The sequence below is a fragment of the Pseudonocardia sp. ZF1 genome (assembly GCF_056835605.1).
Window position 1 is genome coordinate 2,835,164 of record NZ_JAJNBY010000001.1, and the last position, 57,671, is coordinate 2,892,834.

The 57,671-nt window shown below is 75.7% G+C and carries 48 protein-coding genes (1 of these 48 cut by a window edge); 18 read left to right on the plus strand and 30 right to left on the minus strand.

What is annotated here, in order from left to right:
* Positions 1 to 9: 9 nt before the first annotated feature.
* Positions 10 to 555: a dihydrofolate reductase family protein gene (locus ZF1_RS13845; protein WP_482637457.1), complete on the plus strand. Its 546-nt coding sequence runs from the start codon at positions 10 to 12 to the stop codon at positions 553 to 555.
* A gap of 12 nt (positions 556 to 567) precedes the next feature.
* Here ZF1_RS13845 and ZF1_RS13850 read toward each other — a convergent pair whose 3' ends face one another.
* The 3 genes from ZF1_RS13850 to pgm form a co-directional block, all read right to left on the minus strand.
* Positions 568 to 1,191 carry a TetR/AcrR family transcriptional regulator gene (locus ZF1_RS13850; RefSeq protein ID WP_482637458.1) on the minus strand — a complete coding sequence of 208 codons (624 nt, stop codon included), beginning with the start codon at positions 1,189 to 1,191 and terminating at the stop codon, positions 568 to 570.
* A gap of 204 nt (positions 1,192 to 1,395) precedes the next feature.
* Positions 1,396 to 2,145: a polyphosphate--glucose phosphotransferase gene (gene ppgK / locus ZF1_RS13855; RefSeq protein ID WP_179759904.1), complete on the minus strand. Its 750-nt coding sequence runs from the start codon at positions 2,143 to 2,145 to the stop codon at positions 1,396 to 1,398.
* Positions 2,142 to 3,797, minus strand: a complete 1,656-nt coding sequence (gene pgm / locus ZF1_RS13860; RefSeq protein WP_405417191.1) for a phosphoglucomutase (alpha-D-glucose-1,6-bisphosphate-dependent) — start codon at positions 3,795 to 3,797, stop codon at positions 2,142 to 2,144. Before pgm ends, ppgK begins: the two co-directional genes overlap by 4 nt.
* A 54-nt stretch (positions 3,798 to 3,851) precedes the next feature.
* On the opposite strand from pgm, the gene ZF1_RS13865 reads away from it, so the two are divergent.
* The gene (locus ZF1_RS13865; RefSeq protein ID WP_482637459.1) at positions 3,852 to 4,733 is read left to right on the plus strand and encodes an ABC transporter substrate-binding protein; all 882 of its coding nucleotides are present in this window, start codon (positions 3,852 to 3,854) and stop codon (positions 4,731 to 4,733) included.
* Positions 4,734 to 4,740: 7 nt separating this feature from the next.
* On the opposite strand, the gene ZF1_RS13870 is transcribed toward ZF1_RS13865, so the two are convergent.
* The gene (locus tag ZF1_RS13870; RefSeq protein WP_405417189.1) at positions 4,741 to 5,820 is read right to left on the minus strand and encodes an AbrB family transcriptional regulator; all 1,080 of its coding nucleotides are present in this window, start codon (positions 5,818 to 5,820) and stop codon (positions 4,741 to 4,743) included.
* A 144-nt stretch (positions 5,821 to 5,964) separates the two neighbouring features.
* On the opposite strand from ZF1_RS13870, the gene ZF1_RS13875 reads away from it, so the two are divergent.
* Complete coding sequence (locus ZF1_RS13875; protein ID WP_482637460.1) at positions 5,965 to 7,662, plus strand: class I adenylate-forming enzyme family protein; 1,698 nt, start codon at positions 5,965 to 5,967, stop codon at positions 7,660 to 7,662.
* Here ZF1_RS13875 and ZF1_RS13880 read toward each other — a convergent pair.
* From ZF1_RS13880 to ZF1_RS13895, 4 genes are all read right to left on the minus strand, one after another.
* The gene (locus ZF1_RS13880; protein WP_208824044.1) at positions 7,646 to 8,428 is read right to left on the minus strand and encodes an LLM class flavin-dependent oxidoreductase; all 783 of its coding nucleotides are present in this window, start codon (positions 8,426 to 8,428) and stop codon (positions 7,646 to 7,648) included. The two genes, ZF1_RS13875 and ZF1_RS13880, sit on opposite strands and share 17 nt — an antisense overlap.
* Positions 8,429 to 8,468: 40 nt before the next feature.
* A complete protein-coding gene (locus tag ZF1_RS13885) occupies positions 8,469 to 8,936 on the minus strand; it encodes a nitroreductase/quinone reductase family protein (RefSeq protein ID WP_405417185.1) in 468 nt (155 codons plus the stop codon).
* 78 nt (positions 8,937 to 9,014) lie between these two features.
* A complete protein-coding gene (locus tag ZF1_RS13890) occupies positions 9,015 to 9,992 on the minus strand; it encodes a hypothetical protein (RefSeq protein WP_482637461.1) in 978 nt (325 codons plus the stop codon).
* 11 nt (positions 9,993 to 10,003) lie between these two features.
* Entirely contained in the window at positions 10,004 to 10,537 is a 534-nt protein-coding gene (locus tag ZF1_RS13895; protein WP_062394868.1) for a YbhB/YbcL family Raf kinase inhibitor-like protein, read from the minus strand.
* A gap of 105 nt (positions 10,538 to 10,642) precedes the next feature.
* On the opposite strand from ZF1_RS13895, the gene ZF1_RS13900 reads away from it, so the two are divergent.
* From ZF1_RS13900 to ZF1_RS13920, 5 genes are all read left to right on the plus strand, one after another.
* Positions 10,643 to 12,232: a Na+/H+ antiporter gene (locus ZF1_RS13900; protein WP_482638702.1), complete on the plus strand. Its 1,590-nt coding sequence runs from the start codon at positions 10,643 to 10,645 to the stop codon at positions 12,230 to 12,232.
* 110 nt (positions 12,233 to 12,342) lie between these two features.
* A complete protein-coding gene (locus ZF1_RS13905) occupies positions 12,343 to 13,377 on the plus strand; it encodes a cytochrome P450 (RefSeq protein WP_482637462.1) in 1,035 nt (344 codons plus the stop codon).
* Positions 13,378 to 13,423: 46 nt separating this feature from the next.
* The gene (locus tag ZF1_RS13910) at positions 13,424 to 14,452 is read left to right on the plus strand and encodes a FecCD family ABC transporter permease (protein WP_476654774.1); all 1,029 of its coding nucleotides are present in this window, start codon (positions 13,424 to 13,426) and stop codon (positions 14,450 to 14,452) included.
* On the plus strand, positions 14,449 to 15,216 hold the full coding sequence (locus tag ZF1_RS13915; protein ID WP_251782709.1) for an ABC transporter ATP-binding protein: 768 nt from the start codon (positions 14,449 to 14,451) through the stop codon (positions 15,214 to 15,216). Before ZF1_RS13910 ends, ZF1_RS13915 begins: the two co-directional genes overlap by 4 nt.
* The gene (locus tag ZF1_RS13920) at positions 15,213 to 16,265 is read left to right on the plus strand and encodes an ABC transporter substrate-binding protein (RefSeq protein ID WP_482637463.1); all 1,053 of its coding nucleotides are present in this window, start codon (positions 15,213 to 15,215) and stop codon (positions 16,263 to 16,265) included. The genes ZF1_RS13915 and ZF1_RS13920 overlap by 4 nt, the downstream gene beginning before the upstream one ends.
* Before the next feature lie 15 nt (positions 16,266 to 16,280).
* On the opposite strand, the gene ZF1_RS13925 is transcribed toward ZF1_RS13920, so the two are convergent.
* From ZF1_RS13925 to ZF1_RS13935, 3 genes are all read right to left on the minus strand, one after another.
* Positions 16,281 to 17,042 carry an SDR family NAD(P)-dependent oxidoreductase gene (locus ZF1_RS13925; protein ID WP_226365196.1) on the minus strand — a complete coding sequence of 254 codons (762 nt, stop codon included), beginning with the start codon at positions 17,040 to 17,042 and terminating at the stop codon, positions 16,281 to 16,283.
* Between the two features lie 19 nt (positions 17,043 to 17,061).
* Entirely contained in the window at positions 17,062 to 17,928 is an 867-nt protein-coding gene (locus ZF1_RS13930) for an iron-siderophore ABC transporter substrate-binding protein (RefSeq protein WP_482638703.1), read from the minus strand.
* Positions 17,929 to 18,150: 222 nt separating this feature from the next.
* Positions 18,151 to 18,909: a class I SAM-dependent DNA methyltransferase gene (locus ZF1_RS13935; protein ID WP_100877803.1), complete on the minus strand. Its 759-nt coding sequence runs from the start codon at positions 18,907 to 18,909 to the stop codon at positions 18,151 to 18,153.
* A 166-nt stretch (positions 18,910 to 19,075) separates the two neighbouring features.
* On the opposite strand from ZF1_RS13935, the gene fabG reads away from it, so the two are divergent.
* Positions 19,076 to 19,834, plus strand: coding sequence for a 3-oxoacyl-ACP reductase FabG (gene fabG, locus ZF1_RS13940; protein ID WP_482637464.1), 759 nt, complete (start codon positions 19,076 to 19,078; stop codon positions 19,832 to 19,834).
* Between the two features lie 63 nt (positions 19,835 to 19,897).
* Here fabG and ZF1_RS13945 read toward each other — a convergent pair whose 3' ends face one another.
* The 13 genes from ZF1_RS13945 to ZF1_RS14005 form a co-directional block, all read right to left on the minus strand.
* Positions 19,898 to 21,349 (minus strand): GH39 family glycosyl hydrolase, encoded by a 1,452-nt coding sequence (locus ZF1_RS13945; protein WP_482637465.1) that lies wholly within the window; start codon positions 21,347 to 21,349, stop codon positions 19,898 to 19,900.
* A gap of 185 nt (positions 21,350 to 21,534) precedes the next feature.
* On the minus strand, positions 21,535 to 23,241 hold the full coding sequence (cydC, locus tag ZF1_RS13950; protein WP_482637466.1) for a thiol reductant ABC exporter subunit CydC: 1,707 nt from the start codon (positions 23,239 to 23,241) through the stop codon (positions 21,535 to 21,537).
* Positions 23,238 to 25,010: a thiol reductant ABC exporter subunit CydD gene (gene cydD / locus ZF1_RS13955; RefSeq protein WP_476654780.1), complete on the minus strand. Its 1,773-nt coding sequence runs from the start codon at positions 25,008 to 25,010 to the stop codon at positions 23,238 to 23,240. Before cydD ends, cydC begins: the two co-directional genes overlap by 4 nt.
* A gap of 5 nt (positions 25,011 to 25,015) precedes the next feature.
* Entirely contained in the window at positions 25,016 to 26,080 is a 1,065-nt protein-coding gene (cydB, locus tag ZF1_RS13960) for a cytochrome d ubiquinol oxidase subunit II (protein WP_476654782.1), read from the minus strand.
* 16 nt (positions 26,081 to 26,096) lie between these two features.
* Positions 26,097 to 27,584, minus strand: a complete 1,488-nt coding sequence (locus tag ZF1_RS13965) for a cytochrome ubiquinol oxidase subunit I (RefSeq protein WP_476654784.1) — start codon at positions 27,582 to 27,584, stop codon at positions 26,097 to 26,099.
* 110 nt (positions 27,585 to 27,694) lie between these two features.
* Entirely contained in the window at positions 27,695 to 29,146 is a 1,452-nt protein-coding gene (locus ZF1_RS13970; RefSeq protein ID WP_482637467.1) for a M1 family aminopeptidase, read from the minus strand.
* A gap of 57 nt (positions 29,147 to 29,203) precedes the next feature.
* A complete protein-coding gene (locus ZF1_RS13975; protein ID WP_405417162.1) occupies positions 29,204 to 30,805 on the minus strand; it encodes a heparan-alpha-glucosaminide N-acetyltransferase domain-containing protein in 1,602 nt (533 codons plus the stop codon).
* Positions 30,802 to 31,503, minus strand: a complete 702-nt coding sequence (locus ZF1_RS13980) for a BPL-N domain-containing protein (protein WP_482637468.1) — start codon at positions 31,501 to 31,503, stop codon at positions 30,802 to 30,804. Before ZF1_RS13980 ends, ZF1_RS13975 begins: the two co-directional genes overlap by 4 nt.
* Positions 31,500 to 36,062 (minus strand): Pls/PosA family non-ribosomal peptide synthetase, encoded by a 4,563-nt coding sequence (locus ZF1_RS13985; RefSeq protein WP_482638704.1) that lies wholly within the window; start codon positions 36,060 to 36,062, stop codon positions 31,500 to 31,502. Before ZF1_RS13985 ends, ZF1_RS13980 begins: the two co-directional genes overlap by 4 nt.
* 239 nt (positions 36,063 to 36,301) lie before the next feature.
* The gene (locus ZF1_RS13990) at positions 36,302 to 37,231 is read right to left on the minus strand and encodes an alpha/beta hydrolase (RefSeq protein WP_350590312.1); all 930 of its coding nucleotides are present in this window, start codon (positions 37,229 to 37,231) and stop codon (positions 36,302 to 36,304) included.
* 67 nt (positions 37,232 to 37,298) lie between these two features.
* A complete protein-coding gene (locus tag ZF1_RS13995) occupies positions 37,299 to 38,027 on the minus strand; it encodes an FAD-binding oxidoreductase (protein ID WP_482637469.1) in 729 nt (242 codons plus the stop codon).
* Positions 38,028 to 38,029: 2 nt separating this feature from the next.
* The gene (locus ZF1_RS14000; RefSeq protein ID WP_179759888.1) at positions 38,030 to 38,635 is read right to left on the minus strand and encodes a sulfite oxidase-like oxidoreductase; all 606 of its coding nucleotides are present in this window, start codon (positions 38,633 to 38,635) and stop codon (positions 38,030 to 38,032) included.
* A gap of 43 nt (positions 38,636 to 38,678) precedes the next feature.
* Positions 38,679 to 39,173 carry a DUF3237 domain-containing protein gene (locus ZF1_RS14005; RefSeq protein WP_073574920.1) on the minus strand — a complete coding sequence of 165 codons (495 nt, stop codon included), beginning with the start codon at positions 39,171 to 39,173 and terminating at the stop codon, positions 38,679 to 38,681.
* Positions 39,174 to 39,432: 259 nt separating this feature from the next.
* Here ZF1_RS14005 and ZF1_RS14010 point away from each other — a divergent pair, with 259 nt between their 5' ends.
* The 4 genes from ZF1_RS14010 to ZF1_RS14025 all read left to right on the plus strand — a co-directional run bounded on the left by ZF1_RS14010 (position 39,433) and on the right by ZF1_RS14025 (position 45,881).
* The gene (locus tag ZF1_RS14010) at positions 39,433 to 41,364 is read left to right on the plus strand and encodes a methylmalonyl-CoA mutase family protein (RefSeq protein WP_482637470.1); all 1,932 of its coding nucleotides are present in this window, start codon (positions 39,433 to 39,435) and stop codon (positions 41,362 to 41,364) included.
* Positions 41,361 to 43,571, plus strand: coding sequence for a methylmalonyl-CoA mutase (gene scpA / locus ZF1_RS14015; protein WP_251782676.1), 2,211 nt, complete (start codon positions 41,361 to 41,363; stop codon positions 43,569 to 43,571). Before ZF1_RS14010 ends, scpA begins: the two co-directional genes overlap by 4 nt.
* Before the next feature lie 108 nt (positions 43,572 to 43,679).
* Positions 43,680 to 44,663, plus strand: a complete 984-nt coding sequence (meaB, locus tag ZF1_RS14020) for a methylmalonyl Co-A mutase-associated GTPase MeaB (protein WP_346106699.1) — start codon at positions 43,680 to 43,682, stop codon at positions 44,661 to 44,663.
* Between the two features lie 54 nt (positions 44,664 to 44,717).
* Positions 44,718 to 45,881, plus strand: a complete 1,164-nt coding sequence (locus ZF1_RS14025; RefSeq protein WP_482637471.1) for a VanZ family protein — start codon at positions 44,718 to 44,720, stop codon at positions 45,879 to 45,881.
* A 4-nt stretch (positions 45,882 to 45,885) separates the two neighbouring features.
* Here ZF1_RS14025 and ZF1_RS14030 read toward each other — a convergent pair whose 3' ends face one another.
* Positions 45,886 to 46,626, minus strand: coding sequence for an HpcH/HpaI aldolase family protein (locus ZF1_RS14030; protein WP_482637472.1), 741 nt, complete (start codon positions 46,624 to 46,626; stop codon positions 45,886 to 45,888).
* A 217-nt stretch (positions 46,627 to 46,843) separates the two neighbouring features.
* On the opposite strand from ZF1_RS14030, the gene ZF1_RS14035 reads away from it, so the two are divergent.
* Complete coding sequence (locus ZF1_RS14035) at positions 46,844 to 47,686, plus strand: DUF1932 domain-containing protein (RefSeq protein ID WP_482637473.1); 843 nt, start codon at positions 46,844 to 46,846, stop codon at positions 47,684 to 47,686.
* A 43-nt stretch (positions 47,687 to 47,729) separates the two neighbouring features.
* Here the strand turns inward: ZF1_RS14035 and fdhA are convergent, their stop codons facing one another.
* Positions 47,730 to 48,944, minus strand: coding sequence for a formaldehyde dehydrogenase, glutathione-independent (fdhA, locus tag ZF1_RS14040; protein ID WP_482637474.1), 1,215 nt, complete (start codon positions 48,942 to 48,944; stop codon positions 47,730 to 47,732).
* A gap of 233 nt (positions 48,945 to 49,177) precedes the next feature.
* On the opposite strand from fdhA, the gene ZF1_RS14045 reads away from it, so the two are divergent.
* A complete protein-coding gene (locus ZF1_RS14045) occupies positions 49,178 to 50,386 on the plus strand; it encodes an acyl-CoA dehydrogenase family protein (RefSeq protein ID WP_073574915.1) in 1,209 nt (402 codons plus the stop codon).
* A gap of 16 nt (positions 50,387 to 50,402) precedes the next feature.
* On the opposite strand, the gene ZF1_RS14050 is transcribed toward ZF1_RS14045, so the two are convergent.
* Together ZF1_RS14050 and ZF1_RS14055 are read right to left on the minus strand one after the other, a co-directional pair.
* A complete protein-coding gene (locus ZF1_RS14050) occupies positions 50,403 to 50,756 on the minus strand; it encodes a GntR family transcriptional regulator (protein ID WP_062394920.1) in 354 nt (117 codons plus the stop codon).
* Positions 50,750 to 51,679 (minus strand): hypothetical protein, encoded by a 930-nt coding sequence (locus ZF1_RS14055; RefSeq protein WP_476651397.1) that lies wholly within the window; start codon positions 51,677 to 51,679, stop codon positions 50,750 to 50,752. Before ZF1_RS14055 ends, ZF1_RS14050 begins: the two co-directional genes overlap by 7 nt.
* A gap of 93 nt (positions 51,680 to 51,772) precedes the next feature.
* Between ZF1_RS14055 and ZF1_RS14060 the strand changes: the two genes are divergently transcribed.
* From ZF1_RS14060 to ZF1_RS14070, 3 genes are all read left to right on the plus strand, one after another.
* Positions 51,773 to 52,711 carry an alpha/beta hydrolase gene (locus ZF1_RS14060; protein ID WP_482637475.1) on the plus strand — a complete coding sequence of 313 codons (939 nt, stop codon included), beginning with the start codon at positions 51,773 to 51,775 and terminating at the stop codon, positions 52,709 to 52,711.
* A gap of 203 nt (positions 52,712 to 52,914) precedes the next feature.
* A complete protein-coding gene (locus ZF1_RS14065; protein WP_482637476.1) occupies positions 52,915 to 53,787 on the plus strand; it encodes a DUF742 domain-containing protein in 873 nt (290 codons plus the stop codon).
* A 47-nt stretch (positions 53,788 to 53,834) separates the two neighbouring features.
* Positions 53,835 to 54,620 (plus strand): LLM class F420-dependent oxidoreductase, encoded by a 786-nt coding sequence (locus tag ZF1_RS14070; protein ID WP_482637477.1) that lies wholly within the window; start codon positions 53,835 to 53,837, stop codon positions 54,618 to 54,620.
* A 2-nt stretch (positions 54,621 to 54,622) separates the two neighbouring features.
* On the opposite strand, the gene ZF1_RS14075 is transcribed toward ZF1_RS14070, so the two are convergent.
* A complete protein-coding gene (locus ZF1_RS14075) occupies positions 54,623 to 56,767 on the minus strand; it encodes a putative bifunctional diguanylate cyclase/phosphodiesterase (RefSeq protein ID WP_482637478.1) in 2,145 nt (714 codons plus the stop codon).
* 123 nt (positions 56,768 to 56,890) lie between these two features.
* A protein-coding gene (locus tag ZF1_RS14080; protein ID WP_482637479.1) for a DEAD/DEAH box helicase crosses the window boundary here: on the minus strand, positions 56,891 to 57,671 show its 3' portion. Its footprint extends 1,769 nt past the window's final position; only the last 781 of its 2,550 coding nucleotides appear in the window; its start codon lies beyond the right edge, outside the window; the stop codon is at positions 56,891 to 56,893.

The window sequence follows — 57,671 nt, forward strand, 5'->3', positions numbered from 1 at the left end:
GAGACCACAGTGGGCACGATCGACGTGCACGAGTTCATCAGCCTCGACGGGGTCGTCTCCGACCCGTCCTGGACCGCGGAGTACGGCTTCACCGACGCGATGGGGGAGGCGATCGGCCGGCTGACCGACGCGGCGATCCTGCTCGGCCGGAACACCTACGAGATGTTCCACCCGGCCTGGTCGGCCCGCGGGCACGACGTCGAGTCCGGGGGCGCGTTCTTCAACGGCGCGCCCAAGCACGTCGTCACCTCCACCCTGGCCGATCCGCTGGAGTGGGAGAACTCCCGGGTGCTCGGCCCGTACGACCCGGCGCGGATCCGGCAGCTCAAGGACGCGACCGACGGCGGCATCTACGTCTCCGGCAGCGTCACCCTGGTCCGTGCGCTGCTCTCCGACGGCCTGGTCGACACGCTCAACCTGTTCGTCTACCCGGTGTCGCTGGGGGCCGGGCTGCGACTGTTCGCCGAGGGCGCGCGGGTGCCGTTGCGGCTGCGCGAGTCCGAGGCCTACGAGAACGGCGTGGTCCGGCTGACCTACGGTCCGCCGCTCACCTGAGTCCGGGCGCGCTCAGTCCGGCAGTGCCGCGAAGGCCTCCCGGGCGGCCGCCAGCACGTCGCCGTAGACCCGGCGGGCCGGCGGGCCCGCCGGGTCGGCCAGCCAGCCGGCGACGGCGACCTGCATCACCGCCATCGCAGCGGCCGCGGCGAGCCGGTGGGCCGTCGCGGGGGTGTCGGCGCCGTCGCGTCCGGCGAGCGCCTGCGCGACGGTCTGCTCCACGGTCCGGCCGACGTGGGCGATCCGCGGGTGCAGCTCGGGGTGGGTGCGCAGCAGCTCCATCTGCCCGTGCCAGGTCGGACTGGTCGTCAGCGCCACGGTGACCTCGGCGAGCACCGCCGTCGCCGCCTCGAGCGGGGAGGTCTCGGTCCGGGCGCGGACCTCGGCGGCGAGCTCGTCGAGGGAGGCGGTGTCCCAGTCGAAGAGCACCGCGTCCTTCGACGGGAAGTGGTTGAAGAACGTGCGCGGCGCGACGTCGACGTCGACGCAGATCTCCTCGACGGTGAACGCGTCCGGGCCCTGGGTGCGCGCGCGTTCCAGGGCCGCGGCGCGCAACGCCTGGCGGGTCCGCACCTTCTTGCGCTCCCGCAGCCCGTGGCAGCGCGCCTCCTGGTCGCTCAGCATCTCGCCGATCATGCCCGTCCCACCTCTCCCGCTGGTCCCGGCGCGGCTCGCACCCTCGAAACGTGCGGGGAGTGCAGTCGTGCAGTCACTGCAGTGTGCTCGTACATTCGTGAGCACCGCAAACTATTGCATGACGCAAACCCGGACGGAGGACGCGTGTCACAGGAGAAGGCGCGGGAACCGGAGCGGCCGCCGCGCCGGCGCCGGGGGACCCGGTCAGCCGTGCGCCAGCAGCGCTGCCCCGATGATCCCGGCCTCGTTGAGCAGCCCGGCCGGGACGAGCTCGGTGCGGGTCCGCACGTAGGGCGACCACTTCTCGAACTTCTTGCTCACCCCGCCGCCGACCACGATCAGGTCCGGCCACAGCAGGTTCTCGACGTGGGTGAAGTAGCGCTGCAGCCGCCCGCCCCACTCCTCCCAGTCCAGGTCCTCGCGCTCGCGGGCGGAGTCCGCGGCGCGTGACTCGGCGTCGAACCCGTCGATCTCCAGGTGCCCGAACTCGGTGTTGGGCACCAGCTTCCCGTGGTTGACCAGCGCCGACCCGATGCCGGTCCCGAGGGTCACGACGAGCACGAGCCCGTGATGGTGGTCGGCGGCCGCGCCGAACTCGGCCTCGGCGACGCCGGCGGCGTCGGCGTCGTTGACCAGCAGCGCGTCCCGGCCGGTGACCCGGCGCAGGACCGCGGCGGCGTCGCAGTCGATCCAGGCCCGGTCCACGTTGGCCGCGGTGCGGGTCACGCCGTGCTGGACGACGGCCGGGAACGTGCAGCCGAAGGAGTCCCGCCAGTCGAACTCGTCGAGGATCTGCGTGACGGTCTCGGCGACCGCCTCCGGGGTGGACGGCTGCGGCGTCGGGATCCGCACCCGGTCCGCGGCCAGCCGGCCCTTGTGCAGGTCCACCGGGGCGCCCTTGATGCCGGAGCCGCCGATGTCGATACCGAACCCGAGTGCGTGCGTGCTGCTCACGCTCCCGATCCTTCCAGGGCCGCCGCGACCACGCCGCGCGCCTCGTCCTGGACGCGCGTCAGGTGCTCCGGCCCGCGGAAGCTCTCGGCGTAGACCTTGTACACGTCCTCGGTGCCCGACGGGCGGGCGGCGAACCACCCGGCGTCGGTGACGACCTTCAGCCCGCCGATCGCGGCGTCGTTGCCCGGGGCGCGGGTGAGCTTCGCGGTGATCGCGTCCCCGGCGAGCTCGGTGGCGGTGACGGCGTCGGCGTCCAGCTTCGACAGCGCCGCCTTGTCCTCCCGGGAACAGGCGACGTCGGTGCGGGCGTAGGCGGGGGCGCCGAACCGCTCGGTGAGCCGGGCGTAGTGCTCGCTGGGGGTCGACCCGGTGACCGCGGTGATCTCCGAGGCCAGCAGGGCGAGCAGCAGGCCGTCCTTGTCGGTGCTCCAGGGCGAGCCGTCGCGGCGCAGGAAGGACGCGCCCGCGCTCTCCTCGCCGCCGAAGCCGATCTCCCCCGAGCGCAGGCCGGGAACGAACCACTTGAACCCGACGGGCACCTCGACCAGCCTGCGGCCGAGGTCACCGGCGACCCGGTCGATCATCGACGAGCTGACCGCGGTCTTGCCGATCCCGGCGGCCGCGGGCCAGCCGGGGCGGTGGGCGAACAGGTAGCCGATCGCGACGGCGAGGTAGTGGTTCGGGTTCATCAGGCCGCCGTCGGCGGTGACGATGCCGTGCCGGTCGGCGTCGGCGTCGTTGCCGGTGGCGATGGTGAAGGGAGCCGGGTCGGCCTCCATCCGGGCCCGCAGCGACGCCATCGCGTACGGCGAGCTGCAGTCCATCCGGATCTTCCCGTCCCAGTCCAGGGTCATGAACCCGAAGGCCGGGTCGACGTCGGGGTTCACCACGGTCAGGTCCAGGCCCCAGCGCTGCGCGATCACGCCCCAGTAGTCGACCGAGGCACCGCCGAGCGGGTCCGCGCCGATGGTGACGCCGGCGTCGCGGACCGCGGCCATGTCGAGCACCTGGTCGAGCTGGTCGACGTAGGTGCCGAGGTAGTCGTAGCGGTGCGCGGCGGCGGCGTCGAACCGGGCGCGGCGCACCTCCTTCAGACCGCTCTCGAGCAGCTGGTTGGCCCGGTCGGCGATCCAGGACGTCGCCTCGGTGCCGGCGGGGCCGCCGTCCGGCGGGTTGTACTTGAAGCCGCCGTCGGCGGGCGGGTTGTGCGACGGGGTGACGACCACGCCGTCGGCGAGGTGCCGGACGTCGCGCCCGGCGTTGGTCACGAGGATCGCGTGCGAGATCGCCGGGGTCGGGGTCAGCCCGTCCCGGGAGTCGACGACGACGTCGACGCCGTTGGCGGCGAACACCTCGGCCGCGGTGCGCCAGGCCGGCTCGGACAGCGCGTGGCTGTCGCGCCCGAGGAACAGCGGGCCGTCGGTGCCCTGCGCGGCCCGGTACTCGACGATCGCCTGGCTGGTGGCGGCGATGTGGTCCTCGTTGAAGGTCGCGGTGAACGCCGACCCGCGGTGCCCGGACGTGCCGAACGCGACCCGTTGCACGTCGACCGACGGGTCGGGGTGGGTCGCGGCGTACGCGGCCAGCAGCGCGTCGACGTCGACGAGGTCCTCGGGGCGGGCCTGGGTCCCGGCGCGCTCGTGCACGGTCATGCCGCGATCCTTCCTCCTCGCCGCGGCCCACGCCACCGCCTACCGTCGGGCGGTGTGCGGATCGCGTCGTTGCTCCCGGCCGGGACCGAGATCGCCGGGCGGCTCGGCCTGGCCGCCGACCTGGTCGGCGTCACCTTCGAGTGCGACGACCCGGTGGGCGTCCGGGACCGGGTGCCGGTGGTCGTCGACTCCGCGCTGCCGCCCGCCGCGTCGCCGGGGGAGATCGACGCCGTCGTCCGCGAGCGGGCCGCGGCCGGGCTGCCGCTGTACGAGGTCCACCGCGCCCGGCTCGGCGCCGCCGACCCGGAGCTGATCCTCACCCAGGACCTGTGCGCGGTGTGCGCGCTGCCCGGCTCGACCGTCGCGCAGGTGCAGGAGGAGCTGGGGACCCGGGCCCGGGTGCTGTCGCTGGACCCGCACCGGCTGGCCGACGTGCTCGACACGGTGACCGCGGTCGGCGCCGCGGCCGGGGTGCCGGACCGCGCCGCCGCGCTGGTCGCGGGCCTGTCGGCGCGCCTCGACGCCGTCGCCGCCGCCGTGCGGGGCCGCCCGGCGCCGCGGGTGCTGGTGCTGGAGTGGACCGACCCGCCGTTCCTGCCCGGGCACTGGGTGCCCGACCTGGTCACCGCGGCCGGTGGCGTCCCGGTGGCGGCCGCCCCGGGCGGGCGCAGCACCGCCGTCGACCCGGCCGACCTGCCCCCGTGCGACGCCGTGCTGGTCGCGCCGTGCGGCTTCGGCCTCGACGACGCGCTCGCCCAGGCCCGCGCGGCGCTGCCGTGGCTGCCCGCCGGGGTCCCGGTGCACGCGATCGACTCGGCGTCGTTCGTGGTGCGGGCCGGTCCGCGACTGGTCGACGGGGTCGAGGCGATCGCCGGCCTGCTGCACCCCGGTGCGGTCCCGGCGCCGCCGCCGGGGAGGGTCGCGCGGGTCCGCTGAGCGGGGCTCAGGCCGCGCCGCCCGGGCCGAGCCGCCGGCCGACCAGCCGCGCGATCCACGGCGCGACCAGCAGCATCAGGATCACCCGCAGCACCTGCACCGCGACCACCGAGGTGACGTCCACGCCGGAGGAGATCGCCGTGGCCAGCACCGCGTAGACCCCGCCCGGGGTGGTCGCGAGGTAGCCCTCCAGCGGGGTCATGCCGGTGAAGTACGACAGCAGCAGCCCCAGTCCGGCGCAGAGCGCGACGACGCCGAGGATCAGCGCGGTCGCCAGCGGCAGCACCCGCGCGACGGTGCCGAGCGCGGTCCGGGTGAAGCGCAGCCCGGCCTGCCAGCCGATGACGGCGTAGGCGACGTCGACGAGCGGCAGCGGCACCGACGCGGCGAAGGAGACCCCGGCCAGGCTGATGACCAGCGCCACCACCATCGGCCCGAGCAGCGCCCCGGCGGGGACCCGCGCGAGCTTCCCGAGCGGCACACCGGCGCCCACGCACAGCGCGGTCACCGCGAGCCCGACCCACCACGGCGCGCCGGGGCCGGTGACCGCGGCGGCAGGCGCGCCGGGGGAGGCGCCGTAGACGACCGCGGCGACCACCGGCATCGTCGCGGTGACCAGCCCGACCCGCAGGTACTGGATGACGGCGACGGTGCGCTCGTCGCCGCCCAGCTCGCGGCTGATCGCGACCAGCCCGGACGCGCCGCCCGCGGTCTGCGCGAGCATCCCGGTGAGCGGGGTGACCCCGCGCTGCAGACCCATGAGCAGGCCGGACCCCATGCTGACCAGCAGCGTCGCGAGGCTGATGAGCAGGACCGGCAGCCACTCGGCTGCCACCGCGGCCAGGGTCTCCGGGCGGGCGAGCAGGCCGATGACGACCCCGATGACCGCCTGCGCACCCGACGTCGCCGGGCGGGCGACCCGGGCGGGGCCGAGCCCGGTCAGGGCGAGGACGGTCGCGACCAACAGCCCGGCGAACAGGGCGGGGGAGGGCACGTCGACCGCGGCGAGCCCGGCGGTCACGAGCACGGTCAGCGCGGCGAGCAGCGGCCAGCGCCACCATCCGGACAGCGACGGGCGGGGGCTCACCGTGTGATCACGACCCGAGCCTAAATGGGACAGGCGTACTGGTGCGCGGTGAGTCGGGACACGATCGTTGTCGAGAGCGAACGATCACGGCTTCCGCCGGAGCGGCCGCCGGGGTAGGACGGACGGGCACGAGGAGGTGCGCCGATGCGAGACACCCCGAGAGACGACACCGCCGCGACCACCGGGCTCGGCCCGGTGATCGCCGCGCTGACCGCGCCCGGTGGGGAGTTCGAGCTGGTCAACGCCGACGTACGTGGCGCCGCGATGCGGGTCTACCGGCGTGGCCCGCACACCCTGGCCGAGCTGTGGGCGGCGACGGCGGCGTGGCCGGAGCGCACGTTCACCGTCCACCACGGCGAGCGTCGCACCTACGGCGAGCACCGGAGCCTGGTCGCCGACCTGGCCCGCGTGCTCACCGGACGGTTCGGGCTACGCCCCGGCGACCGGGTCGCGATCGCGATGCGGAACCTGCCGGAGTGGCCGGTCGTCTTCTTCGCCGCGCAGGTCGCGGGGCTGGTCGTCGTACCGCTGAACGCCTGGTGGAGCGCACCCGAGCTGGCGTGGGCGGTGGCCGACTCCGGTGCCGGGCTGGTCGTGGCCGACCCGGAACGGTGCGCCGCCCTGTGCGGTGGGAGCGGCACCGGGGTGCCGGTCGTCCGGGTCCGCGGGGGCGGCGCGCCCGCGCCCGGTCCGGTGACCGGGTGGGGGGACCTCGGGCTGCGCACCGACGGCCCCGGTGACCCGGTCGGGGTCACCGCGCCCGGCCCGGACGACGACGCGACGATCCTCTACACCTCCGGCACCACCGGCCGACCGAAGGGCGCGGTCGGCACCCACCGCAACCACGTGACGAACCTGCTCAACGTCGCGCTGCAGGCCCGCGCCACCGCGCTCGACTCCGGGGTGGAACCGCCGCCGGGGCAGCAGGGGACGCTGCTGATGTACCCGATGTTCCACATCGCCGGCATCAACGGACTCGTCGGCGCCGTGCTCGGCGGGGCGAAGCTCGCGACCCTGCACCGCTGGGACCCGGCCGCGGCGCGGGCCGTCGTCCGGTCCGAGCGGCTGACCCGCTCCAACGGTGTCCCGTCGACGACGGCGGAGCTGCTCGACGGCGCCGACCCCGCCGACCTCGCGTCGTTGCGGACGGTCGGGATGGGCGGGGCACCCGTGCCGCCCGAGCTCGTCGCGCGGATCGGGCGCGACCTCGGCGCCGGGGCCGCGAACGGCTACGGCCTGACCGAGACGACCTCGGCGATCTGCGCGAACACCGGGTCCGAGTACCGGGCCCGTCCCGACTCGGTCGGCCGGCCCGCGCCGGGGGCCCGGCTGCGGGTCGCCGGCCCGGACGGGGAGGCGCTGCGCGACGGCGAGGTCGGCGAGCTGTGGTTCCGCGGCCCGAACGTGGTTCGCGGCTACTGGAAGCGGCCCGACGCCGACGCCGAGGCGTTCGTCGACGGCTGGTTCCGCACCGGCGACCTGGGGCACGTGACCGACGGCTGGGTGTACGTCGTGGACCGGTTGAAGGATGTCGTGCTGCGCGGTGGGGAGAACGTGTACTCCGCGCAGGTGGAGGCGGCGATCCACACCGTCGACGGGGTGCTGGAGGTGGCGGTGCTCGGCGTGCCGCACCCCCGCCTGGGCGAGGAGGTCGCCGCACTGGTCCGCGCCCGCCCCGGAGCGGCCCGCGACGACGACGCCGTCCGCGCCGCCGTCGCCGCGCGGGTGGGGGAGTTCGCCGCGCCCGCGCACGTGCGGTGGACCGACGAGCCGCTGCCCAGGACGGCGACCGGGAAGGTCCGCAAGCGGGAGCTGCGCTCGGGGTTCACCGCTCCGGCGTGAGCGTCCTGCGGGCCGCGGCCACGGCCTCCAGCCAGGGACGCGGGTCCGGGGCGCCGGCCGGCGGGACCAGGACGACGGTGTCCGGCCCGGCCGCGGCGTGGCTCCGGACGACCGCCTCCACCTCGGCCCGGTGCTCCGGCAGCGCGACGTAGCCGATGCGCCGGAACCCGTCCGCGGCGCCGCCCGGGCCGCACGCGTCGAGCGAGGACCGGACGTCGGCGGGGGTCAGGCCCGAGTCGAGCAGGACCCCGTCGGCGAGGTCCCCGGCCAGCCGCAGGGTGCGTGGCCCGCGCCCGCCGACCAGCACCGGTGGGACGGTCGTGGGCGGGTGGTCGAGCCGGACCCGGTCCAGGGAGACGTAGCGCCCGGAGCGGGTGACCTCGCGACCGGCGAGCAGGTCCCGGACCGCGGTCGTGTGCTCGGCCAGCAGGGTCAGCGGCGAGGCGACCCGGTTGCCGACCTGGCCCATCCAGTCGAGCACGCCGTGCCCGAGGACCGGCAGGTAGCGGCCCGGGAACAGCCGGGCGAGCGAGGCGGTCTCCATGGCGACGACCGCCGGGTTCCGCAGCGGCACCGGGAACAGCCCGACCCCGACGGTCAGGGCGTCGGTGCGGGCCAGCGCGACGGCCGCGGTGGCGGTCCCGCCGTGCAGGAAGCAGTCCTCCCACAGCCACAGCTGGTCCAGCCCCGCGGCCTCGACGTCACGGGCCACGCCCGGCAGCTCCTCGGGGGGCAGCTCGGGCCGGAAGACGATGCCGATGTCCATGGCGGTCACCGTGCCACGCGCGGCCGCCGGCGTCGTACGGCTACCGGGCCGGGTCGATGCGGAACACCGGGCAGATGCCGGTCAGGGCGCCCAGCGCCGCGGGCGTCGGCTCGGCGACGACCCCGTTCTCGACCATGATCCCGACGCCCTCCGGGGTGACCTGCGGCCACGCCTCCAGCACCGGGCGCGCCTGCTCCGGCGGCACCTCCACCAGCACGACGGACTCCGGGTCGGCGTCGGGTCCCGTGCTCAGCGTGGCCCGCCCGCCCGCGGCCCGGACGTTGACGATCCAGTCCGCGCCCGGGAACCCGCCGACGACGAACCGCTGCCCGCCGGTCGCGTACACCGTCAGCGGCGTGTGCCGGGGTGTGCCGCTGCGCCGGCCGGGGACGGTCAGGACGGGCAGCTCGAACGGCAGCTCGCCACGGTCGCGCCGGGCGAGCAGGTCGTCGTTCAGGTGCTTGATCTGCTGCGGGGCACGGATGTGACGGCGGGGATCGTCGGACACGGGGGCTCCTCGTTCTCGGATCCGGGTCAGGATGCCACGGGCCGGCGGGCGGGCGCGGGGTGTCGGAGCGGAGGGGACTCAGTCCGACCGCAGCCCGTCCAGCGCCTCCTCGGCCCGGGCCAGGTCCTCCTCGGCCCGCTCGGCCCGCCCCGCGGCGTCCCGGGCGGCGCGGCCGGCCTCGTCGCGGGCACGGTCGGCGTCCTCGGCGGCGGAGTGGGCGCGGTCCAGCTCGGCGGTCAGCTCGTCCACCCGGCGGTGCGCGTCGTCGCGACGCCCGTCGGCCCGGTCGGCGCGGTCGCGGGCGTCGTCGCGTTCGCGGCCGGCGTCGTGGGCGGCCAGCCGGGCGGTCTCGACGGCCTTCTCGGCCTCGGCGAGCGCCTGCGCACGCCGTTCGGCCTCGCGTCGCTCCCGCTCCTGCGCGGCGCGGTGCTCGGCCTCCCGCCGGCGGGCGTCGCGCCGTCGCCCGGCGAGCTCCCCGTCGCCGTCCCGGCTCCGGCCGCCCCGCTCCGGTTGCGGGGACCGGTCGCCCCGCGGAGCGTCCGCGTCCGCCGTGGAGCCCGCAGCCGCGGACCCCGCCTCCCCGAGCGGCCCGAAGCCGCTGTGCCGCTCGTAGCGCTCCAGCCGCCCCGACCGGACCCGGTCGGCCAGGTCCGGGTCGGCCAGCGCCGACTCCAGCACCCACCGCACGTCGCGCTCCACACCGGAGCCCACCCGGGCCCCCGCGGCGCGGCCGAGGGCCGCGGCCCGGCGGGCCAGCGCCCCGACCAGCCGGTTGCGCTGCGCGGACACCTCCCGCAGGGCCATGCCGTCGAGGGAGCGCTGGGCGTGGGCCAGCACCGGGGCCAGGGCCAGGAGCCCCTCGACCTCGTCGCGGGCGTCGTCGACCAGCAGGTTCGCCAGCCACGCGGCCCGGGTCGGCCGCCGGGCGGCGGCGATCTCCCGGGCCGCGTCGGTGTCCGCGTCGGCGCGGGCACGGGCGGCGGCGTCGTCGCGTGCGGCGACGAAGTCCTCCGGCGGGACCCGGTACAGCCGGTCCAGCTCCGCGTCCGTGTCCACGCCGGCGTGCCTCAGCTCAGGTTCGCGTGCGTCCCGACCAGGACGGCGCGGCCGACGGTGTGGCTGAACAGGGTGAACGCCAGGAACGTGGGCGTCGCGGTGGCGGGCACGTCCAGCGTGGGCACGTCGACCGCGTGCACCACGAAGTAGTACCGGTGCGGGCCGTGCCCGGGCGGCGGCGCGGCGCCCAGGTAGCGGGCCAGGCTCGCGTCGTTGGGCAGCTGGACCGCGCCCTCGGGGAGGCCGGACCCGGTGTCGTCACCGGCGCCCGACGGCAGCGAGGTCACCGAGGCCGGCACGTCGAACACCGCCCAGTGCCAGAACCCGGCGACGGTCGGGGCGTCCGGGTCGTAGCAGGTGACGGCGTAGGACTGCGTCCCCTCCGGCGCGCCGGACCAGGACAGCTGCGGCGAGACGTCCTCGCCGCCCGCTCCGAAGATGCCGGACAGCTGGGGGGTGGCGAGCGCAGCGCCGTCGTTCACGTCGGTGCTGGTCAGGGTGAACGACGGGACCGGGGGCAGCTCGTCGTAGGGGTTGCGGGGCACGGGGCGGACCTCCTCGGATCGGTGGCGGTGGGTCTCGCCGTGATCCTGGCACGGCGCGTCGGCTGCCGTCCGGCGGCGGGGAGGGCAGGGTGTCGGTCCGTGGAGATGCTGCTCGTGCTCGTCGGGCTGATGGTGGCCGCGGTCGTCCTGGTGGGGGTGGGGGACCGGCTCCGGCTGCCCTGGCCCGCGCTGATGGTGGTCCTCGGCGTGGTCGTCGCGCTGCTGCCCGGACTGCCCGACGCGTTCGTCATCGACCCCGAGCTGATCCTGCCGCTGTTCCTGCCGCCGCTGCTGTTCGCCACGGCGCAGCGCACGTCGTGGGCGCTGTTCCGGGCGCGCAGGCGGACGATCGCGCTGCTCGCCGTCGGCCTGGTGCTGGTCACCGCCACCGCGGTCGCCGGGACGGTCTGGCTGCTCGTGCCGGGGCTCGCGCTCACCGCCGCCGTCGCGCTCGGGGCGATGGTCGCCCCACCGGACCCGGTCGCCGTCGAGGCCGTCGCCGGGCAGGTCCCGATCCCGCGCCGCGTGGTGGCGGTGCTGCAGAGCGAGGGCCTGTTCAACGACGCCACCGCGCTGGTCGTGTTCCAGGCCGCGGTGCTGGCGACCGGCTCCGGCGATGAGCTGAGCCCGCTCGGGCTGGGCCTGCGGTTCGTGCTCGGCGCCGCCGGCGCGGTCCTCATCGGACTGGGTGTGGCCTGGCTGGCGCGCCGGGTGCTCGGCAGGCTCACCGACGCCACCGGGCGCAGCGCGCTCACCCTGGTCCTGCCGTTCGCCACCTACCTGGCCGCCGACGAGCTCGGCGCCTCCGGGGTGATCGCCGTCGTCGTGCTCGCGCTGCAGCTGCGCGCCGGGGCCGACGCCGACGAGGCCGCCGAGCGGCTCACCCAGTCCTCGCTGTGGAACGTCGTCGAGCTGCTGGTCACCGGGCTCGCGTTCGGCCTGATCGGGCTCGACCTGCGCCAGGTCGTGCTCGCCGCGGGCGACGAGCTGCCGGCGATGCTCGCGCACGCGGCGGTCGTGTGCGTGGTCGTCGTCGCGGTGCGGGTGCTGTGGATGGTCGTCGCCTGGCGGCTGCTGTCCCGCAGCGCCGACGACGCCGCCGCGGCCGGCGCCGCGCCGCTCACCGGACGCGAGGCGGTGCTGCTGTCCTGGTGCGGCATGCGCGGTCTCGCCACGCTCGCCCTCGCGCTGTCGCTGCCGGTGCAGACCGCGTCCGGGGCGCCGTTCCCCGCCCGCGACCAGCTCGTCCTCATCGCCGTGTCGGTGCTGTTCGTGACGCTGCTCGTGCCCGGCTTCACCCTCGGCATGCTGGTCCGCGCCCTTGACATCGACGACGAGGCCGACGCCGAGGAGCGCGCCGAACGCGAGATCGTGCTGCGGGCGCGCCGCGCCGCCGTCGCGACCCTGGAGTTCGAACGCACGGTGCGGGGCCTGCCCGAGGAGGTCGGCACCGCGATGCGGGAGCGGGTCGAGCGGCTGGAGCGGGTGCTGTCGGGGGAGACGCCCTCGGAGGAGGAGCGGTCCCGGATCGCGGCGGTGAAGAAGGCCCGCACCGCCTTCGCCGAGGCCCAGGCCTCGGCGCTGGCCGCCGCCCGGACCGAGGTACTGGCCGCGCGGCGTGAGCCCGGTGTCGACCCGCACGCCGTCGACCGGGTGCTGCGCCGCCTCGACCTGCGCACGGTGCTGCTCGACTGAGGGCCGGACGTGTCCGCGTCGACGGTCACGCTCACCGCATGACGTGCCCGTTCAGCGCCCGCACCCGATCCCTGTCCGAGCCCGATCCCACGGTTCCCGGAGGGCCGGTCGTGCGCACGGCGCCGGCCGGCGGGGCCGCGGTGTGGGTGGTCACCGACGAAACGCTCGCCCGGCGGGTGCTCACCGACCCGCGGTTCGCGAAGGACCCCGCGCTCGCCCCTCCGGGCGTCACCGACCTCGAACCGTCCGCCACCGAGCGGCTCTCGCTCACCACCGCCGACGGTCCCGGGCACGCCCGGCTGCGTCGCGCGCACGCACCGCTGCTGTCCGCCCGCGCGCTCGCCCGGTACGCCGGGCGCGCCCGCTCCCTCGCCTCCGCCCTCCTCGAGGGCCTCGGCCCCGGTGAGGTCGACCTGACCGAGGACTTCACCACCCGCTACCCGCTGGCCGTCGTGCTCGAGGTCGTGGGCGCCCCACCCGGGCTCCTCGACGACGCCGTCGCCGCCTGCCGGGCGATGTGGAGTTCCGACCCGGCGGTGGCGGGAGCGGCGTTCGGACGGCTGCAGGCGATCGGCACGGCCGCGGTCACCGACGGGACCGGCGACGGCGTCGCGGCCGGACTGCGTGCCGGCCTGCCCGACCTCACCGACGCCCAGGTCGGCTACCTCGTCTTCGGGCTGGTGTTCGCCGGGCAGCTCACCACCGACGCCGCGCTCGGGTACGTCGTCGCCCACGCCCTGGACTCCGGGCTCGCCGACCGCACCGCCGAGGAGCTCGACGCGCTGGTCGCCGAGGTGCTGCGGGTCCACCCGCCCGCCCCGTTCTCGCTGTGGCGCTTCGCCCGGACCGACACCGACCTCGGCGGAGAGCCGCTGCCCGCCGGGGCACCGGTGCTGGTCGACATCCGGGGGATCGACGCCCGCCCGGCCGTCGGGCACCCGCTGACCTTCGGGCACGGCCCGCACTTCTGCGCCGGTGCGCACCTGGCCCGCCTCGAGCTCCGCGCCGTGCTGGAGGTGCTGCGGGACAGGTTCCCCGACGCCCGTCCCGCCGGCCCGGTGAGCGGGCTCGTCGAGGTGCACCCCGGCGGACCGGTCGGGGCGCGGCTCGCCGCGTTACCGGTACGGCTGCATCCCGCGCGGTGATCCTTCCCGCATCCCCTCTCCAGCCATCACATGATGAACTGTGCAAATGTTCGAGCGACGGGCGGTGCGGTCCGCGACCGTGACCGCGGCACTCGCCGTACTGCTGGCGGTCGCGCTCGTGGGCTCGCTCGCGTTCGGCGCCGAGGTCCTCCCCGTCGCGAAGGTCGTCGACGCGGTGCTGCACGACCGGCCCGGCCCCGTCTCGACGATCGTCCGGGACCTGCGGATGCCGCGCTCGCTGCTCGCCGCGATCGTCGGCGCGGGCCTCGCGCTCGCCGGCGCCGGGGTGCAGACCCTCGTGCGCAACCCGCTCGCCGACCCCTACCTGCTCGGGGTGTCCTCCGGCGCGAGCGTCGGCGCCACGGCCGTCATCACCACCGGGGTGCTGGGTGCGCTCGGCACCTGGGCGCTGTTCACCGGCGCGCTCCTCGGGGCCCTCGCGGCCGGGGCACTGGTCGGGGCGATCGCCGTCGCCCAGGGCGGGCTCACCCCGATCCGGCTGATCCTCACCGGCACCGTGCTCGGCTCGGCGTTCTCGGCGACGGCGAGCTACCTGGTGTTCCGTTCCGGTGACCCGGCCGCCGCCCAGTCCGTGCTGTTCTGGCTGCTGGGGAGCCTGTCCGGGGCGCAGTGGGACCGGGTCGCGGTGCCGGCGGTGACCGTGGCGCTCCTGCTGGTGCTGCTCGTGGCGTTCAGCGGCTGGCTCGACGCGCTCACCGCCGGGCCCGACACCGCGGCCGCACTCGGCGTGCCGGTGACCGCCGCCCGGACCGCGCTGTTCACCGTGTGCGCGGTCGCGGTCGGCGTGCTCGTCGCGGTGTCCGGGGCGATCGGCTTCGTCGGCCTGGTCGTGCCGCACCTGGCCCGGCTGCTCGTCGGGTCCCGGCACCGGGTGCTGCTGCCGGTGACCGCGCTGGGCGGCGCGCTGTTCCTGCTCGTCGTCGACGTCGCCGCCCGGATCGCGGTGCGGCCCACCGAGATGCCGCTGAGCGTGGTCACCGGGCTGATCGGCGCCCCGGTGTTCCTGATCCTGATGGGCCGCCGCCGCTACCGGACCGCCGGGAGCCTGGCGTGAGCCTGCGTGCCGAGGGGCTCACCTGCGTGCTGGGCGGCCGCACCGTCCTGACCGGGATCGACCTCGCCGTCGAGCCGGGGGAGGTGCTCGGCGTCGTCGGGCCCAACGGCAGCGGCAAGTCCACCCTGCTGCGCGCCCTCGCGGGGATCCGCGGGCCCGCCGCGGGGCGCGTACTGCTCGACGGCACCCCGCTGACCGCGCTGCGGGCCCGGCAGCGGGCCCGGCGGATCGCGTTCGTCGGCCAGGAGGAGGACCTGCCGCCCGACCTGTGCGCCGGGGAGGTCGTCGCGCTCGGTCTGGTGCCGCACCGGCCGCCGTGGGCGGGCGGCGACGCGGTCGAGCGGGCCGCGGTCACCGCGGCGCTGGCCGCGGTCGAGCTCGACGGGCTCGCCGACCGCCCGGTCGACCGGCTCTCCGGCGGTGAGCGGCGCCGGGTGCTGCTCGCCCGCGGCCTCGCCCAGGACGCCGGTGTCCTGCTGCTCGACGAGCCCACCAACCACCTCGACGTCCGGCACGCACTGGGCCTGCTGGAGCTGGTCCGGTCGCTGCGCCGGACCGTGGTGGTGAGCCTGCACGACCTCGACCTGGCCGACCGCTGGTGCGACCGCCTCGTCGTCCTGCACGACGGCCGGGCCCTCCCGGCCGTGTCCGACCTCGACCCCGACACCGTCTCTCGGGTCTTCGGGGTCGCCGCCGCCCGTGTCACGCATCCGGTGACCGGGCGGTCCCGCCTCGTGTTCGACTCGCTCAGGGAGAGCTCGTGACCCGTCCGCTACGCCTGTCCGCCGTCCTCGCCGCGGGGGTGGTCGCCCTCGCCGCCTGCTCGGCGCCCGCCCCGGCACCCGCCGCAGCCGGTGACCCCGCCGGCACGGTCACCGTGCAGAACTGCGGTGCCCCCGCGCAGTTCCCGGCGCCGGCGCAGCGCCTGTTCGTCAACGACGGCAACATGATCTCGATGGTCCTGGCGCTCGGCGCCCAGGACCGGGTCACCGCGGTGTCGAGCATGCAGCGCGACGCCGACACGCTGCGCCGCCACCACGGTGCCGCCGTCGACGGCCTGGCGCAGGCCGCGCCGGAGTACCCGACGCTGGAGACCGTCCTGGCCCGCGACCCCGACGTGATGGTCGCCGGCTGGAACTACGGCTACGGCGAGGAGAAGAACCTCACCCCGGCCCGGCTGCGGGAGCAGGGCATCGCCCCGTACGTGCTGACCGAGTCCTGCCGCCAGGCCGACGGGCAGAGCGCCCGCGGCATCGTCGACCCCTGGACGGCGCTGCGCGACGACCTGCACAACCTCGGCACCATCACCGGGCACACCGCCGACGCCGACCGTGTCGTCGCCGACCTCGACACCCGGCTCGACGCGCTGGGGAAGGCGCCGGAGGCCGCGACACCGCCGACGGTGTTCCTGTTCGACAGCGGCACCGACACGCCCTTCTCCAGCGGCCGGTTCGGCGCCCCGCAGGCGATCATGGAGGCGGCCGGGGCACGCAACGCGCTCTCCGACGTCGACGACACCTGGACCAGGGTCTCGTGGGAGCGGGTCGCGACGGCGCAGCCCGCCGCGTTCCTGTTCGTCGACTACCCGCCGCAGACCTTCGCCGAGAAGGTCGCGGTCCTCAAGAGCCGTCCCGACACCCGCGACCTGCCCGCGGTGAGGGAGAACCGGTTCCTGAACCTGCCCTACGCCCTGTGGACCTCGGGCCCGCTCAACGTCGACGCCGCCGAGCAGGTCCGGGCGGCGCTGGAGCGCTGGAACCTGGTGCCCGCCTCCGGCCTGACCCCGGAGTCCGACGACGTGCCCCGCAACTGAGCGCGGACCGGCCGGTCAGGTGATCGTGATGCCGCCGTCGACGGCCCAGGTCTGGCCGGTGACGTAGCCACCGGCGTCGGAGGCGAGGAACAGCACGGCCGCCGTCAGCTCCTCCGGGTCGCCCTTGCGGCCCATCGGGATCCGCTCGGTCATCCGCTCCAGGTAGCCGTCCTGGTACTGGTCGGTCATCTCGGAGGCGAAGAACCCGGGCGCGACCGCGTTGACCCGGATGCCCCGGCGGCCGGTCCACTGCTGGGCCAGGTCCCGGGTCAGGCCGACGATCGCCGCCTTGGACGCGGAGTAGGCCGCCTGCGGCAGCGACGCGGTGGTGAGCCCGAGGATCGAGGAGATGTTGACGATGCTCGACCCGGGCGCCATGTGGGCGGCGCAGGCCTGCGCCATCCAGTAGGAGCCGTTGAGGTTCACGTCGACGACGCTGGTGAACTGCTCCGGGGTCTCCTTCAGGGCGGGCACCGCGGTGCCGACGCCGGCGTTGTTGACCAGCACGTCGAGCCGGCCGAACTCGTCGACGGCGGCCTGCGCCAGGGCCCGGCAGTCCTCCGGCTCCGCCACGTCGGTGGCGACGGCCACCGCCCGCCGCCCGGCCGCCTCGACCAGCGCCACGGTGTCAGCCAGCTTCTCGGCCCGCCGCGCCCCCAGCACGAGGTCAGCGCCGGCCTCGGCGAGGCCCTTGGCGAAGGCCACGCCCAGGCCGGAGGAGGCGCCGGTGACGACGGCGACCCTGCCGTCCAGTCGGAATCGCTCGATCACGCTCACCCGGCGACCCTAACCCGGATCAGCCGCCGAGCTTCTCCGCGAGCTGCGGGACGAGCCGCTCCAGGGCGAACGGCGCGGACAGGACGGAGTTGTAGGTCATCGCGCCGCGGGTGTCGGCGTCGGGGACGATCATGTCGCCGCGGGCCACGACCGGGACCTGGCGCAGGACCGGGTCGGAGTAGACCTGCTGCTTCGCGGCGCCCTCGTCGGCCAGCATCACCAGGACGTCGCCGTCGAGCAGGCCGGCCTGCTCGGAGGAGACCTCGACGTAGAAGCTCTGCCGATCGTCGCGCTCGGCGATGGCCGGTGGCTGCGCGAAGCCGAGACCGGTCATGAACTGGCCGCGGGCGTCGGCGGCGGTGAAGGCGCCGTACATGCCGTCGAAGGGCAGCACCGTCGCCCCGACCTTCCCGCGGAACTGCGGGTGCGCGGTGACGGCGTCGGCGAACGCGGCGTCGGCGGTCCGGACCAGCTCCTCGCCGCGAGCGGTCTCACCCAGCGCGGTCGCGACGGCGCGCATCTGGTCGGTGCGGCTCACCCCGAACGCGATGGAGCCCGCGGGACGGGCGACGACCGGCGCGATCGCGGTCAGCCGGTCGTAGGCGGCCCGGTCGATGCCCGAGGACAGCGCGATGATCACGTCCGGGCGCAGCGCGGCGATCCGTTCCAGATTCGGCTCGGGCTCGGTGAGCACCTGCGGTGCCTCACCCTGCACGAGCCCGCGGGCCCACGGACCCAGCCCGCCGGTCTCCTGGTAGAAGGTGTAGGAGGCGACCGCGACCGGGGTCGTTCCCAGGGCGAGGACGGGGTCGGCGTCGGTGACGCCGAGGGCGATGACCCGCTGTGGGCGGGCGGGGATCTCCGCGGCGCCGAAGGCGTGGTCGATGCGGACGGGGAACGCGCCGTCGGCGGTGGACGGGGCGTCCGTCGGGCCGGGACCGCCGGACGTACAGGCGGTGAGCAGGCCCACGAGGGCCAGCAGGAGGATCAGTCGTCGATGCACATCGGGACAATAACCGAGGCTAACCTAACCCGAAATGTCCGGAAGATCCCGCCGCGGCGCGTTCGCACCGGCCGACGCGTCGCGGACCGGTGCGAACGCGCGGGCTCAGCCGCGCGGGCGGCGCTTGCGGGCCACGACGGCCCGGTAGAGCAGCGGGTCGCGACTGGTCGCGAGCCGGTGCCGGTAGACGGTCGACCCGAGCTCCTCGAGCTCGCCGGACGCCAGCATCGAGGAGATGAGACCGGCGAACCCGGAGGTGTCGCCGTCGCTCAGGAAGTCGTCCCGCAGGGTGATCGCGACGAAGCCGTCGACCGCGACCATGTCGAACGCGGCGCGGAACGCCGCGGGCGGGATGTCGCCGAAGCCGAGCGCGGCGACGCAGGTCAGGGCGTCGAAACCGCCCGCGGCGATGGTCTCGGTGGTCTCCTCGTCCAGGTCGGTGAGGTCCACGACGTGGTAGTCGTCGTAGACCCCCGGGCGGTCCCGCTCGGCGGCCTCGCGGGCCTCGGGGAGGATGTCGATCCCCACCACCTTGCCGACGCCGCGGGCACGCAGCTCCTCGGCGACGATGCCGTTGCCGGCGCCGACGTCGAGGACCCGCAGCCCGGACGGGTCGACGCCGACGGCGTCGAGCTGCTCGGCCAGCGCACCGGCCACCACGGCCGGGGACTGGCACTGCAGGATGTCGTAGAACAGCTTCTCGTAGAGGCCCGGGATCTTGAAGAGTTCGTCGTAGTCGTGGAAGCGGTACTCGGTCCACCCGTGTCCGAGGTCCAGCACGCAGTACTCCGCGTCCTGCTCGAACGAGGTCGTGGGTTCCGGCAGAGCAAGCCGGTAGGTCGGTTCGGAACGCTCGACGGCCATGAAAATCCTTCCTGGTCGGGAACGGACACCTCGACGCTAGTGCACCCGGCGCCTCCGAACGGGGGTGAGCGATGTCGCACGGGCCGCGATGTGACTCTGCGGTAGGTGGTGACACGATCGGCGGCGGGAGACACCCGGAGATCACCGTCGATCAGCGAGGAGAGACATGACCCAGCAGCAGAGGACCGCCGTCGTGACCGGTGGGGCGCGCGGCATCGGGGCCGCCACCGCGATCCGGCTCGCCGCCGACGGGCACAAGGTCGCGGTGCTGGACTTGGAGGAGTCGGCCGCGAAGGCCACCGTCGAGGCCATCGAGTCCGCCGGCGGGACCGCGGCCGCGTTCGGTGCGGACGTCGCCGACGAGCAGGCCGTCGCCGCGGCCGTCGCCGCGGTCACCGAGCGCCTCGGCGCCCCGACGGTGCTGATCAACAACGCCGGTATCACCAAGGACAACCTGCTGTTCAAGATGACCGTCGACGACTGGGACGCGGTCATGGGCGTGCACCTGCGCGGTGCGTTCCTGATGACCCGCGCGGTGCAGAAGCACATGGTCGACGCCGCCTGGGGCCGGGTCGTGAACCTCTCCTCGACCTCGGCGCTGGGCAACCGCGGCCAGGCGAACTACTCCGCGGCGAAGGCCGGCATGCAGGGCTTCACCAAGACCCTCGCGATCGAGCTCGGCAAGTTCGGCGTCACCGCGAACTGCATCGCCCCCGGCTTCATCGCCTCGGAGATGACCAAGGCGACCGCCGAGCGGATCGGCGTGGACTGGGAGGAGTTCAAGGCCGCCCGGGCCAAGGAGATCCCGGTGCAGCGCCCCGGCGCGCCCGAGGACATCGCCCAGACCGTGTCGTTCTTCGTCGACGAGCGCTCGTCGTTCGTCAGCGGCCAGGTCATCTACGTGGCCGGTGGCCCGAAGGCCTGACCCACCCACGACGAACGGGCCGGCTCCGCTGCTGCGGTGCCGGCCCGTCGGTCGTCGCGGGGGTCAGGAACTGCTGGTCATCGGCACGATCGCCCAGCCGGGGATGTCGTCCTGGCCGGAGACCGGCACGGCGTCCGCGGAGAAGTTGACGAGCAGCACCGAGCCGTCCGCCGCGCGGAAACCACCCAGCGACGAGCCGTCGGTCGCCCGGCCCAGCTCGACGGTGCCCTCACGGAGCCTGGGCACCAGCCAGCGCCACGCCTCGGTCAGCGGGGTCGGCTGACCGCCGTTCTCGTCGGTCGCGGGGGTCCACAGCGAGGAGTACTCGAGCGAGTTGCTGCCCTCGGGACCCCACAGCAGCGAGCCCTGGGTGCCGGAGCGGGCCATCGCCTGCAGGGCGGCGATCGTCGAGACCGCGCTGGCGGGGGAGGCGAAACCGGCCTGGGCGTCGGCGGGGACGTTGGCGTAGAACTCGGCCCACCAGATCGGGAGCTGCGTCCGTTCCTGGATCCAGCGGTCGATCACCGAGAACTTCTCGGCGCCGACGTCGACCGGTGAGATGGCGTCCTGCTGGCCGCGGTTGGTGGTGGAGCCGTCGACGACGATGAAGTCCGCCCCGACGTTGTTCTTCAGCCAGTAGTCCAGCACGTCCAGCGGCCGCTGGTCGAGCGCGCCCCAGGGGCCGCGGATGTCCGAGGCGTCGCCCGAGTCGACCGGGACGCTGCTCATCACCACGTACGGACCCCCGACCTGGACGTCGGGCCGGACGGACTTCACGGCCTGGTAGACCTGGTTGTAGAAGTTCGTGTAGCCCTCGTAGTCCCAGCGGTTCTCGGCCTGGTTGTAGAAGCCCTTGAGCTCGTTCCACACCAGGACGCGGTCGACCTGCGGGTAGCGCTGCACGGCCTCCCTGGCCAGGTTGGCGAAGTCGGCGAAGTGCTCGGGCAGCGGCGCCTTCTCGAGCCGGTCCCAGCGGGTGTCGCCGCTGTCGCGCGGCGCGCCCTTCATCCAGTCCGGGGAGCAGCACAGCGTCAGCATCGCCTTGCCACCGGTCTCCTCGGTGAGCTGCATCCGGCGGTCCAGCGAGCCCCACTCGAACTCACCGGGCCGGGGCTCGGGGTTCAGTGTGCCGAAGCCCATGAGGTGGTGGTTCTGGTACTCCTGCCCGAGGCTCGACAGGATGTCGACGCCGCGCTGGCGGGCCTGCGCGGGCTCGGTGTCGTCGAGGCTGTCCTGGGTGTGGGTCACCCCGATCTCCATCGGGCCCGGCTGCTTGTCCCAGCGCCAGCCGTTCAGGTCGACGGCCTTCGCGGAGGCCTCCAGCGCCGACGACGGCACGGTGTCACCGGTGGTGGTGCCGCCGCCGGTCCCCGAGGTGCAGGCGGCGAGGGCCAGGACCCCCGCGAGCAGCAGGGCCAGGGCCGGGGTCCGGCGCAGGCCGGGCCGGAACCGGGGGGTCCGCGACGGGGACCTCGGTCCGGACGTCGTCGGGGAGGGACGGCGTGACGCTCGCACGGGCTGGTGACCTCACGTTCTGACCGGACGCGGCGCCGGGCGGATGCCGTGGCGCGCGCGGGCTCGTACTGACTCCTGCACTCCTGCGCGGGACGGTGTCCCGGCGAGGTGCTCCCAGCGTGTCAGGGGGCTCCTGTGACCCGACTGAGAGAACCTCGCGAACGCCCGGAGCCGGCCGGGGCCCGCTATCGGACGTTCGGAGCAGAGTAGGGCCGCGGTTCGCGAGGGCCGCACGCAGCCCCGCTGCGCAGGTGAACCCTCTTGTCGCGCAGCGTGTACACCCGGTCGGCCCGCGGCAGCACCGCCGGGTCGTGGGTGATGACGAGCACGGCCCGGCCCGCCGCGGCGGCGAGCAGGTCGTCGAGGACGGCGTCGCGGGTGTCCGGGTCGAGGTGCGCGGTGGGCTCGTCGAGCACCAGCACCGCGGGGTCGACGAGCAGCGCGCGGGCCAGCGCGAGCCGTCGCCGCATCCCGCCCGAGAGCCGGGCGCCGTGCGCGCCGACCTCGTCGTCGAGGGCCAGGCCGGCGAGCCCGACCCGGCGCAGGACGTCGATGAGGTGGGCGTCGTCGGCGTCGGGGGCGGCCAGGCGCAGGTTCTCCCGGACCGTCGAGTCGAACACGTGCGGGTCGGCGGGTACCCCGGAGACCACCGCACGGACCTCGTCGGGCGGGCGCAGGGCCAGGTCGTGCCCGTCGAGCCGGACCGACCCCGCGCGCGGGTCGAGGAACCGGAACAGCACCGCGGCCAGCGTCGACTTGCCCGACCCGCTGGCACCGACCAGCGCCACGACCTCCCCGCGTCCGACGTCGAGGTCCGCCCCGTGCAGGACGGTGCGGCCGCGCCCGTCCGGTCCCGGCCCGGGCCAGGCGGCGGTGAGCCCGCGGACCTGCAGGTCACCGCGGCGCGGCAGCGGCCCCGGCCCCGGGTCGCGGTGCACGACGGCGGGTGCGGCGTCGAGCACCGGCACCAGCCGGGCCAGCCCGGCGCGGACCGCGGCGAGCCGCGCCGCGGCGGCCGGGAGCGGCGCGACGATCTCGAACGCGGCCAGCGCGGTCAGCACCAGCACGGCCAGCGGGACCGCGCCCAGGGCGCCGGCGTCGACGGCGGCGACGCCCAGCAGCAGCGTCCCGGCCAGGGTGAGCCCGGCGACCAGGGCGCCGGACCCCGCGCCGAGGCCGAGCAGTGCGGCGTCGCGGCGGGCGGTGCGGGTCAGCTCGGCGTCGGCGTGGGCGACCGCGTCGACGGCGTGGCCGGTCGCGCCGTGGGCCAGCAGCTCCGGACCCCCGTCGAGCAGGTCGACCAGGGCGGTCGCGAGCCGGTCCCGGGCGACGCCGGCGCGCTCGGCGGGCCGCCGCGACAGCGCCGCGGCCAGCGCGGGCACCGCGACCCCGGCGAGCAGCAGCCCGGCGGCGAGCAGCGCCCCGCCGGGGAGGTACAGCGCGGTGGCGAGCAGCACCGCACCGGACCCTGCGACCCCGGCCGCGACGACCGGCAGCACCCCGCGCACCACCAGGTCCTGCACCGAGTCGGTGTCGCCGACCAGCCGGGCGACCAGCTCGCCGGACCGGAACCGGCGCACCGGCTCGGTGGCGGCGAGCCGGGCGTAGACGCGGCCGCGCATGTCCGACAGCGCGCGCAGCGCGGCGTCGTGCCCGACCAGCCGCTCGGCGTAGCGGGCCACCCCGCGTCCGACGCCGAGGGCACGGGTCAGCACCACGGCGACCGACAGCGCCGTCACCGACGGGTGCTGGGCGGCGGTGGCGAGCAGCCAGGCGGCCAGCGACAGCAGCCCGGCGCCGCAGGCGGTGGCGAGCGCGCCGAGCAGCGCCCCGCCGACGACGCCGCGCAGCCGGGGCGCCAGCACGCTGCGGGCGAGCGACCAGGGGCTCATCGCGGGCCTCCGGCGGGTGTGGTCGCGACCGGGGTGATCGTGACGGTGCGGTCGGTGTGCTCGGCCCAGCCCGCGTCGTGCGCGACGACGACCGCGGTGCGTCCGCGGAGCAGCTCGGCGGCCGCGGTGCGGACCGCGTCGGCGGAGTCGGGGTCGAGGTGCGCGGTCGGCTCGTCGAGCAGGACCAGCGGGGCGTCGCGCAGGAACGCCCTGGCCAGCGCGACCCGCTGCCGCTCGCCCGACGACAGCTGCGCGCCGCCCTCGCCGAGCACGGTGTCCCAGCCGTGCGGCAGCCGGGCGACGACGGCGTCGAGCCCGGCCCGGCGTGCGGCCGCCCGCACGGCGTCGTCGGTGACGCCCGCGTGGTCCCGCCCGGCGCCGAGCCGGACGTTGGCGGCGACGGTGTCGGCGAACAGGTGCGGCTGCTGCGGCACCCAGGCCACCCCGCGGCGCCAGGCGTCGAGGTCCAGGTCCGCGAGGTCGGCGCCGGTGCCGTCGCGGCCGTGCACGGTGACGGTGCCGCCGGTCGGGGCGACCATGCCGAGCAGCACGCCGAGCAGGGTGGACTTCCCGGCCCCGGACGGGCCGCGCAGCAGCACCGTCTCCCCGGGGGCGAGGTCCAGCGACAGCCCGGCGACGGCGTCGGCGTCCGCGCCGGGGTAGCGCACCCGCAGCCCGTCGACGGTCAGGCCGCGGCCCGCCGGGTCGGCCGCCGGCACCGGTGCGGTCCCGCCGGGCGCGCCGCCGGCCGGGCGGTCCAGCTCGGCGAACACCTGCCGGGCCGCGGCGACGCCCTCCATGCTGGCGTGGAACCGGGCACCGACCTCGCGCAGCGGCAGGTAGGCCTCCGGGGCCAGGACCAGCACGAACAGTGCGGTGGCGTAGTCGAGGTCCCCGTAGAGCAGCCGTAGCCCGACCTCGACCGCGACCAGGGCGACGGCGAGCGTCGCGAGGACCTCCAGCACGAACGCGGACAGGAACGCGACCCGCAGGGTGCCGGTCATGGCGTGCCGGTGGGCGTCGGTCGTCTCCCGGACCTTGCCCGCGACGACCTGCGCGCGGCGGAACAGCGCGAGCGTCGGCAGCCCCTGCACGACGTCGAGGAAGTGCCCGCCGAGACGGGACAGCAGCCGCCACTGGCGGTCGGTGCGGGCCCGGGTGTGCATCCCGACCAGGGCCATGAACAGCGGGATCAGCGGCAGTGTGACGGCGATGACGACCGCGGAGATCCAGTCCGCGTCGGCGACGACGACCAGCACCGCGACCGGGACCAGCACCGCGAGCACCAGCTGGGGAAGGTAGCGGGCGAAGTAGTCGTCGAGGGCGTCGAGGCCGCGGGTGGCCAGGGTGACGATCTCACCGGAGGACCGCCGCGGGTCCGGTGCGGCGAGCGCGAGCCGGCGCACGAGCTGCATCCGCAGCTGGGACTTGGCGCGGGCGGCGCTGCGCAGCGCCGCGGACTCCGCGCCGTAGGACAGCAGCGCCCGCGCCACCGCGACGACGGCGACGCCCCCGACGAGCCAGGCCAGGGTGTCGAGCCCGGCACCCGGCCCGGTGCGTGCGCCGTCGAGGCCGAACGACGGCGTCGCCCCGGCCACCACCCGCGACACCAGCCAGGCCTGGGCGAGGATCAGCCCGGTCGCGGCGACCCCGCAGACCGCGGCGACGGCCAGGTGCACCCGGACCGCGCTCGCCGTGCGCAGCAGCCGGGGGTCGACCGGCGGGCCGCCCGCGGGCGGCGCCCCGGCGGTGGCGGACGGGGTGGACACGGTCGTCATCGTGGGGCCGGTACCGCGGTGTCACCAGTGTCGGAGGTCCCGGCCGGGGCGACCCGCGCCCCGCCGAGGCGGCGGCGGAACACCCAGTAGCTCCAGGACTGGTAGCCGAGCACCAGCGGCAGGAACACGGCCGCGATCCAGGACATGACGCCGAGCGTGTACGGCGCGGACGCCGCGTTCGCGACGGTCAGGGTGTGCGCGGGGTCGGTCGTCGAGGGCAGCAGCGTCGGGTACAGCTGGCCGAACAGCACGACCGACAGCCCGCCGATCGCGAGCGCGGTGGCAGTGAACGCCCACCCCTCGCGGCCGGCCAGCAGCGCCACCCCGGCCGCGGCGAGGGCCGCGCCGGAGACCCAGGCGACCGTGGTGGTCCAGGACGGCTCGCGCAGCGCGAGCGTCGCGGCCAGGAACGCGACGGTCACCAGCAGCACCGGGGCCACCGCGCGCAGCGCGAACCGCCGCGCCCGGTACCGCACCGGCCCGTCGGTCTTCAGTGCCAGGAACACCGCGCCGTGCAGCAGGAACAGCGCCGTGGTGACGACGCCGCCGAGCAGCGCGTAGCCGTTCAGCAGGTCCCCGAGCGACGCGGTGACCACGGTGTTCTGCCCGCTGCCGGGGGCACTGAGCACGGTGGGCAGGCCACGGACCAGGTTCGCGAGGACCATGCCCCACACGAACGCCGGCACCAGCGACCCGAGACCGATCAACAGGTCCCAGCGGGCCTTCCACGGCGGGTCGGAGCGCTTGTGCCGGTACTCCAGCCCGACCCCGCGCACGATCAGGCCCAGCAGGACCAGCAGCACCGGCAGGTAGAGGCCCGACAGCATGGCGGCGTACCAGGCGGGGAACGCGGCGAACATCGCGCCGACGGCGGCGATCAGCCACACCTCGTTGCCGTCCCACACCGGGCCGATCGCGCCGAGGGCGGCCTCGCGGTCGTCCTCGGCGTCGCGGCCCAGGACGCGGACCAGCATCCCGACGCCGAAGTCGAACCCCTCGAGCACCAGGTAGCCGGTCCACAGCACGGCCACGGCCAGGAACCAGATCGTGGGCAGGTCCATCGTCGTCCCTCCGGGGTCAGTAGCTGAACGCCGCGGGGCGGCGCTCGGCGTCGGTGTCGGCGTCGTCGGCGGGGTCGGGCGGGGCCGCGGGGGCGGCGGGTCCGGCGGCGACGTAGCGGAACAGCAGCCGCACCTCGACGACGGCGAGGATCCCGTAGAGCGCGGTGAACGCGGCCAGGGAGAACGCGACCTGGCCCAGGCTCACTCCGGGGGACACGCTCTGCGCGGTGAGCAGCTCGCCGTGCACCGTCCAGGGCTGGCGGCCCATCTCGGTCAGCACCCAGCCGGCGATGTTCCCCGCCAGCGCCGCGGGCAGCGCGGCGACCACACCCCGGTAGGCCCACCGCGACAGCCGCCCGGCCGGAGCCGGTGCGCCGTCGCGGGTGAAGCCGGGCAGCCGGCCGCCGCGGGTCAGCCAGAGCCCGGCCGTCGCGACCGCGACCCCGGCCAGGCCGAGGCCCATCATCAGCCGGAACGCCCAGTAGAGGACGGCGATGTTGGGCCGGTAGTCCCCGGGCCCGTAGAGCGCCTCGTACTGCGCCTGCACGTTCTCGATGCCGTGCACCGGACCCCACGGGCTGCCGGTGGCCAGGAAGCTCAGGACACCGGGGATCTGCACGTTGACGTGGTTGCGGCTGCCCTGGACGTCGCCGACGGCGAACAGCGAGAACCCGGCCGACTCCTCGGTCTGCCACAACGCCTCGGCCGAGGCGAGCTTCATCGGTTCGTAGGTGGCGGCCAGCTTGGCCTGGTGGTCACCGGAGGCGATGACCAGCACCCCGGCCACGAGGGTGACGAGGAACCCGGTGCGCAGGGTCTTCCGGAACAGGGTGTGCTCGCTCGGGTGCGGCGCCCGGTCGCCGGGACGGCTCCAGCGTTCGCGCATCAGCTTCCAGGAGCTCACCGCGGCGACGAACAGCCCCGCGATCAGGAACGCCGCGGCGACGACGTGGGTGTAGGTCGACCAGGCCTGCGGGTTGGTCAGCACGGCGCCGATGTCGGTGAGCCGGGCCCGTCCGGTGGCGCGGTCGACCTCGTAGCCGACCGGGTTCCGCATCCACGCGTTCGCCGCGAGGATGAAGTACGCCGAGAGGTTGGACCCGATCGCCGCGGCCCAGATGCAGGCCAGGTGCACGCCCTTCCGCAGCCGGTCCCATCCGAAGATCCACAGCCCGATGAAGGTGGACTCCAGGAAGAAGGCGATGAGCGCCTCCATCGCCAGCGGTGCGCCGAACACGTCGCCGACGAAGGTGGAGTAGGCGCTCCAGTTCATCCCGAACTGGAACTCCTGCACGATCCCGGTGACCACGCCCATCGCGAAGTTGATCAGGAACAGCTTCCCGAAGAATTTCGTGGCGCGGAGGTACTCCTCCCGGCCCGTGCGGAACCAGGCGGTCTGCAGCGACGCGACGATCACCGACAGGCCGATGGTCAGCGGCACGAACAGGAAGTGGTAGATCGTGGTGATCCCGAACTGCCAGCGGGCCAGGTCGAGCGCGTCCATCCGGACCTCCCGAGCGAAGTTCTACGTCCAGTAGTAGTTCTACCGTAAGTAGAAGATCAGTGGGGGGTCGGACCCGGTGGCCCTGGACACGCGGGTCGCCGCGGAGGCGCTCAGCCGCCGGTGCGCGGGTCGAAGGCGCCGTGCTCGCGCAGCACGTCGAGCACCTGCGGCAGGTCGGCGAAGGCCCGTTCGACGTCGGCCGGGGCGGCGACGCGGTGTGCGTTCGCCTCGACGTAGGCGCGGACCGCGGCGTCGAAGCGCTGCGCGCCGACGGCGTCGCGACCCGCGAACAGCGCGGCGGCACCCTGGTCGTAGACGCCGTCGACGAGGTCGGTGAACCCGCCGCGGGAGTCCCAGAACGACATGGGGGCGCCGATCGGGCCCGCGACGTCGCCGGGCCCGAAGCTGCCGATCCGGTACAGGTCGCGCTGGTCGGCCACCAGGGCCTGGGCCCAGGTCGTGAACGCCTCGTCCAGCCACGGGTCGCGGGCCTGGTCGTTGCCGACCAGCGCGTAGAACCAGGAGTGGGCGATCTCGTGCGCGGCCAGCGACGGGCGGGTGGCGTCGTCGACGTCGCCGAACTGCAGGTGGGTCGGGAACTCGACGCCGTCGCTCTGGGTGGGCACGACCGTCAGCCACAGGTCCGGGTACGGGTAGGGCCCCAGGAGCCGTTCCAGGGCGGGCAGGAAGCGGGCGACGTCGCCCTGCCAGTCCTGCGCGGAGCCGCGGAGCTCACCGCCGCGCCGGGCGCCGGCGCGGCCCGCGGTGGGCAGCGCGACGTGCACCCTCGTGGCGCCGACCGTGGACTCGGTGACCTCGTAGGCGCCGACGGCGACCGCGACGTCGCGGACCGCGTCGGCGGCGAAGGTGCGGGTGAGCCGCCCGCCGCCGGCGTCGCGGGTGCCGGTGGCGGTCCCGACCCCGACGACCTGCTGGTCCGCCGCCGCGGTGACGGCGAGCGAGGCGAGCCGGTAGTCCTCGGCGACGACGGTCTCGCCGGACATCCGCACCGCGGGGGTGCGGACCCAGCCGCGGCCGCGGACCCAGTCCAGCACCGGCAGCGGACTGCCGAGCCAGGCGGTGCCCGCCGACGGGGAGTGGCCGATGCGTTCGGTGGAGTCCTCGCCGAGGGTGAGGGTGAACCCGAGCTGCGCGGTGACGGTGGTGCCCGCGTCGACGCAGGACGGCAGCGGCAGCTCGACGAGCGTGCCGGGCGCGCCGTCCGGGGCGCCCGCCTGCTCGGTGCGCGGGGTGACCGGGATGCCGTCGACGCTCGCGTCGGTGACCCGGGACGAGCCGCCGCCGGAGACGACGGTGGGCCGGTTGGTCCAGAGCCGGAAGACCAGCTCGCAGATCCGGGCGTCGGGGGTGAAGCGGACGGTCTGGCGGCCGGTGGCCGAGGACAGGTCCGGCGCGAGGTCCAGCGACGCGTCGACGACCGGGCGCTGCGGCGACGGGGCTGCCCGCTCGACCCGCGGCACGCCGGCCGCGCAGCCTCCCAGCACGGCCAGGACGACGGCGACGCCGACGAGGGCACGGCGCCGCCGGGTCAGGTCGATCATGACGGCGAGGCTATCCGTGGTGCCCGCGGGCGGCGAACGGCGTGCGGCACCGCCCGGCTACGCCACCCGATCGCGGGCCCGGCCGCGCAGCCGGTCCCGGACGGCGTGCGCGGGCGCCGACACGACGGTCTCCAGGGGACCGCGCCCGACCGCGCGCCGCCAGGCCAGCCCGATCCCGACCGCGACGGCGACCTGCCACAGGTAGCCCTCCCAGGGGCCCAGGTCGTCGAGCGGGGAGTTCATGAACAGGATCGAGCCGACGTAGAGGGTCAGCGTCATCGACCCGGCTGCGGCGAGCGGGCGCAGCAGGTGCCCCAGCAGCGGCCCGGCACCGCGGGCGGTGACCGAGGCCAGGAGCAGGACCGCGCCGAGCACGGCGAGCGCGGACCCGGTGGTCTGGACGACGTCGAGCGGCGTGCCCGAGTGCGGCGCGACGGTCGCGAGCCACCACCACGTCGAGGTGGGGGTGACGCCGTCGGGGTAGCCGGTGACGGCATCGGCGATCGTCGGCGCGCTGTCGAGGATCTCCGGCGGGCTCACCGCGGCGATCGCGGCGTACCCGCCGCCCGGGCCGAGCAGCCACATCGACAGTCCGGTGGCCGCCGTCGCCGCGACGACGCCGCCGGCCAGCAGCGCCGCCGCCGTGCGCCGGTCCGAGAGCCGCAGCCGTCCGACCACGATCCCGACCGCCATGTAGGCGAGCCAGACCACCGCCGGGTAGGCGCCGGTCAGGGTCAGCTCCGACAGCAGCGCGCCGGGGTCGGTGACGAGGTCGAGCACCGAGGGGTTGCCGAGGTCGGGCACCGGCAGGAACGGGCGCACCAGGTGCGATCCGACCGGTATCCCGAGACCCAGCAGCACCGCGAGCGGCGCGAGGACCCGGGTCGGCAGCGCGACCAGCGGTATCGCGAGCAGGAACGCGATCGCGTAGTAGGGGAGGATGAGCGCCGCGATCGACGGGTCGGTCCAGCTCAGGGCCAGTGCCAGCACCATCAGGACGCCGGCGCGGGTGGCGAGCATCGCCGCCGTGGCGCGCAGGTCGGGGGTGCGGACCCGGGCGCGCCCGGTCATGAACGCGAACGAGACCCCGGCGAGGACGGCGAACAGCGCCGCGGAGCGGCCGCCGAACACGAGGTAGCTGGGCGTGGGGGTGCCGTCGTCGGTGGCCTCGACGAGGGCGTGCACGGCGATGATGCCGAGCAGCGCGATCCCGCGGGTGGCGTCGACGCCGAGCAGGCGCGAGGCGCGCTCGCGGGGCGGCGCGGGTTCCGGCGCGGCCGGGGGAGCCGGGTCCGGGGCGGGCGTGGCCCGGGTGGTGGCCGGGAGCACGGTGGTGGTCCCCGTGGTGTCCGGTGGTGCGGACGGGGTGCGCAGGGTCCGCGCGGGTGCCGACGGGGCAGGCGGGGGACCCGCGGTGCGGGGGGCCGGGACGGCGACGGTCGTCGCGGGCGCGGTGCCGGGCGGACCGGACGGCCGGCGCGGCCGGCTCGCGGTCCGGGTGGCGGCGGCGTCCGGCCGTCCCTCCGGGGCGCGGTGGGTGCCGGTGCCGGTCCGCCGGGGCGCGCCCGGTACGGGGACGAGGGCGGGCGCCGGCGGACGGGGCGGCGCGGGGCGGTCGGCGCCGCGGCGGTGGCTGCCGGGCGGTTGCGGTCGGGTCATGTCAGAACCTCGTCGATCAGCTGGTGCCCGAGGTCGCGGGCGTCGGCCGGGGGCAGCCCGGCGTCGGCGAACCAGTCGGGTCCGGCCTCGGGATGCGGGCCGACGACGCCGACCCGGCCGTGCCCGAACGGGGTCACGGCGGCGGCGACGAGCCCGTCGGGGTAGCGGGCGAGGACGGTCCCGGAGTCGAGCAGGAAGTGCGGGCCGTCCTGGAAGAACAGGGTGCGGTCGCGGCCGCGCCAGTCGAGCCGGACCAGGGCGTCGCCGTCGTGGCCGACGGTGGCGCCGGGGGAGTCGATCCAGCGGTCGGTGTCGCCGGGCAGCAGGCCGAACCCGGGGGTGGCCCCGGCCAGGTAGCCGCCCAGGCAGAACCCGAGGTAGCGGCCGCCGTCGCCGACCCAGTCGCGCAGCGGGCCGGCCGCGGGCCGCATCGTGCGCCACGCCGCGGACAGGGTGCCGCCGCCGGGCTGGGCGTAGAGCGTCGCGCGGGCGAGGGTGTCCGCGGTGAGCGGGAGCCGTTCGCGCGGGCCGGTGTAGTGCACGTCGAACCCGTGCCGCGAGGACGCCAGCAGTGCCGCCACCGACTCCGCGCACCCCGTCGGCCGCGACGCCGGTCCGCGGTAGACCAGCGCCACCGGGCGGTCGCCGGCGGAGGGGGCCGGGCCGCGGCGGCCGAGCAGTCGCCCGAACGGGCTCACCGCGGGCCCGGCCCGGAGCGGGCGGAACGGTGGTCGCGCGGCTGCGGCACCGGGGGCGGTGCCGTCCCCGGTCCCGGCCGGGGCGGCACGGCGGGGAGGGTCCGTGCGGTGCGTTCCGCGGACCGCGCCGCGGGGACCGGGACGCGTGCGGCGGTACCTGCTCCGGTGGTCGCTCCCCCGTCGCCCGCACCGACGACCGCGCCGGCGCCATCGTCGGGGCCCGCGGCGGCGTGGCGGTGCCGCGCACGGGGCGTGCTGCCCGGCCGGGCGGGGGCACGGCGGTCGTGCCCGGCGCCGGCGGGCCCGGTCCCGGGGGCACCGGCCGAGCCGGCGGCACCCGCGCGGTGCCGGCCGGTGCTGCCGCGGCGCGGGGCCTGGCGCCCGGCCAGGACCGAGCGCATCCGCAGCGTGCGGCCCGGGTCGTCGGTCCCCTGCAACCGGGTGAGGACCATCGTGCGCTCCGGGTCGACGGCCGCGACCCGCACGGTCCCGGCCACGGTCTCCGGCGCCGCGGCGGGCTGCACGGCGGGCAGCACGGCAGGCGGCACGGCCGGTGCCGCGTCGGCCGGTGCGGCGTCGGGCACCGCGCGGGCGGTGATGCCCCGGTACCGGGAGCCGGGCGGCAGGTGCTCGCCTTTCATCACCAGCGACAGCGGGTCGAGCCGCGCCCCGGCGCCGACCACGGCGTCGTAGAGCACGATCGCCCGGTCCCCGACCGACGCGCCGTCCGCGACCGACACCGTCGACATCTTCATGACCCGGTCCTCGAACAGGTGGGTCTGCAGCGACACGTCCCGCCCGACGACGGCGTCGTCCCCGATCTCCACCAGGTCGTACTCGGTGAGGTAGGTCGTCGACACGCAGGTCCGCCGCCCGATCCGGGCGCCGAGCAGCCGCAGCATCGGCGGCAGCAACGGGGTCCCGGACAGCATGCTCAGCAGCCCGGGCACCGCGGAGGCCTCGTAGAGTCCGGTGACGAACTCCGAGCGGCGCACGAACCGGCTCCACAGCGGCTCGGTCCGCGGCCGGTAGGTGCCCACGACCAGCCACTTCACCGCTGCGACCAGCAGGACCAGCGCGAGCGCCGAGGCGAGCGCCAGCACCGGTGCCGCGAGCACGACCTGCCACGCGGCGCCGGTGCGGGCCACGCCGGACAGGCCCTGCAGGAACAGGTAGATCGACACCGAGATCGCCGAGGCGGGCAGCGTGGCCCGGAGGAACTCGATGCCGAGCCGCTCCGCGACGCGGCGCCGTGAGGGCGTGAACGTCAGCGACTCCGGGTGGTCCCCGGAGTCCTGGCGCACCGGCAGGTGCATCGCCGGGGACCCCAGCCAGGTGGTGTCGTGCGGCACGCCCGACGCCGGGGGCACCGTCGCGACGCCGATCAGCGACTCGTCGCCGAGCGTCGACCCGGCCGGGACGACGGCGGCGTTCCCGACGAACGCGCGCCGCCCCACCAGCGTCGGACGGCGGACCATCCAGCCGTTGTGGAACGTCGCGCTGCCCACGCTCGCCATGTCCGCGACGAAGCTGCCCTGGGAGATCGTCAGCATCTCCGGGTCGATGTGCGAGGCGGTGGACACCTCCGCGCCGCGCCCGATCCGGGCGCCGAGCAGCCGCAGCCAGCCGACCGTGTAGAGCGTCGAGTACAGCGAGTTGGTGTAGGTCAGGCTCATCTCGAGGAGCTTGTCGCCGAACCACTTGCGCAGCCCCAGCGCGGAGCGCGCCGGGAAGACCCCGGGCCCGGTGCGGGGCGCGACGGCCCACCGGCCGACGGCCACCAGCACGCACACCGTCACCACGAACACCGGCCCGACCAGGGCGGCGACGAGCAGGGCGGGGCCGTCGCCGAACAGCAGCAGCGACGACCACACCAGCAGCACCGCCGGGACCAGCGCCAGCAGCGACACCAGCTCCAGCGCGACGATCCCGGCCAGCGCGGCCGCCCGCTGCGGCCGCGTCCAGGACGGTGCCGGGCCGCGTTCGGTCAGCTCGGCGACCGCGGCGTCGGCGGCGTCGGGCACCGCGGGGGACCCGGCCCAGTGCTCGGCGGGCGGCACCACCTGGTCCGCGGCGAGCGCGGACTGCTCCCCGACGACGGCGTCCGCGCCGACCACCGCACCCGGTTCGACGACCGCGCTGGCGCCGACGTGGGCGCCCTCGCCGACCGCGATCGGGGCGACGGTCACCCAGCCGTCGGCCAGCGTCCAGGGCCGCAGCGCGGCGCCGTAGCCGACGGTGGCGCCGTCGTCGATCCGCAGCAGCGCGGGCATCGACAGCACCGAGGTGCCCAGGTGCACGTCGCGGCCCACGGTGGCGCCGAGCATCCGCAGGTAGGCCGGGGCGAGCGGACCGCCGGACAGCACCGGCAGCGGTGACATCGACAGCAGCAGGTCCGCGGCCCACAGGCGCAGGTGCACCCGTCCCCACATGGGGTAGCGGCCGGGTGCGACCCGGGCGGTGAGCGCGCGCACCGCGAGCGGGGCGAGCAGCCAACGCTGCAGCAGGAAGATCGCGGTGGCGCCGAGGGCGAGCTGGGCCAGCACGTCCGGGGCGACCCGGCCGCCGTGCCAGGCGTACACCCCGGCCGCGGGCAGGGTCATGACCAGCATCAGCACGAACAGCGCGGCGCCCTGCGCGGTCCCGGCGGCGGAGTAGCGGCGCCGCGAGTGGCGCAGCGGCTCCGGGCGCGGTGGCGGGGGCACGGAGCCGTCGCCGCCGTCGCCCGCCGCGTCGGGGTCCAGTGCCGCGGCCAGGCCGCGGACCGTCGGGTGCTCGTACAGGTCGCGCACCGCGGGGGAGCGGCCGACGCCGCGCTCGCGCAGCAGGGTCACCAGCCGCGCGGCGAGCAGCGAGTGCCCGCCGAGCTCGTCGAAGAAGTCGGCGGTGACCGAGACCTGGCCGGCGTCGAGCGCCAGCACCTCGGCGAGCACCGCCCGGACCCCGGTCTCCAGCTCCGTCGACGGCTCGACGTGCGGGCCGTGGGTCACCACGATCCGCGGCCCGGACGGGGCCGGCAGCTTCGGCCGGTCGACCTTGCCGCTGGGCATCATCGGCAGCGCGTCGAGCACCTCGAGGTAGCCCGGCACCATGTACTCGGGCAGCCGGGTCCGCAGCAGCTCGTGCAGCGCCGCCCGGTCCACCGGCCCGCCCGGCCCGGCGGCCGGGACGACGTAGACGGTGAGCTCCTCGCCCGTGCCGTCGTCGGTCCTCGCGACCGCGGCCACGGCGCTCTCCACGTCGGCGTGCTCCAGGGCGACGGTCTCGATCTCGCCCAGGTCGACGCGGTGCCCGCGGATCTTGACCTCGTCGTCGGCGCGGCCCAGGTAGACGATCTCTCCGTGCTCGTCGAACCGGGCGAGGTCACCGGTGCGGTAGAGCCGCCCGTCGCCGTTCGCGGGCGCCGCGGGGTGGCGGACGAACCGGTCGGCGGTCTTCTCCGGCAGGTTGACGTAGCCGATGCCGACCCCGGGGCCGCCGATGCAGAGCTCGCCGACCTCGCCGCGGGGGACCTCGCGCAGGGTGTCGTCGAGGATCACCGCGGAGTAGGTCGGCACCGGGCGCCCGATCGTGACCGGCTTCCCCGGGTGCAGCTCGCCCCAGGTGCAGGTCACGGTGGTCTCGGTGGGGCCGTAGGTGTTGAGCATCCGCCGCCCGGGGCGCGCCCAGCGCTCCACCAGGCCGGCCGGGCAGGCCTCGCCGCCGACGAGCAGGGTGCGCAGCGCGGGCAGCTCCCGCGGGATCGTCGCCAGCAGGGTCGGCACGCAGCACAGCACGGTGACGCCGGTGCCGGCGAGGAAGTCGCCCAGCTCCGCGCCGATCCGGCGCGAGTCCGTCGGCCCGACCACCAGCGTCGCCCCGGCCGCGAAGGTCGGCCAGATCTCCTCGATCGAGAAGTCGAAGGAGATGGTCATGCCCTGGTAGACGCGGTCGTGCGGGCGGACGTCGTAGACGCGGGTGATGACGTGCACGAAGTTGCAGATGCTCGGGTGGGCGATCGCGACGCCCTTGGGTCGCCCGCTGGAGCCCGAGGTGTAGATGATGTAGGCCAGCGGCGCCGGGTCCGGGTCGGGGGCGACCGGGGCGAGCGGGTGACGGGGGAGTGCGGCGACGGCGTCGACGCAGGTGTCGAGCAGCACCAGCCCGGGCGTGGGCAGCTCGCCCGCCAGGTCCGAGGTGGTGACCAGCAGGTCCAGCCCGGCGTCGTCGCGGATGTAGCCGACCCGGTCCGCCGGGGCGGCCGGGTCGATCGGGACGAACGCGGCGCCGGTCTTGCCGATCGCCAGCAGCACCGCGTAGGTCCGCCAGGTCCGGTGCAGCAGGATCCCGACGCGCCGGCCCGGGCCCGCGCCGAGCCCGGCCAGGTGGCGGGCGAGCTGGTTCGCGCGCGCGTCCAGCTCGGCGTAGGTCAGCTCCAGGCCGCCGTCCTGCAGCGCGACCGCCCGTGGTGTCCGGGCGACCGTGGCCTCGAAGAACCGGTGCAGGCGGTCCGGGTGTCGCGCGGGCGCACCGGCCGGGGCCGGGTGCGCCACGGCGACCCCCGCGCGGGGCGGGGACATCGTCACGTGCCGTCATCTCCCTACACGGCGACGGAACGCTTCCCCCGGTCCAGTGGGGAGCTCCCTGTGGGTTCAGGGGTACGGACCGGTGAGGCCGCCGTGGTCCCCCGTGACATCGCCACGGGGGAGGGGCCTGTTACGGCGAGCGAGTAGGCGATAGGTGCTCAGTTTTACGGAGTGTGGCCGCTCACAGGTGGTGCTGCCCCAGCCGGGGCCTGCGGGTCCTCCGTCCGGCTCAGTCAGGCGACGGCGAGCGTGCGGCGGAGGAAGTCCACCTGTGCGGTCACGGACCGCTCGAACATCGCGCCGAGGTAGATGTCGAAGTGCCCGCACGGCAGCTCCAGCACCTCCGAGCCCGCCCCGGCCCGCGCGGCCACCGCGCGCACCGACGCCGGCGGCGCGATCGAGTCCCGCGCCGCGACGACGACGAGGATCGGCGCCCGCAGCCGCGCCGCCGCCGTCACCGGGCGGTTCAGCGGGATCCGCAGCGCGCCCCGGGCCCGCATGGTGTTGCGGAACCCGGGCCCGGTGATCGAGGAGTAGCCGCTCTCGGCGTCGTGCGAGGTGATCGCCGCGGTCGACCCGGGCGGTCCGAACACCGCGATCCGGTGCGGCGGGCGTCCGAGCAGCCCGGCGGCGGCGTCGCGCAGCCCGTGCCCGGTGAGGCGGGCCAGCTGCCCGGGTCCGGCGTAGCGCAGGATCTCCAGCAGCGCGGCGGTCCCGTCCATCGCCGCACCCTGGGAGATCACCGCGGCGACCCGGCCGTCGCGGGCGGCGACCGGGACGACGTGCCCGCCGGAGTACGAGCTGCCCCACAGCACGATCCGCTCGGGGTCCACGCCGGGCAGCGTGCGGGCGTGCGCGATCGCGGCGTGGTAGTCGGCGCGGTGCCTGCCGTGGTGGACGTCCTGGTCCAGACGGGGATCGCCGGTGCCGTCCGAGGCGCCGAACCCGCGGTAGTCGAACACGAGCACCGCGCAGCCCGCAGCGGCGAAACGCTGCGCGAAGGGCAGCAGCCCGGAGTCGCGGGTGGCGCCGAAGCCGTGCGCCATGACCACGCAGGGGCGGCCGCGGTCGTTCGCGAGCGCGTCGCCGACCGGGGCGAGGTGCCAGGCCGCACAGCGCAGCCCGCCGCTCGGGAACGACGTCTCGGCGGGGGTGACGGTCATCGTCGGCTCCTGCGGTGCGCGGGCGGGGCGGCGTCATCCTGCCGCACCCCCGCGGCGGGCCGCAGGGTCAGGCCCCGGTCGGGCCGAACTGCTCGATCCGGATCGCGTGGTAGGGGACCCCGGCGGCGGCGAGCAGGTCGGCCGCGGCGGCGGCGAAGGCGGGGGAGCCGCACACGAACGCGGTCTCCCCGCCGCGGACGAGCGGGGCCAGGTCGTCGAGGGTGAGCCGGCCCGCCGGGCGGACCGCGCCGGGTGGGGCGGTCCGGGTGAACACCGTGGTGACCGGGGGCCCGGTGAGCTCCTCGCCGTAGAACAGGTCGTCGGGGGTGCGGACCGAGACCAGCATCCGGACCAGGTCGGGACGGCCGGTGGCGCGGGCGTGGCGCAGCATCGCGGCCAGCGGGACCTGACCGGAGCCGCCGCCGACCAGCAGCGCGGGGGAGACCCCGTCCCAGGCGAACCGGCCGCCGACCGGGCCGCGGACCTCCAGCACGTCCCCGACGACGACGACGTCGTGCAGGAACTCCGACACCTCACCGTCGTCGAGACGTTCGACGGTCAGCGCGATCTCCGGCCGCCCGTCGGGAGCGGAGGCCACCGAGTAGCTGCGCTGTGCGGTGTAGCCGTCCTCGGCGGTCAGGCGCAGCACGTAGTACTGGCCCGGCAGGTGCGTGGCGGGCTCGGCCAGGCCGAGCCGGAACGTCCGCACCCCCGGGGCCTCGTCGTGCACCGACAGCACGGTCGCGGTCTGCCAGCGCAGGGTCCGGCGGGGCGTGGTGGCCGGGGTGGTGTCCACGGTCAGTCGCCCTGGAAGCGCTGCTCGGACCACGGGTCGCCGCGGTCGTGGTAGCCGTTGCGCTCCCAGAAACCGGGCTCGTCCTCGGCGGTCAGGCGCAGACCGGCGACCCACTTCGCGCTCTTCCAGAAGTACAGGTGCGGCACCAGCAGCCGCGCCGGGCCGCCGTGCTCGCGGGTCAGCGGCGCACCCTGCGCCTCGAACGCCAGCCACGCCCGGCCGCCGGTGAGGTCGGACAGCGGCATGTTGGTGGTGTAGCCCGAGTGCGAGTGCGCGACGGCGAACCGTGCCTCCGGCAGCGGCCCCGCGGTCTCCAGCAGCGTGTCGACCGCGACCCCGCTCCAGCGCATCCCGAACTTCGACCAGGTGGTGACGCAGTGGATGTCGCCGTCCCAGCGTTCGCGGGGCAGGGCGCGGATCTCGTCCCAGGTCCACTCGACCGGGCGCTCGACGAGGCCGTCGATGCGGAAGGTCCAGCGGGCGGTGTCCAGGGTGGGGGCGCGCTCGGCGGTCAGCACCGGCCACTGGTCACCGGCGTCGTACTGGCCGGGTGGCAGCCGCCGGTCCCGCGGCCTGCGCCCGACGAATCCTCGGGTCACGGGGGGCATGCCGACCACAATGCACCCCCACCCCCGGTTGTTCCCACCCGTCTCAGGTCACGAGGTAGGCGTCGTAGGCGACCGCGTCGGCGGTGCGGACCGCGGAGCCGACGAGCACCGCGGTGTTGAGCCAGGCCAGGTCCGGGTCGGCGGTCCGGGCGTCGACGACGACCCGGAAGTAGTAGCGGGCCGGGTCGACCGGCTCCCCGGCGAGCAGCGCGTCGAGGACCGGGGCCGGACCGGTGCGGTAGCCCGCCGTCGCCAGCTGCAGCAGGTGCCCCGACCGCAGCGCCACGGTGTAGCGGGTGTCGATTACGGCGGTGCCGTCGTCGAGCACCCGCTGGCGGTCGGCCCCGCCGCGGAGCACCTCGCCGTGCAGGCCCTCGCCGTCGCGGCCGGGTCCGGAGACCGTGCCGCCCACGATGGGGATCTCCCGCTCCCGGCCGAACGGGGTCCGGCCGACCTCCAGCGGCGGGTCGAGCAGGACGTGGACGCGGGCGACCGGGGTCAGCCCGGGGACGGCGGGTGCGGGTCCGGGAGTCGACACGGCCCCAGACTGGCGTCCGGGGCCGCCCGGGGCTACCCATGAGGACTACCGGCGGGGAACCGCCGGGTGTACGCCGCGAGACCCCCGGACGGTCCCGTTGCGCCAGTCGGGTGCATCACAGGCCGTGCGCGCCTCGCCACAGCGCATGCCCCCGGCGGCACCGGCTCACTAGACTCCACTGCACTTCGGTGGCGTCGACGACGGCGCCACCCGGCGGGCAACGAGGCCGCCCCGCGGGCCGGTGAGGAGAACAGAGCGGATGACGGACAGTGACCGCAGCGCGGTCGACCGCGCAGCCGGTCCGGAGGGCTCTGCCGTGGACGGTCCGGTGGAGCCGGAGGAGCTGGTCCTGGCCGGCGGCTTCGACCCGGTCTCCCGTGACCAGTGGCTCGCCGCCGCGGACGCGGTGGTGCGCAAGTCGGGCCGGATCGGCGAGGACGCCGAGCTCGGGGCCGGGGTCGAGACCCTGACCCGCACCTCACCCGACGGCATCCGTGTCGCGCCGCTCTACGCCGACGAGGACACCACCGACCTGCCGCCCACCGGCGTGCCGGGGTCGTGGCCGTTCACCCGCGGCGCCCGCACCGACGGGCACGTCCCCACCGGCTGGGACATCCGCCAGCGCCACGCCGGCACCGATCCGGCGGCCGTCCGCGAGGCCGTGCTGGCCGACCTGGAGTGCGGCGTCACCTCGGTGTGGCTGCGCGTGGGCGAGGGCGGCATCGCCGTCGCCGACCTGGCCCGCGCCCTGGAGGGCGTGCACCTGGACCTGGCCGGGGTCGCCCTGGACGCCGGGACCGAGCAGGTCGCCGCCGCGCACGCCTACCTGGACCTGGCCGCGCGCAACGGCGTCGAGGACGCCGAGCTGCTCGGCTCGCTGGGCGTGGACCCGATCGGGCTGCGCGCCCGCGCGGGGTCCGGCCCGGACGTGGACCCGGTCGTCGAGGTCGCCCGCCGCGTCCACGGCACCTTCGACAAGGTCACCGCGATCACCGTCGACGCGACCGTGATCCGCGAGGCGGGCGGCTCCGACGCCCAGGAGCTGGGCTGGTCCCTGGCCGCGGGCGTCGCCTACCTGCGGGCGCTCGACGCGGCCGGGATCGCCGTCGCCGACGCGGCGCGGCTGCTCGAGTTCCGCTACGCCGCCACCCCCGAGCAGTTCCCGACGATCGCCGCCCTGCGCGCCGGGCGGCGGCTGTGGGCCCGGGTGCTGGAGGCCTCCGGCGTCACCGACGTGCCGCAGACCCAGCACGCCACCGTCCCCGAGGCGCTGTTCACCCGCCGCGACCCGTGGGTCAACATGCTCCGCGGCACCGTCGCCGGGTTCGCCGCGGGCGTCGGCGGGGCCGACGCGGTCACCGTGCCGCCCTTCGACGCCGCCCTCGGCGTCGCCGAGCCGTTCTCCCGCCGCATCGCCCGCAACACCCAGAACCTGCTCGTGGAGGAGTCGCACCTGGCGCGGGTCATCGACCCGGGCGGCGGCTCGTGGTACGTCGAGCACCTCACCGACGACCTCGCCCGGCTGGCCTGGGAGTTCTTCGTCGAGATCGAGGCCGCGGGCGGCGCCGTCGCCGCCCTCGACTCCGGCCTGGTCGCCGAGCGGGTCGGCGAGGTCCGCGCCCGCCGCGAGGCCGACGTCGCGAAGCGGAGGACGCCGCTCACCGGCGTCTCGGAGTTCCCCGACCTGAACGAGAAGCCGGTCGAGCGCACCCCGCTGCCGCCGGCCGTCGAGCGCGGGGGGCTGCCGCTCTACCGCCCCGCCGAGGCCTACGAGGCCCACCGGGACCGCTCCGACGCGCTGCTGAGCGAGACGGGCTCGCGCCCCACCGCCTTCCTCGCCACCCTCGGCCCGCTCGCGGTCTACACCGCCCGCGCCGGGTTCACCCGCAACCTGCTGGCCGCCGGTGGCGTCGACACCGTCGACGCCGGCCCGACCGACTCCACCGCCGACGTCGTCGAGGCCTACGGCAAGGACGGCACGCCGGTCGTGGTGCTCTGCTCCTCGGACACGGTCTACGACGAGCGGGCCGCCGAGACCGCCGCCGCGCTGCGCGAGGCCGGCGCCGCGCGCATCCTGCTCGCGGGGAAGCCGAAGGACGAGGTGCCCGGCGTCGACGGTCACCTGTTCGCCGGCTGCGACGCCCTCGCCGTCCTCGACGACGTGTACACCCACCTGGAGGGCTCGAAGTGAGCATTCCCGACTTCACCGGCGTGCCGCTCCTGGGCGACACCACCCCCGCGACCACCTGGACCGGCTCCGCCGAGGTCTGGGAGGCGCCGGAGGGGATCGGCGTCAAGCCGCTCTACACCGCCGACGACCTCGCCGGCGTCGACTTCCTGCACACCTATCCGGGCATCACCCCGTACCTGCGCGGGCCGTACCCGACGATGTACACCAACCAGCCCTGGACGGTGCGCCAGTACGCCGGGTTCTCCACCGCCGCGGAGTCCAACGCGTTCTACCGGCGCAACCTCGCCGCCGGGCAGAAGGGCCTGTCGATCGCGTTCGACCTGGCCACCCACCGCGGCTACGACTCCGACCACCCGCGCGTCGCCGGCGACGTCGGGATGGCCGGTGTCGCGATCGACTCGATCCTCGACATGCGCCAGCTGTTCGACGGCATCCCGCTGGACCGGATGTCGGTGTCGATGACGATGAACGGCGCCGTGCTCCCGGTGCTGGCGCTCTACATCGTCGCGGCCGAGGAACAGGGCGTGAGCCCCGAGAAGCTGACCGGAACCATTCAGAACGACATTCTGAAGGAGTTCATGGTCCGCAACACCTACATCTACCCGCCGCAGCCGTCGATGCAGATCATCTCCGACATCTTCAGCTTCACCAGCCGGAGGATGCCGAAGTTCAACTCGATCTCCATCTCCGGTTACCACATCCAGGAGGCGGGGGCGACCAACGACCTGGAGCTCGCCTACACCCTTGCCGACGGCGTGGAGTACCTGCGGGCCGGGGTCGACGCGGGCCTGGACATCGACAAGTTCGCACCGCGGCTGAGCTTCTTCTGGGCGATCGGCATGAACTTCTTCATGGAGGTCGCCAAGATGCGGGCCGCGCGCCTGCTCTGGTCGAAGCTCGTGAACCGCTTCGAGCCGCAGAGCGCCAAGTCGCTGTCGCTGCGGACGCACTCGCAGACCTCCGGCTGGTCGCTGACCGCCCAGGACGTCTACAACAACGTCGTCCGCACCTGCATCGAGGCGATGGCCGCGACCCAGGGCCACACCCAGTCGCTGCACACCAACGCCCTCGACGAGGCCCTCGCGCTGCCGACGGACTTCTCCGCCCGGATCGCCCGCAACACCCAGCTGCTGCTGCAGCAGGAGTCGGGCACCACCGACGTCGTCGACCCGTGGGGCGGCTCGTACTACGTCGAGAAGCTCACCTACGACATCGCGAAGCGGGCGTGGGCGCACATCGACGAGGTGGAGAAGGCGGGCGGCATGGCCCAGGCCATCGACGCCGGCATCCCGAAGATGCGCGTCGAGGAGGCCGCGGCCCGCACGCAGGCCCGGATCGACTCCGGCCGCCAGCCGGTCATCGGCATCAACAAGTACGTCGTCGAGGCCGACGAGCAGATCGACGTGCTCAAGGTCGACAACGCGAACGTGCGCCGCGAGCAGCTCGAGAAGCTCGCCCGGCTGCGTGCCGACCGCGACGACCGCGCCGTCGACGAGGCCCTGCGCGCGCTCACCGGCGCCGCGGAGAAGATCGCCGAGGGCTCGTCGCGCTCCGACGACGAGAACCTGCTCCAGCTGGCCGTGAACGCGGCCCGCGACCAGGCCACGGTCGGGGAGATCTCCGACGCACTCGAGAAGGTCTTCGGGCGCCACGCCGGACAGATCCGCATCATCTCCGGTGTGTACTCCGCCGAGGCCGGGCAGAACCCGGCGATCGACCGCGCCCGCGAGCTCGTCTCCGAGTTCGCCGGCCACGAGGGCCGCCAGCCCCGCATCCTGGTCGCGAAGATGGGCCAGGACGGCCACGACCGCGGCCAGAAGGTCATCTCGACCGCGTTCGCCGACATCGGCTTCGACGTCGACGTCGGGCCGCTGTTCCAGACCCCGGCCGAGGTCGCGAAGCAGGCCGCCGAGTCCGACGTGCACGTGATCGGCGCCAGCTCGCTGGCCGCCGGGCACCTCACGCTGGTCCCGGAGCTGCGCCGCGAGCTCGCCGAGCTGGGGCGCGACGACATCATGGTCGTCGTCGGCGGGGTCATCCCGCCCGCGGACGTGCCGGAGCTGCTGGAGATGGGCGCGGCCGCGGTGTTCCCGCCCGGCACGGTCATCGCCGAGGCGGCGGTCGACCTGCTCGGCAAGCTGGCCGCCGCGCTCGGCCACGACGAGCCGGACACGTCCGCCCCGACCGGCAGCGTCTACGCCGACTGAGCCGCCGCCGTCACGGTGCCGCCGTCACGGTGGCTCGTCATCGTGCCGCCGTCGCCGCGCCCACCCGCGCACCGGGCGCGGTGCCGACCCGCAAGGAGAGTCCCGCCGATGGCCCCTCGCGTCCCCGACCCCGCGGAGCTCGCCCGCGGTGTCCTGGCCGGCGACCGCACCCTGCTCGCCCGGGCGATCACCCTGGTCGAGTCCAGCAGGCCCGACCACCAGCGGGCCGCCCAGGAGCTGCTCCTGGAGCTGACCCCGAAGGCCGGGCACGCGGTGCGGGTCGGCATCTCCGGGGTACCCGGGGTCGGGAAGTCGACCTTCATCGAGGCGATGGGCTCCACGCTCACCTCCCGGGGCCACCGGGTGGCGGTCCTCGCCGTCGACCCGTCGTCCACCCGTACCCGCGGGTCCATCCTGGGTGACAAGACCCGGATGCCGCGCCTGGCCGTCGACCCGCACGCGTTCGTGCGGCCGTCGCCGTCGGCGGGCACGCTCGGCGGGGTCGCCCGCCGCACCCGGGAGACGATGGTCGTCATGGAGGCCGCCGGGTTCGACGTCGTCCTCGTCGAGACCGTCGGGGTCGGCCAGTCCGAGACCGCCGTCGCCGGGATGGTCGACACCTTCCTGTTCCTCACCATCGCCCGCACCGGCGACGCGCTGCAGGGGATCAAGAAGGGCATCCTGGAGCTCGCCGACGTCGTCGCCGTGAACAAGGCCGACGGCCCGCACGAGCGCGACGCCCGCGCCGCGGCCCGCGAGCTCGCCGGCGCGCTGCACATGATGACCCCCACCTCGGCGCACTGGCGCACCCCGGTGCTGTCCTGCTCCGCGCAGACCGGGAAGGGCCTGGACACCGTGTGGGAGAAGGTCACCGCCCACCGCGAGGCACTCGAGTCCGGCGGCGAGCTCGCGACCCGGCGCGCCGACCAGCAGGTCGAGTGGATGTGGCAGATGGTGCGCGACCGGCTCATGGACCGGGTGCTGCACGACCCGGCGACGGCCGAGCGGCTCCCGAAGCTCACCGCCGAGGTCCGCGACGGCGGGCTCACCCCCACCCTCGCCGCCCAGCAGATCCTCGACGTCCTGGGCTGAACCACCCGTTTCGGTCCCCGGGCGCACCCCGGGCGGTCGCTAACGTCGGCGACCGTGAACGACCGGATCATCCCCGGGGTGCTCGCGATCGGGCTCGGGTCGGCGCTGGTGCTCGCCGTGCTCGTCCCCGCCGTGGCGCTGACCTACCGCCGCCGCGGCCGCTTCGGGCCCGGCGAGCTGGCCGTCCTCGTCGCCGTCCCGGTGTACGGGCTGGCGGTCCTCGGCTACACGCTGCTCCCGCTGCCCCAGGTCGACGCGGCGTTCTGCGCGGGGCGGACCGCGGCGGACTCGCTGCAGACCCGGCCGTTCGCCTTCGTCGGCGACATCACCCGGATCGCCGCCCGCCAGGACGCGACCGGGGTGCGGGCCTGGCTCGCGAACGCCGCGGTGCAGCAGGTGGTGCTCAACGTGGCGCTGTTCGCGCCGCTGGGCTGGTTCCTGCGCGGGGTGTTCCGCCGCTCGCTGCCGGTCACCGTGGCCGCCGGGCTCGCGGTGTCCCTGCTCGTCGAGGCCACCCAGTACACCGGCAACTGGTTCCTGTTCCCGTGCGCCTACCGGCTCGCCGACGTCGACGACCTGATCGCCAACACCGCGGGCGCGTTGCTCGGCGGTCTCGCCGCGGCCCTGGTGCGGCCCCGCTCGTGGGACGCCGGCGCCGACCCCGACCGGCCCGCCCCGGTGACGGCCGGACGCCGGCTGCTCGGGGCCCTCTGCGACCTGGCGGCGGTCTGGTTGACCGGGTCCCTGCTCGGCTCGCTGCTGCTCGCCGGGACCGCGCTGACCGGGTACACCGGCGGGCCGCTGCCCGACTGGTTCGACACCGCGAACACCGTCCTCGGGTTCTGGCTGCCGCTGCTGATGTTCCTGGTGGTGCCGCTGGTGGGGCGCGGCGGCACCGTCGGCCAGCGGGCGGTGCGGCTGCGGCCCGCGCTGCCCGGCGGCGGCGTCCCCGGCCGCGGGCGCCGCCTCGCCCGGGTACTGCTCGGCACCGGAGGGTTCCTGCTGCTGTCCGGGCCGTCCGGCGCGCTCGGCGTGCTCGGGCTGCTGTGGGGGATCGCGGGCCTGGTCGGGCTCCGGCGCAGCACCGGCCACCGCGGGGTGGCCGGCCGGCTCACCGGGCTCACGATGGTCGACGCCCGGGAGCCCGCCCGCACCGCCCCGGCCGACCGTCCCGCTGTGCCCGGCCGTCCCGCAGTGCCCGACCGCTCCGCGGGCTGACGACTCAGGGCCGGGCGTCGGCCAGCTTCTCCGCCAGCGCCGACCGCAGGATCGCCTGCTCGGCGGCGAGCATCGTGAAGGTGCACCCCAGCCCCCGGAAGCGGCGCACGTGTGCGGGGGAGTCGCAGTAGATCCCCACCGGTACCCCGGCCCCCGCGCACACCGCGGCGATCCCGGAGACCAGCTCGGCGTGCCGGTCGGACTCCGGGCCGCCGTCGCCCTGGGCGGCGAGCGGGAGCCCGTGCGCCAGCGCCAGGTCCGACGGCCCGACGAACACCGCCGCGACCCCGTCGACGTCCACGATGTCGGCCAGGTTCGCCACGGCCGCGACCGTCTCCACCATCACCACCGTGCGCGGCGGTGCGAACACGTCGCGGCCCCGCCACGAGGGGCGGACCGGCCCGAAGCTGCGGACCCCGTCCGGCGGGTAGCGGCACGCCGCGACCGCCGCAGCGGCCTGCTCGGCGGTGTCGACCAGCGGGACGATCACGCCGTCGGCGCCCCGGTCCAGGGCCCGCCCGATGCCCTCGGCGCCGTGGCCGGGGACCCGCACCAGCGACGGCGTGCCCGTCGCGGACAGGGCCTGCAGCATGCCCAGGACGGTGTCGTCGCCGATCAGGCCGTGCTGGGTGTCGACGCAGACCAGGTCGAACCCGACGGAGCCGGCGATCTCGGCGACGGCGGGGGAGGGCAGCTGGAGCCAGCCACCGACCGCGTCGCCGGTGAACAGTGGATCAGGGGTCATGCGACGACCGTGCCGCCCCGCCCGCCCGACACGCCAGTCGAGGCCGTCGTCCCGTCGTGTGCCGGGCGCCTGTCCGGCACACCACCGCCGTCGACGACGACACCTGGTTCCTCGACGCGGGCCCGCAGGCCGCGCGTGGTGCTCGACGACCCGGCCGCCGCACTCGGGACGGGGTGAGCCCGCCGCGACGGGCGGGGCGGGGTGCCATCATCACCCCATGTCGTCGCCGTCCGCGCAGCCGGTGTCCCTGCCCGCCCGGCCGGTGGTCGGGGTCCTGCACCCCGGCGCGATGGGCGCCGCGCTCGGATCGGCGCTCAAGGCCCGCGCGGGCGCGGTGATCTGGGCCGACGCCGGGCGCTCGCACGCCACCGCCAAGCGCGCCGAGCTGGCCGACCTGCAGGCGGTGCCGACCGTCGCCGACCTCGCCGCCCGGGCCGACGTGATCGTGTCGATCTGCCCGCCGCACGCCGCGCGCGAGGTCGCGGGCCTGGTGGGCGCCGGGCTGGCCGGGCGCACCGACCGCCCGCTCTACGTCGAGGCCAACGCGGTGTCCCCGGACACCGTCCGCGGCATCGCGACACTGCTCGGCGACCGCGCGACCGTCTGCGACGGCGCCGTCATCGGCCCGCCCGCCTGGACGGCGGGCACCACGACGCTGTGGCTGTCCGGGCCCGGGGCGGACACCGCCGCCACCCTGTTCGAGCCGAGCCCGTTCGACGCCCGGGTGCTCGGCACCGCCGGGACCGACCTGGGCGCCGCGAGCGGGCTGAAGGCCTGCTTCGCGCTGCAGAGCAAGGCGGCACCCGTGCTGTGGCTGGCGCTCGAGGAGGCCGCCGCGGCGTTCGGCGTCACCGGGGCCCTGCACGCCGAGCTGGACCGGGCCGGGGTCGACCACGCCGCCGCGCTGGCCCGCGCCCGCGAGCGGATGGCGGGAAAGGCGTGGCGCTGGGCGGGGGAGATGGACGAGGCGGCCGACGCGTTCGCCGCCGCCGGGGTGCCCGACGGCTTCTCCCGCGCCGCCGCCGAGCTCTACCGGCGCGCCGCCGGGGCGGGCGGGTGAGCCGGGCCCGGCACCGCGACGGCGGCACCGGACCCGGCCGGTCTCACGCCGCGACGCTGCCGTGCGGGTCGATCACGAACTTGCGGGCCACGCCGCCGTCGAACTCCTGGTAGCCGCGCGGGGCGTCGTCCAGCGAGATCGTGGTCGCGTTGACCGCCTTCGCGATCTGCGCCCGGTCGGACAGGATCGCCTGCATCAGCTGCCGGTTGTACTTCTTCACCGGGCACTGGCCGGTGGTGAAGCTGTGCGACTTCGCCCAGCCCAGCCCGATCCGCACGCCGAGGGTGCCCTCCTTGGCCTTGTCGTCGGCGGCACCCGGGTCGCCGGTGACGTAGAGCCCCGGGATGCCGAGCGCGCCGCCGACCCGGGTCACCTCCATGACCGAGTTCAGCACGGTCGCGGGCGCCTCCCCGGCGTCGCGCCCGTGTCCGCGGGCCTCGAACCCGACGGCGTCGACGGCGGCGTCCACCTCGGGCTCTCCGAGCAGCTGCTCCAGCTGCTCGGCCAGGGTCCCGTCGCCGGACAGGTCGACGGTCTCGCAGCCGAAGCTGCGCGCCTGCGCGAGCCGCTCGGGGATCATGTCCCCGACGACGACCGCCGCCGCCCCCAGCAGCTGCGCGGCGTGCGCCGCGGCCAGCCCGACCGGCCCGGCGCCGGCCACGTAGACCGTCGATCCGGTGGTGACCCCGGCGGTCACCGCGCCGTGGTAGCCGGTCGGGAAGATGTCCGACAGCATCGTGAGGTCGAGGATCTTCTCCAACGCCTGGTCGCGGTCGGGGAAGCGCAGCAGGTTGAAGTCGGCGAAGGGCACCATCACGTACTCGGCCTGGCCGCCGATCCAGCCGCCCATGTCGACGTAGCCGTAGGCGGCGCCGGGACGGGCCGGGTTGACGTTCAGGCAGACGCCGGTCTTCCCCTCGTTGCACATCCGGCAACGCCCGCAGGCGATGTTGAACGGCACCGAGCAGATGTCGCCGACCTTCGCGAACAGCACGTCGTCGCCGACCTCGACGATCTCGCCGGTGATCTCGTGGCCGAGCGACTGCCCGACCGGTGCGGTGGTGCGGCCGCGGACCATGTGCTGGTCGGATCCGCAGATGTTGGTGGTGACGATCTTCAGGATCGCCGCGTGCGGAGCCTTCCGCGCGATGCCGAGCCCGTCGACGACGTCGGTGGGCAGCTCCAGCTTCGGGTAGTCGATCGACTCGACGGCGACCTCGCCGGGTCCCTTGTACACGACGACGCGGTTGTCGGGCATGGTGCGCTCCCCTCCTGCGTGGACGCGCGGACCGCGGTCGCGGCCGCGCGGCGGTGACGCGGCCGCACCGATCCCGCGCCCCCACGGGTCGGGCCGCGTCGCCCGCTGCCGACCCTCCCACCCCGTGCCGACATGCGCACGCGGCGATGCGTGCCGCAGCGGTCCTGTGCCGATGGTCGGGGTCGACCGGTCGGGTCCGGGCGGGGTCGGCCGGGACGGGTGATACTGCGCCCATGGCCAGTGACGATCTTCTCGAGCCGCCTGTCCCGGTACTGACCGCGCCGTACCACACCCCCGAGCGCGAGGCGTTGCAGAAGCAGGCCCGCGAGTTCGCCGCGACCCGGGTGCTGCCCGTCGCCGACGAGCTGGACCCGCGCAAGGGCGAGATCCCGCGCGACCTGCTCGACGAGATGGGCGAGCTGGGCTACTTCGGCATCACCGTCGACCGTGAGCACGGCGGGCTGGGTCTCGGGGCGTTCGAGTACTGCATGGTCGCCGAGGAGCTGGCCCGGGCGTGGATGAGCGTCGGGTCGATCATCGCCCGTGCGCAGGGCGCCGGGACCGCCGTCACCGACCCGGAGCGCCGTGCGGAGCTGCTGCGCCGGTCGGCTCGCGGGCAGTGGATCGGCGCGATCGCGCTGTCCGAGCCCGACGCCGGGTCCGACCTGGCCGGGGTGGAGACCCGCGCGGTCCGCGACGGCGACGAGTTCGTGATCACCGGGCACAAGCGCTGGACCGGCAACGCCAAGGCCGCCGACTTCATCCAGGTGCTGGTGCGCACCGACGACCCTGCGCCGGGGGAGAAGCGCTCCGCGGGCCTGGCGACGGTCGTCGTGGAGAAGGAGCGCGACACCTTCCCCGCCGGGATCACCGGCCGCCCGATCGACAAGATCGGCTACCACGGCTTCGTCACCTGGGACCTGGAGTTCGACGGCGTGCGGGTGCCGGTCGGCAACCAGCTCGGCGCCGGCGGCGAGGGATTCGCCGACGCCCAGTCGTGGCTGAACATCGCCCGGGTGCACACCGCCGCGCGGGCGGTCGGGCTCGCCAGGGCCGCCGTCGAGGACTGCGTGCGCTACCTGCAGCGACGCCACCAGTTCGAGCACCCGATCGGCGACTTCCAGGCCGTCCGGTTCACCCTCGCGACGATGGCCGCCCGGGTCGAGCAGGCCCGCGCCTTCTACCAGAACGTGGCGCACCGGCTCGACCTCGGCGAGCCCTGCGAGCGGGAGGCGGCGATGGTCAAGCTGCTGGCCACCGAGATGGCCGCCGAGGTCACCGCGGACGGCATCCAGCTGCACGGCGGCAACGGCTACACCACCGAGCACCAGGTGGAACGGCACTGGCGCGACGCCCGGCTGACCACGATCTTCGAGGGGACCAGCGAGATCCAGCGCAAGATCATCTCCGACCGGCTGCTGCCGCGCAGCCCGCTCGGCTGACGGCGGCGCCGCGGCGTCAACGGAAGGCGGCCCGCACCGCGCCGAGGGCGTCGGACTCGTCGAGCCCGAGCCGCCGGGCCAGTTCGGCCAGCTCACCGGCCTTGCGCTCCAGCTCGGCGCGTCCACCGGTGGCCCGCTCGGTGAGCACGGCCCCGCGGCCGCGCCGCAGGTCGACCAGGCCCTCGTCGCGCAGCTGCTGGTAGCCGCGCAGCACGGTGTGCAGATTGATCCCCAGTGCGCCCGCGACCTCGCGGGCCGGGGGCAGCCGGTCCCCGGCGGCGGCCCGGCCGTCGGCGACCGCCCGGCGGACCGAGGCCGCGACCTGGTCCCCGAGCGGCACCGGCGACGACGGGTCGACCCGGATCAGCACGACGGTGCGGCGCCGGCCGCGCCGTGCCCGGCGCGACGGTCGAGCTCGGCGTTGACCAGCCCGGCCGCGGTGGCGGCGTCGGGCACCGTGACCACGAACCGGCGGTCGTCGGTGAGGTCGAGCACCAGCGCCTCCCCGGCCCGCCGGGCGCGGTAGCCGAGCACGGACGGCGACCGGCGCAGGACGCCGTACTCGTTCCATCCGAAGCGCTCCGGGTCGAGCTGCTCCGACCGCGCGCCGCGGACCTCGGTGAGCGGTGCCTCCGCCAGCGGCCGTCCGAGCAGCGCCTGCCGGACGTGTACCCCGTCGCCGTCGACACGGACCCGGGCGACGGCGGTCAGTGCGGTCGAGACGACGGCGGCGGCAACGAGCACGACGACCAGCACCGCGCTGCCGCCGGCCGCCAGCTGGGCGACGGCCGCCAGGAGCAGCACCGCCGCGACGACCAGGGTGGGGCGGGACAGCACGGTGCGGGCCCACAGGTACCGCTCACCGGGCGCGAGCGGGGTGCGCACCGCTCCGGCCGGGGCGCTGCCGGTCGCCGACGGCCGCGGGGCGTCCGGCCCGGCCAGCAGGTGTCCGATGCCGTAGGCGGCGGCGACCGCCGTCAGGACGCCGGCGGTCCAGGCCCAGCCCGGGACCTGCGGAGCCAGCCGGGTGCCGGGCACCCACCACACGATGACGGCGAAGGCCCAGGCGGTGCCGACGGCGCGGCGCTCCACGTCGGGCCGCCCGGAGCGCAGCCGCAGCAGCGGCAGCCCGATCGCGAGCAGGCCCACGACGACCACCGCGAGGGTGGTCTGGAGCGTCCGGCCGGGCGGCTGGGTGGCCACCAGGGCGGCCAGGCCCGCGACGGTCAGTGCGGTGGCCGGTGCGGTGGCGAGGAGCCGGCGACGGCTCGTGCGCACGACGGGTGTGGTCATGGCGTCCCTCTCGTCGAGTGATCCGAACTTGTTCGCAATGTACTAGAATAATAGTGTCTGCACATCCCCCGGGGACCGGCTAGCGTCACGGCCATGGCGCTCGACCCCGCGTTCCGGACCGTGCTCGACACCCTCGCCGGGGCGGGGGCCCTGCCGCTGGTCCGCGACGGCGACCCGGTCGCCACCCGGGCCCACTACCGGTCGCTCGCCCTGGCCCGACGCGGACCGGGGTTCGTGCCCGAGCAGGTCGGCCGGGTCGACGACGACACCGTCCCCGGCCCGGCGGGCCCGGTGCCGGTGCGCAGCTACGTCCCCGAGGGCGACGACGGCGCGGCCGTGGTGCTCTACCTGCACGGCGGCGGCTGGGTCGTCGGGGACCTGGAGACCCACGACCCGGTGTGCCGGCGGGTGGCGAATGCGACCGGCGCGGTCGTCGTCGCGGTGGACTACCGGCTCGCGCCCGAGCACCCGCACCCCGCGCCGCTCGACGACGCCTGGGCCGCGCTGCTCGCCGTCGCAGGCCGGTTCCCGGGCCGGCGGCTCGGGCTGGCGGGCGACAGCGCCGGGGCGAGCATGGTCGCCGGGCTGGCGCTGCGCTGCCGCGACCGCGGCGGCCCGCGCCCGGCCGCCCAGCTGTTGTTCTACCCGGCGCTCGCGCCGGAGGGGGCGACTCCGTCGTACCGGGAGAACGGCGAGGGCTACTTCCTCACCGCCGCGGACATGCGCTGGTTCTGGGACAGCCTGTTGTCCGGCCCGACCCCGGCCGGACCCGAGGTCGCGCCGCTGGGGGCCGCCGCGCCCGCCGACCCGTCCGGGCTGGCGCCCGCGGTGGTCGCCACCGCCGAGTTCGACCCGCTGCGCGACGAGGGCCGCGACTGGGCCGTGGCGCTGCGCGCGGGCGGGGTGGAGGTCGTCGAGGTCGACGGACCCGGTCTCATCCACGGCTACGTCGCGTTCCTCGGCGTCGTGCCCGCGGCCGAGCGGACCGCCGGGCAGGCGCTGGCCGCGTTCACCACGCTGCTGCGCCGCTAGCCGGATCGGGTGAACCACGGTGCTCGTGACCTGCACCGACGGGGTCACGTCACACGGACGTGACACGGACGACACGGTGCGGTAGCCGTCCCGCGCCACCCTGTGGCTCCCCGGTCGCGCATCGTGACGACGACCGCACCGCGGGACGGAACGGACGACAGCGGCGCCCGCGGGCCGCCGCGGCCGCGAGGCGCGGAGGGTGGATGGCACGGTCGGAGATCGGACGCACCGGGGCCCGGTTCGGGGCGCCCCCGTCCCGGCACGCCCCCGACCCGGAGTACCCGCACGGCAGGCCGCCGGAGCCGGACCCGGAGCCCGTCGTCGTGGCGGAGGAGCCGGAGCCCGGGCCGGAGAACCTGGTCGGGGTGACCGGGGCCCGGTTCGGCGGGCACTCCGCGAAGCGCACCCGGCTGAGCCGCCGCGAGCGGGCGGCGCGCCGTGCGGCGGCCCGCGCGGAGACGGACGGGCTCCCGGCCGACGACACCGCGGTGGGCGGCACCGGGACCGGTGACCCCGCGGCGGCCGGCACCGGTCGCGGCCCGGAGGGCGACACCGGCACGCCCGGGCCCGCCGACACCGCGCCGCTGCCCGTGGTCGCCGGCCGCCCCGCGCCGGGACCGGGGCGTCCGGCCGCGGCGGCGGGCCCCGTGTCCTCCCCGTCCGCGCCCCCGCACGCGACGTCCCCGCACCCGGTGCCCCAGCTCACCGCGCCGCCGGACGCCGAGCCGCTCCAGGTGCCGGCGTTCGCCACGGTCCGGCCCTACGTCATGACCGGCGGCCGTACCCGGGTCCGCGCCGAGCTGCGGCTGGAGACGCTGGTCTCGGTGCGGCCCGCCCCCGGCCCCGTCCCGCGCGCCGACTCGGTCGAGCGCGCCGCGGTGCTGCGGCTGTGCACCCGGCCCCGGTCGGTGTCGGAGGTCGCGGCGCTCGCCGCGGTGCCGCTGGGCGTCGCCCGGGTGCTCATCGACGACCTCGCCTCCGAGGGGCGCCTGGTGGTGCACGGTGTGTCCTCGGCGGAGGACGGGCCGAGCGTCGCGCTGATGGACCGGGTGCTGGCCGGGCTGCGCCGGCTCTGACCCGCGGGTGCCCTGCGGGGCCCGGCCGCCGGGGCCAGGATGGGGACATGACCGATCCCCGTCCCGTCCGCATCGGACTGCAGCTGCAGCCCCAGCACGCCGACTACGCCGACATCCGCCGCACCGTGGCCGCCGCCGAGGAGGCCGGCGTCGACGTCGTCTTCAACTGGGACCACTTCTTCCCGCTCTACGGCGAGCCCGACGGCAAGCACTTCGAGTGCTGGACCATGCTCGGCGCCTGGGCCGAGGCGACCTCCCGGGTGGAGATCGGCGCCCTGGTGACCTGCAACAGCTACCGCAACCCCGAGCTGCTCGCCGACATGGCCCGCACCGTCGACCACATCTCCGACGGCCGGCTGATCCTGGGTATCGGCTCCGGCTGGTTCCAGCGCGACTACGACGAGTACGGCTACGAGTTCGGCACCGCGGGCGGCCGGCTGAACGACCTGGCCGCGGCCCTGCCCCGCATCCGGAGCCGCTGGTCGGTACTCAACCCGGCGCCGACCCGCGACATCCCGATCCTCATCGGCGGCGGGGGCGAGAAGAAGACCCTGCGCTACACCGCCGAGCACGCCGGCATCTGGCACGGCTTCGGCGACGTCGACACCGTCACCCGCAAGAGCGGCATCCTCGACGGGCACTGCCGCGACATCGGCCGCGACCCGGCCGAGATCGAACGCTCGGTCGGCGTCGAGGGCGCCCCGGAGGACGACGGCGCCGCCCTCCACGACGCCGGGGTGCGCCTGTTCACCGTCGGCCAGGACGGCCAGGGCGGCTACGACCTGTCCCGGCTGAAGGACTGGATCGCCTGGCGCGACGAGCGCAACGGCTGAGCTCAGAGGGCACGCAGGAACGGGTCCCGGATCAGGTCCGGGACCCGTTCCGCGACGACCGCGGGTGCGTAGTACCAGCCCTGGGCGTTGGCGCAGCCGTACTCGCGCAGCCGCGCCGCCTGCTCCCGGGTCTCCACCGCCTCGGCGGTGACCTCCAGGTCCAGCGCGGAGGCCAGCGAGATCAGCGTGCGCAGGATGACGTCGTCGCGCTCGGCGGTCCCGGCCAGGAAGTGCCCGGCCAGCTTGAGCCGGTGCACCGGTAGGTGCCGCAGGTAGGCGAGGTTGGAGTAGCCGGTCCCGAAGTCGTCGATGGCGATCTTCACGCCGAGCCGATCGAGCTCGCGCAGCGTGGCCAGCGGCCGGCCGGGGGAGCCCATCAGGTCGGACTCGGTCAGCTCGACCTGCAGCAGCTCCGGCGGCCAGTCGTGGCGCTCCAGCGTCGCCGCGACGTCGGCGACCAGGTCCGACTCGGTCACCTGCCGGGCGGCGACGTTCACACTGATCGTCAGCGGCCTGTCCGGGTACGCGTCGGCCCAGACCCGGCCCTGCCGGCACGCCTCGTCGAGGACCCGGCGGCCCAGCGGCACGACCAGCCCGGTCTCCTCGGCGAGCGGGATGAACCGGTCCGGGCCCAGCAGCTGCCCGTCGGGCCGCTGCCAGCGCACCAGCGCCTCGACCCCGATGGTCTGCTCGTCGGTCAGGCGCACCAGGGGCTGGTAGACGACCACGAAGTCGTCGCGGCGCAGCGCCTCGGGCATCTGCGAGGACAGCTCGAAGCGGGCGACGTCGTCGCGGTGCCGGTCGCGGTCGTAGAGCACGTAGCGTCCGCGGCCGGCCCGCTTGGCCGAGTACAGGGTGGTGTCGGCGGCGGCGATCAGCTCGTCGATGCCCAGCTCGCCGTCGTGGCGCACCACCCCGACGCTCGCCGAGATCACGATGTCGCGGCCGTCGACGCGCACCGGGCGGCGCACGGTCCCCAGCGCGCGGGTCGCGACCTCCTCCAGCTCGGCCCGGTCGGCGGTGCGCGGCACCAGCACGACGAACTCGTCGCCGCCCATCCGCGCGACGAGATGCCCGCCGGGCTCCAGCGCGCCCCGGAGCCGGTCGGCCAGCACCTGCAGGAGCCGGTCCCCGGACTGGTGGCCCAGGGTGTCGTTGACGACCTTGAACCCGTCCAGGTCCAGGTAGCAGATCCCCGGGCGGCCACCGGAGGAGCCCGCGTCGATCGCGGCGCCCAGGCGTTCGAAGAACAGCGACCGGTTCGGCAGCCCGGTCAGCGGGTCGTGCGACGCCTGGTGGGCCAGGTTCTCCTGCATCAGCAACTGGTCGGTCACGTCGGACACCACCGCGACGAGCAGCTGCTCGTCACCACCGACCGGGCCGAGCAGGGTGACCACGGCGTCGATCCACACGTCGCTGTCGTCGGCGCGCCGGACCGGGCGGACCACCCGGAGCCGGTCCAGGGAGCCGTCGAGCAGCCGTGGCCGCTCGGCCCACACCTCCGGCGCCGACTCCGGGTGCACGAAGTCGGTGACCCGCATCCTCAGCAGCTGGGCGGGCGTGTACCCGGTCATGACGGCGGCCGCCTCGTTCACCTCGACGAGCCGCCCGTCCGGCTCGAAGATCACGATCCCGACGGCCGCGGAGTCGACGACGGTCCGCAGCCGCAGGTCCGAGCGGCGGCGGGCCTCCTCGGCGACGCGGCGGGCCTCCAGCGCGGCCCGGGTGACCTGCTCGTGCTCGGCGAGGACCAGGCTGCGGGTCGCCTCGGTGAACCCGCGGGCGAACGCCGCCAGCACGGCCGCGATCCGCCGGACCCGGGCGGCGGTGTCCGCGGCCGGCTCCAGGTGCGCCCCGAGCAGCTCCATCCCGATCTCCAGGCAGCCCGGCTGGTGGATCCGCGCCCGCACCAGGTCCCCGCCGGCTGCCGCCGGGAGGGCCGGGTCGTACCGCTCCGCCAGCGCGGCCTCCCGCAGCTGCGTGGTCACCCGGTCGAGGACCGGGCGGAGCTCGGTGGCCGGCAGCACCGAGTGCCGGGCCAGCTCCGAGGCCCAGGGAGCGGCGAGGTCGGCGGGGTCGGGCAGCGCTGCGGGGACGAGCGCCCGTCCGTGGTCGGCGCGAGCAGCGGCGACGTCGGCCTGCTGCATCCACCGCCCCCGTTCGCTCCGGTGGGAGGGACTTCCCTCATGATCGGTGGACACCGTAACCGATCCGACCCGCCCGGTGGGGCCGACCGGGTTACCTCTACGCCCCGCGACGGACCGATCGGGTCAGTCCGGCGACCCGTCGGTCACCTCCGTCACCCACACGACGGCCTCACCGGCCTCGTCGGAGGCGGCGAGGTCCACCTCGGCGGTGATCGCCCAGTCCCGGTCGCCCGCCGGGTCGTCGAGGACCTGGCGCACCAGCCAGCGGTCGGTCTCCTCGGTGAGGTCGAACAGCTCGGGCCCGCGCGCGTCCGGCCCGAAGCCGATCCGGTCGTGGATCGCGAAGTAGGGGGCCAGGGCGTCCCGCCAGCGGTCGGCGGTCCAGCCGGCGTCGGCGTCGAGATCGCCCAGCTCGGCGTAGCGGCCCATCGCCGCGAGCTCCACCCGGCGGAACAGCGCGTTGCGCACCATGACCCGGAACGCGCGGGCGTTGCCGGTGACCCCGGTCGGCGTGGCGACGGCGACCTCGGCCCCCGGCGGCAGCACCTCCCCGTCGGCACCCGCCCCGGCGGCGAGCTTCTCCCACTCGTCGAGCAGCGAGGAGTCGGTCTGGCGGACCAGCTCGCCCAGCCACTCCACGAGGTCGGTGAGCTCCTCGGTGCGGGCGTGCTCGGGCACGGTCTGGCGCAGCGCCCGGTAGGCGTCGGCCAGGTAGCGCAGCACCAGGCCCTCGGAGCGGGCGAGCTGGTAGTGCGAGACGTACTCGGTGAACGTCATCGCCCGCTCGCTCATGTCCCGGACCACCGACTTCGGCGACAGGACGGCGTCGGCGACCCACGGTGCGCCGCGGCGGTAGGTCTCCAGCGCGGCGTGCAGCATCTCGTCGAGGGGCTTGGGGTGGGTG

Coding starts and splice junctions, on each gene's coding strand:
- ZF1_RS13850 (WP_482637458.1), bottom strand. CDS start 1,191: ATGATCGGCGAGATGCTGAGCGACCAGGAGGCGCGCTGCCACGGGCTG.
- pgm (WP_405417191.1), bottom strand. CDS start 3,797: ATGACCGTGCACGAGCGCGCCGGGACCCAGGCCCGCCCCGAGGACCTC.
- ZF1_RS13875 (WP_482637460.1), top strand. CDS start 5,965: ATGCGAGACACCCCGAGAGACGACACCGCCGCGACCACCGGGCTCGGC.
- ZF1_RS13880 (WP_208824044.1), bottom strand. CDS start 8,428: ATGGACATCGGCATCGTCTTCCGGCCCGAGCTGCCCCCCGAGGAGCTG.
- ZF1_RS13900 (WP_482638702.1), top strand. CDS start 10,643: ATGCTGCTCGTGCTCGTCGGGCTGATGGTGGCCGCGGTCGTCCTGGTG.
- ZF1_RS13910 (WP_476654774.1), top strand. CDS start 13,424: ATGTTCGAGCGACGGGCGGTGCGGTCCGCGACCGTGACCGCGGCACTC.
- ZF1_RS13935 (WP_100877803.1), bottom strand. CDS start 18,909: ATGGCCGTCGAGCGTTCCGAACCGACCTACCGGCTTGCTCTGCCGGAA.
- fabG (WP_482637464.1), top strand. CDS start 19,076: ATGACCCAGCAGCAGAGGACCGCCGTCGTGACCGGTGGGGCGCGCGGC.
- cydC (WP_482637466.1), bottom strand. CDS start 23,241: ATGAGCCCCTGGTCGCTCGCCCGCAGCGTGCTGGCGCCCCGGCTGCGC.
- cydB (WP_476654782.1), bottom strand. CDS start 26,080: ATGGACCTGCCCACGATCTGGTTCCTGGCCGTGGCCGTGCTGTGGACC.
- ZF1_RS13965 (WP_476654784.1), bottom strand. CDS start 27,584: ATGGACGCGCTCGACCTGGCCCGCTGGCAGTTCGGGATCACCACGATC.
- ZF1_RS13970 (WP_482637467.1), bottom strand. CDS start 29,146: ATGATCGACCTGACCCGGCGGCGCCGTGCCCTCGTCGGCGTCGCCGTC.
- ZF1_RS13975 (WP_405417162.1), bottom strand. CDS start 30,805: ATGACCCGACCGCAACCGCCCGGCAGCCACCGCCGCGGCGCCGACCGC.
- ZF1_RS13985 (WP_482638704.1), bottom strand. CDS start 36,062: ATGTCCCCGCCCCGCGCGGGGGTCGCCGTGGCGCACCCGGCCCCGGCC.
- ZF1_RS13990 (WP_350590312.1), bottom strand. CDS start 37,231: ATGACCGTCACCCCCGCCGAGACGTCGTTCCCGAGCGGCGGGCTGCGC.
- ZF1_RS14000 (WP_179759888.1), bottom strand. CDS start 38,635: ATGCCCCCCGTGACCCGAGGATTCGTCGGGCGCAGGCCGCGGGACCGG.
- ZF1_RS14010 (WP_482637470.1), top strand. CDS start 39,433: ATGACGGACAGTGACCGCAGCGCGGTCGACCGCGCAGCCGGTCCGGAG.
- meaB (WP_346106699.1), top strand. CDS start 43,680: ATGGCCCCTCGCGTCCCCGACCCCGCGGAGCTCGCCCGCGGTGTCCTG.
- ZF1_RS14030 (WP_482637472.1), bottom strand. CDS start 46,626: ATGACCCCTGATCCACTGTTCACCGGCGACGCGGTCGGTGGCTGGCTC.
- ZF1_RS14035 (WP_482637473.1), top strand. CDS start 46,844: ATGTCGTCGCCGTCCGCGCAGCCGGTGTCCCTGCCCGCCCGGCCGGTG.
- fdhA (WP_482637474.1), bottom strand. CDS start 48,944: ATGCCCGACAACCGCGTCGTCGTGTACAAGGGACCCGGCGAGGTCGCC.
- ZF1_RS14045 (WP_073574915.1), top strand. CDS start 49,178: ATGGCCAGTGACGATCTTCTCGAGCCGCCTGTCCCGGTACTGACCGCG.
- ZF1_RS14055 (WP_476651397.1), bottom strand. CDS start 51,679: ATGACCACACCCGTCGTGCGCACGAGCCGTCGCCGGCTCCTCGCCACC.
- ZF1_RS14060 (WP_482637475.1), top strand. CDS start 51,773: ATGGCGCTCGACCCCGCGTTCCGGACCGTGCTCGACACCCTCGCCGGG.
- ZF1_RS14065 (WP_482637476.1), top strand. CDS start 52,915: ATGGCACGGTCGGAGATCGGACGCACCGGGGCCCGGTTCGGGGCGCCC.
- ZF1_RS14070 (WP_482637477.1), top strand. CDS start 53,835: ATGACCGATCCCCGTCCCGTCCGCATCGGACTGCAGCTGCAGCCCCAG.
- ZF1_RS14075 (WP_482637478.1), bottom strand. CDS start 56,767: ATGCAGCAGGCCGACGTCGCCGCTGCTCGCGCCGACCACGGACGGGCG.